The following is a 56,758-nucleotide window of genomic DNA, read 5'->3' on the forward strand; positions in this document are numbered from 1 at the left end:
CAAGCGAGCGGGTTGATTGCCCTGCTCGCTCCTTGGTCCTGCTGTCCCCTCGTAGTGCTCCTTTGGTTTGGAGACAGCCCTTGGCGCCCTAGGGCGCCTTTTTTACTTAGGTTAAAGGACGTATGAAAATGAGTCGGCCACTACACACAAGCGGCCGTGCTGGCAGGCAGTACTACTGGGCGGGATATTCTGCAACGACCTGATCAGAACCCGTCTTGGTCAAGCCAATGACCTGGTAGGCATGCTGTACGCCATCGACTTCCATGCCGGGGGAGCCCGCCGGCATCCCGGGAACAGCGATGCCCAGCAGATCATCGCGCTTGGTGAGTTCGATGACCTGAGCCGCCGGCACATGACCTTCGACGAACTTGCCGTCAATCACCGCGGTGTGGCAAGACGCTAACCGTGGCGCGACGCCCAGTCTTTGCTTCACTGCTGTCATGTTGCTTTCAACATGGTCGACGACTTTGAAGCCATTCGCTTCGAGGTGTGAAATCCACTTCTTGCAACATCCGCAATTGGCATCACGATGGACATCAATCGTCAGGGCATCAGCTGCTTGAACCGCAGACGTGACGGAGAGAGCGGCCAGTAAGGCCAGATATTTAGCTTTCATGTACGTGCTCTTTGCCATCGGCGTGGGTGTGGGTCTTGGGCGAGGCGTTCGGAGCCTGCTCGGCGTGATGATCACCTCCGTTGGACGACGCCTCATCTCCAGCATGGTGGTCATCGCCACTCATATCCGAATGGTGACCTGCCTTAGGTGCGGAGCCACCCTCGCTATCCGTAGCCGCGGCATCGTGATGACCAGGCTCTCCAGCATCACCTGATCCATGATGGTCATCGCCACCGCCACTATTGTCATGATGGCCAGGCTTGTTGTCGCCGTGCTGTCCTTCATGGTTATGCATCTGCGTTTCCCCACCACCGTGCTGATGGCCGCCACTGGATGCGACGAGTGTTTGGTATTGCTTGGCATCCATCGTCGGCAGTTGGTTGAGGAAGGCAACCATGCCCCAGATGTACTCGTCTCCCATGCTCTTGCCCCACGCAGGCATACCCGTTGCCTTGATGCCATGCTTGATCACCCAGAACGCTGCTGACGGATTGCCATCGACACCGATCTTGGCGAGGTTGGGGGGCGCAGGATAAAGCGATTGGCTTAGCTCGGTCTCCGCCACACCTGGCGCCAAATGACAGCCGATACACATGGAGTTGTAGTTGCCCGCACCGGCGCGAATAAGAGCTTGATCATCCAGGTTGGGAACCTCGATGTCCCGCGAACGGACTTCGATAGAGCGGTCACGGGCCATCGTGAGAAACGCATGCACTGCAGGAAAATGGGGATCGTCGGCCCCCACGTTGACCACGCCAAAGTAGGCGCCGGCCAGGACAGCTGTGCTACCCACCACGCCGGCCGCCACCAAAGTTTTAATTGTTCTTTTCATGTCAGGTTCTCAAAACCACATCCGGATACCGGCGACAAAACGCGCCTCGTCTACATCACCGCCATCGTCGCGCACCATGTCTGCCGTGTTGCCATAGGAGCGGCTCCAGGAAACCCCGATATAGGGGGCAAACTGCCTGACAATCTCGTAACGCAGACGCAAGCCGAGCTCGGTATTTGCCAACCCAGACCCCACACCTCGCTCAGGATCGTTCTTGCCGTAGAAGTTCATTTCGGCAGTTGGCTGGAGAATCAGCCGGTTGGTCAGCAGAATGTCGTACTCGCCCTCCAGTCGGGCAGCAGTTTGGCCATTCTCGCCGACGAAGGCCGTGGCTTCGGCCTCAAAGGCGTAAAGCGCCATGCCCTGGATACCGAAGGCGGCCCAAGTCTGCGGCGACTCCGGTTTGAAGTCCTGGCGAACGCCCGCGACGACATCCCACCAAGGGCCGATCGAGCGGCCGTACAGCAGCTGTAATTCAGCATCCTCGGTCACGCCGTTGGTACGCTCGCCTTCGGAGCGGAACCAGACCCGGTTGATATCACCGCCTACCCAGCCCGACGCATCCCAGGCCAGGGTGCTGCCCTCATCTGCGTCCTGGTATTCGAGCTGATCGAGCAGGAAAAAACTGTTGATGGCGCTGTCGTGAACCTTGTGGCCAGGTAATGGCGGGAAAGCCGCTTGGCGATCAGCATCCGTCAGAACGGGAATCGGCGTACGGCTGGTGGTTCTCGGGGCTTCAGCGGAGCCATGGTTCATCTTTGAATGATCCATGCCCTCCATCTGTCCTTGCATGGCGCCATGCCCCATCTTGCTGTGATCCATAGCCTGGGCCTTCTCTTGGCTCTGGCCGTGGCCCATCTGGCTATGATCCATGCTGCCCGAAGCACCCTGCATGGCACCATGGTCCATCTTGCTGTGATCCATGCCCTCCATCGGCGCTTTGGTAGCGCCGTGGCTCATCTGGCTATGGTCCATCGACATGGTGCCGTGCCCCATTGCCGAATGATCCATTTCTTCCGCAGCCAAAGTAACGCCGCCGCTGAACGCACTCAGCGACACAGCCAGCGCCAAGAGAGATGGACGTGAAAACCTAGTGGTCATGGTTCGAACCTGCTTCGGCTTCGGTGCCGCCATGCTTATCCATCATGTTTTCGTGATTCATGCCGTCATGCTTCATGTCTCCGTGATCCATGGCGCCATGATCCATATGCTGGCCAGCCGCCTTATCCTTCGACTGATCTGCGTGATTGCCACTGGCGGTCTTGGGCACAGCCGACTCGGCAGCATGTTGTTCGTGCTCACTGTGCCCCTCACCTGCCAACGAAACCGGTGCGTGCAGGGCAGCCAATAGGCTGAACATGACTGCGCTGCCAGCCAGGGCATTTCGCTTCATAAAAGTGCTCATCAGAAATCTCCTTTACTCATCCACACGAACTTCACGGAACATGCCCATTTCCATGTGGAGCAACAGGTGGCAGTGATAGGCCCAACGACCCAACGCATCGGCGGTCACCCGATAGCTGCGCTTGGAACCTGGCGGCATGTCGATGGTGTGTTTACGCACCAGGAAATTGCCGTTCGCATCCTCCAGATCACTCCACATGCCATGAAGATGGATCGGGTGAGTCATCATGGTGTCGTTGACCAGCGTGATGCGAACACGCTCGCCGTACTTGAGGCGCAGAGGCTCGGCGTCAGAGAACTTGATTCCATCGAAGGACCAGGAGAATTTCTCCATATGCCCGGTGAGGTGCAGCTCGATGGTGCGACTTGGCTCACGCCCGTCCGGATCAGGGAAGGTGCTGCGCAGGTCAGAGTACGTGAGGACGCGTCGGCCGTTGTCTCGCAAACCAATACCTGGGTCGTCCAACTTATGCGTTGGTGTCATGGTTTGCATATCGACCAGCGGGTTGTTGGTCTCTGAGGCTGGGTGTGCCTGCATGGCACCTGCCATGCCTGCCATGCCTGCCATGCCCGAATGATCCATTCCCGCCATCTGGCTGTGATCCATGCCGGCCATGCCACCCTGCATGCTCCCATGATCCATGCCCGACATACTGCCGTGATCCATCCCGGCCATGCTCCCATGATCCATGCCGCCCATGCTGCCGTGGTCCATGCCCATGTCACCCATGGCAATCAGTGGGCGCGGGTCAGGGCTTGGTACCGGTGCACTCAACCCTTCCTGTACCGCAAGGGTGCCGCGCGCATAGCCAGTGCGGTCCATGGATTGGGCAAACACGGTATAGGCCTGTTCGCTGTCTGGTTCGATGATCACGTCGTAGGTCTCGGCCACGGCGATACGGAACTCGTCGACGCTGACCGGTTTGACGTGCAGACCATCGGCCGCAACCACAGTCATCTTCAGGCCTGGGATGCGCACATCGAAATAGGTCATCGCCGAGGCGTTGATGAAGCGCAGGCGGATCTTTTCGCCCGGTTTGAATATGCCGGTCCAGTTGCCATCAGGTGCCTGGCCATTCATCAGGTAGGTGTAGGTGTAGCCACTGACGTCAGCGAGATCCGTCGGGCTCATCTTCATCTCGGCCCACATCTTGCGATCGGCTACCGCAGCGGACCACCCCATCTCGCTCACGTCATTGATGAAATCACCAACGGTGCGCTTGTGGTAGTTGTAGTAGTCCGACTGCTTTTTGAGCTTGGCCAGTACCCGCGCTGGATTTTCATCGGTCCAGTCGCTCAGCAGCACGACATAATCACGGTCGTAACTGAAGGGCTCGGGTTCCTTGGCGTCGATGACCAGCGCGCCGTATACGCCGACTTGCTCCTGGAGCCCCGAGTGGCTGTGATACCAGTAGGTGCCGTTCTGGTTGACCTTGAACTTGTACTCATACATGCCGTCGGGGGCGATGCCATGGAAGCTCAGGCCCGGAACGCCATCCATGTTCGCCGGCAGGATAATGCCGTGCCAGTGAATGGACGTGTCCTCCTTGAGGCGGTTGCGTACGCGCAACGTCACGGTCTCGCCCTCCCGCCAGCGCAGGATTGGGCCTGGCAGCGAGCCATTGATCGTCATGGCGGTACGCGCTGCGCCGGTGATGTTTACCGGAGTCTCTCCGATAAACAGGTCGAAATCGTTACCGCTCAGCACGTTCGGCTGACCTGGGCTGGTTACCGCCCAGACCGGCGTGCGCCACATGCCCATGCCGCCGAGAATACCGGCGGCGGCGAGGCCTTTGACGAAAGTACGTCTTGTGGTTTTGCTTTGCATGCCGTTATGTCCAATCCGTCAGATGAGCCGGTGATGTGCATCCGGTCTCGGGTTCATTGACTGCTCCAGTATTGGGAGATTTGATCTTCAAGCCTTGCGTGCTGCGCAAGTCCCCCCGACACCAAGCAGTATAAAACTGCCATATCTCAACCATCCGGGTGATTACATTTCTGTAAGGTTGAAGGGGCTCAGCAGTTGGCGTGTTCCGCCTGTTTGGCTTGGCTGCCGGCGACGGGAGCTCCATCCTTCTGCTGCTTGGCCAGCTGATACGCTTCCAGCGAGACCTGACGGGCCTGCTCCATGCGTGCAAACGTGCGATCGGCACCGCCTTCGGCCATCGCCAGAGTGGAAGCACTCAGGGCAGCAACTACAAACAGGGTTTTGATCGATTTCATTTCGTGAATCCTCGTAAGTTTAGAAGCCCCCGTAACTAGTGGGGGCGAGCCTTAAGCTCGCTGTTACGTTAACCACGAAGCCCTGTCAGCAACCTGATCTGAACATTACAGTTCTGTCAGGTTGCTATTTCTTTCTTGTAGGCCCTCCTGAAGGCTCGGTACTGTCTTCTTGCCCGAGAAGCCTTGCGGATTCCATGGGCCTGCTCGGCAGCAATGCCTGAGCTAACTCGCTCATTCGCACCGACGGATCGCGACCATCAAACAATCAAGAGAAATAGCCACTATGTCGAACAAATCCAACGTAGCTACCGGTGCCGCCCTGGCTCTGGTAGCCGCCAGCCTGTTCTCCACCCTGCCCGTCCAGGCGGCCCAGGACACCAAAGCAGCAGAAGTGAAATGCTTCGGGGTCAATGGTTGCAAAGGGCAGAACGACTGCATGACCGCGAAAAACGACTGCAAAGGCCAAGGCGAATGCAAAGGCCAGGGGTTCAAGTTGATGACCCAGGCCAAATGTGACGAAGCCGGTGGCAAAACCAGCGAATAAGGCGGTTCAGGGGAGTGCATGCCACTCCCCTGCTGGAGTCTCGAATGAGTAAGCGCAAAACTCTGGGTTTCGGTCTTGGCCTTCGCAACGAGTATTACCGGCAGATCCTGGAGGAACGGCCTGCGGTCGACTGGTTCGAGATCATTTCCGAGAATTACCTGGTGGAGGGCGGCAAGGCTCTCTACTTCCTTGATGCGATCGGCGAGCACTACCCCCTGGTGATGCACGGAGTATCTCTTTCGATTGGCGGCTCACATGCCTTGGACATAGACTACCTACGACAGCTCAAGCAGCTGGCGGATCGGGTGCAGCCTCAGTGGGTGTCTGATCACCTGTGCTGGAGTCGAGGCAACGCCCATCAACTTCACGATCTGCTACCGCTGCCGTTTACCCAGGAGAGCCTGCTGCATGTCGCGGCCCGGGTGCGCTTGGTGCAGGATGTTTTGGAACGTCCCATCGTGCTGGAGAACGTTTCCTCCTACGTGCAGTGGACAACATCCAGCATGAGCGAGTCTCAGTTCCTCTCGGAGCTCAGTTACCTGACCGGGTGCGAGCTGCTTCTCGACGTGAACAACGTCTACGTCAGTTCGCGCAACCAGGGTTTCGACCCTTGGCAGTTCATCATGGAATTGCCGCACGAGCGGATTCGGCAAATTCACCTGGCCGGGCACAGCGATTACGGGCAGTACCTCATCGACACCCATGACCAGCCCATCGCTGATCCGGTTTGGTCTCTCTACAGCAAGACTTTGAGCTACTTGGGCCCGACATCGACCTTGATCGAGCGGGATGACCAGTTTCCGCCGCTGGAAGAGCTGTTGTCCGAATTAGCACATGCCCGTGCTATCGCCAAATCTGTGATATCGGGGGCCACCCCTTGAGCCTGATCGCCCTACAGACTGCATTTGAAACTTACCTGACAGGTGACAGTGCCCTGCCCTCCAACAAGCTTTTGGAGCAGATCCGAGGTAGCACAGCGCTGAGTGCTCTCGAAGGCCTGCAGATCTACCACAACGCTTACCGTTCGCGCCTGCTTGCGGTCTTGCGAGAAGACTTCCCTGCCCTGCTTCACTGGATCGGCAACGAATCATTCGAGCAGCTCGCACTGGCCTACTTGGCCGCCTGGCCACCACGACATTTCAGCATTCGCTGGCTGGGCGAGAAGCTGCCCGAGTTCATTAGCAGCTACGTCGAAGAACCCCAACTATCGCCGATGCGCGAACTCGCGGAACTGGAATGGGCCTTTACACTGGCCTTCGACGCTCAGGATGTCGAAGCGCTTTCGCTGGAGACCATGAGTGATTTTTCGGCTGAAGACTGGATTTCACTCAGGGTTTCCCTGACTGCATCTGCCCGGTGGTTGCAGCTGCAGTACAACACGCTGGAGTTGTGGAAAGCCGCCAAGTCCGGCAGCTTGCTGCCTGATGTTACCCGCCTGCCAACGAACCTAGCCTGTCTTGTTTGGCGTCATGAACTCGTCTGCCAGTACCGGAGCCTGGAGCCAGCGGAGGCTTCGGCATTGCAGTTTCTCATCGAGGGCGGATCGTTCGCTGAACTCTGCGAGTCGTTGAGCGCCACGCATGGCGAGCAAGCTCCCTTGCAAGCCGCGACCTGGTTGAAGTTGTGGGTCAACGACGGTTTGCTAAAGCGCGGCCAGCTATTACACGAATGACCCGGAACCTTTGGGCTAGCGCTCTCTCTTTGGCCACTCCGAGCGCTTCTATGACTCACCACATCATGCATTTCAAACAGCAAGCCTTGCTTGACCCGGAGACCTATCAGGCAATGCTGGCCGACGGCGTTGGTCACTGGGAGCGGCTTGCAGGAGAAGTCGTCGGCATAGAAGACGAAAAAAGCTACGAGTTCGCTGCATTGAAAAGCCTGTTCAAGCGCAAGCGGTACTCCTATGACACGCTGGAAATGCGCGAGCCAGGCGATCACTCAAACTGGCTTCGCGGCCGAGATGGTTCAGAAGGTATGACCAACGAGGTCACCAGTATCCCAGGGCTAAAAGAGCTCTCAGAACTGGAGATTTAGTGGGATAGCAGGTCAGCGCTCAAGCGCTGACCTGGGCCGAATAGCCAAGCTCCTGGATGAGTTCGCGGATCGATTCGGCACTTTCTGTGCTCTCAACGGTGACCTTGCCGGCCGCTCGATCCACTTCTACTCGTGCATCCTGATCCAGAGCTTGAATGGCCTTCGTGATTTTGCTCACGCAACTGCCACAGCCCATCCCCGCAACACTCAGACTAAACATGTCTTTCACCTCATTTCGTCCGCGGCTCAAGTTACCGCACAGACAGTATCGACCTTGACACGATGGCAAGGTCAAGCCCGTAAGCGCTACAAAAGGATCAGCCGTTTACCACGGGCGTAAGGATGGGGGTTGGTGAACACACCACGACATGCCTTGCGCCCCTCGTCAGTGCGACGTATAGATTCTGGGGGGTCATAAGCTCAGGATGCAGGACAACCGAGACATCCGCCTCCAGCCCCTTGAGAAGTAATGTGCTGCCTACAGAGCGTCTTGCGATCGGTCGGGCAAGGTGTCTATTGCGCTCTCGCGCTTGAATGGCTGCACTCAGAAAGTCGGCAGCACCTCCCACCACCGCTTGCATTGCAGACCGGCAGCAGTACAGAACCTCCGGTCGGTATACACGTGCCCCGTGCTGCTCAGCGAGCGTATCGATCACACGGAGCGCTTGCCCCAATGTTGGCGCTGCTACGAAATCGATCGCCGCAGCCTCGGCCGCGGTCGGAGGCGTTCGGGCCCTTCCTGCACGCAGCGACTCCACGCGCGTTCGCAGGTTTGCTGCACCTACGCCCGTCATTACGCTGGAAGCAAACTCCACAAGTTGTGCCAGAGCATTGGCACCCTGCAAGTCAAAGTTCCTGGCGAAGTTGACGAGATCTCTCAGGTCGACGGCTTCTACGGCCATGGCACCGGGTGTCTGGCTCGTGAGCTGATGGCGACCTTGCACGTTGATGGAGTCCCCGATGATGAGGACGCTACCCTGAGCGTTGGGAGCTTCGGTTCTCGCGGCCACCAGTCGCTGCTGAACTTCGGTTCCGGCGTTTAGCTGCACCCAACGCACTTCTGCTGGAGCCGTGCGCAGATCCACCGGCTGACCAGCTTGAAGTTGTTGCCTTATGGCGAGCAGCCACTGCCCGAGGTTCTCAGCTCCAGCCAGCCGCCAGCGCCACGGTATCCTCAACTCTCCCGCTGCGGGAAACAGGGGTTGCACCTCATTCGCCCAATGCACCAGTCGATTGCCACGGAAGCTGAATATGGCTTGCATCGGGTCACCGAGCACGCAGGTCGGAAGCACCTGGGCCAAACCAGACACGATGGCGTGCTGGACGACGTTGCAGTCTTGGTACTCGTCGACAAGCAACCGTGCATAGGTGGCGCGAAGGGGCTGAGCGAGGTGACCGGCCTGCAACAACTGCATGGCGGCCTCCCGAATTGCCGGGTAGTCAGTATTGGGTTGATGCAGCTGTAGGATCTGCGGGTTATGGCCGCTTCGCGCTGGGAACTTAGCGATCAGGCGCATCGAGAATCCGTCAATGGTGGAGACTCGATATGCGGAGTTAGGAACACCGGCTCGTCTCAGGCGCGCCCGTAAGGCCGCAACGCCGGCGTTCGTATGTGTCAAGACGAGGATGGGTTTGCTCTGCGTATGCGCGATGAGCGTCTCGGCAATCAATTGCGTTTTTCCACAACCTGCGGGGGCCGTTATGGAGCCACGCTCGATAGCGAAAAGATCAATCTCAGGGGGCACTTGTAAACGTCCAGAGCTGATTCGTGACTGCCATGAAGCCCGGTTCGGCGTTCTGTAAAGACGGACCGACGATGTCCCTTGCAACCTCCTGATAGGTTGTCAGCGACTTGAACCAGCCGCTGTTGCGGATACGGGATGCGGTTCCCAGCAGCTCTCGTCTCTCAGGTGAGTACCCATCCACGAGTCGCTTGGCTCGGATATCGTTCAGCGTCACGCGGCCTTGGGACTTCGTCTGAATGTGTGCGTTCATCAGCTCTGCACCCACTATTGTTTCGGCTTTCGCCAGAAGTGCATCGAGTGCTTGCTCACTGAGATGGCGGAAGATCTCGTCCTCCAACGTGAGGCCTGGTCGCCATGTAAGAATTTGCCCGCCGGCGGCCAAGAATGCTTCAGCGAGCCCCGCGGTCGAAGGCTTGTCGGCATCTACAAAAACCATCACGCGGTAACCCAAGTTCAGAAGTGCTGTTCCCCGGATAAGACTGTTATCGGGGCTTCCCCCGCCGGCGTCCACATACGCGCCGCCATGGGCCAGGAATGAGGTAGCGCCAAGACTGACCCACCATTGGTCAAGGCCACGCGCGAAGCCAACCTCGCTGGCCCCCTCGCAAACGATGATGGATTTGGCGAGGAATGCTTCGGGGTCCTTCCGAAGGGTACTTTGTACCTCGTTGGCTTCCCCAGCTGGCATAACACTGTGGCGCTGAGGTGCTGACCGAACAACGAATAACTGGCTGCCGGACAGCTCGCGCAGCGCGACCGGCGAGTGCGTCGTCATGAACACTTGCAACGGAGCGGCAGCGTCCTTTGCACCCAGCGAGTCCAGGAATCGCATGAGCCGATGAGGTTCAAGCCCGTATTCCACCTCATCAACCAGGGCAATTGGCGCGGCGCTGGCCGCAGCCCTTTGAAGCCCTGCCACTAGCAAGCGTGACGAGCCCGTGCCAAGGGAGCGCAGCGGAATACCTGTTTCACTGTGCAGCGCGATCGCCCCCTCGCCAATCGACACAGAATGTGCGTCAAGGAGCGCCTGAGGCATAGCCCCGACCGAAACGCCAAGATGCTGTGCTGTGCGTTGCACGACCTCAAGCGTCTGGGTCAGATGTTCGGCTGCTTGATTGCCAAAGTTCGCTCTTGCTTGCCTAGCGGCGCGCGCCAGTTCAGCACCAAGCTCGGCGCGCTCATCGGTAAGTCGATTGAGCACTGAGCCACGACTCCACGACAAGTTCGAACTCGCAAAGCTGCCGATACGGGCGGGTGCTAGTGCCGCTCGTTCCTTCCAGGGAAGAGTGCGTTCGAGTTGCTGCTGCTCCGCACGCTCAGAAAAAAGTGTCCAGGTAGGTTCCAAATCGGCACCAACTTGCAGGAGCAAGGTGATGACGGTCTCCAGCCCCGCTCGCGGTTCGTCTTCGACTTCTCCCGTTCCTGGATTGAATCCACGCAAGAACTCGCCGTAAACATCGATATCCATCAGCGATACCGGCAAATCGCCAAGCGTCACACTGATGGTGATGGGTGTTTCGACGTTCAGAGCGAAGAAGTCCATGTCGCCGAACGTGCCGCCCCGGCGGGCACCGACGCAAAGGTCAATCGCATCTAGAATGCTGGACTTTCCACTATCGCCAGGACCTATGAGGCAGTTAATTCCTGGGGCCGGCACCCAGTCGAGCGCCTGGATAGATCGGAAGTTGCTGATAATCAGTCTGCGAATGCGGGCCACGGAGAGTCCTCATGGGTTAACGACGACCAGTCTCCTACCCGCAGCGGCAACAGTCCATCGAACGTCACCTCGTCACTATGTGTTGCGACAGATAGGTCGGACCGGAAACTACCGTACGGCATTTTCCGGTCAGATGCGCTTCTGAATAATCACCTGGTCGGTGGTATGGAAGCCTATCCGATGTCCGTTGATTTCAACCTCAGAGCATTGAAGACCACCGACGCCGAGCTGACACTCATCGCCAGCGCAGCAATCAAGGGCGACAGAAGATGCCCCGTCAGCGGGTACAGCAGCCCCGCTGCTAGCGGGATTCCCATCGCGTTGTAGAGGAACGCAAAGGCGAGGTTCTGCCTCATGTTTTTCACGGTTGCCACTGACAGGGTGCGCGCTCGCAGGATGCCCATCAGATCTCCCTTGACCAGCGTCACTTGGGCGCTGTTCATCGCCACATCGGTACCGGTGCCCATGGCGATACCTACGTCAGACCTGGCCAGGGCGGGCGCATCGTTGATGCCGTCACCCGCCATGGCGACACGACGGCCATAGCCCTGCAAATCGGCGACCAGTTTCTCCTTATCCTGCGGTTTGACCTCACCATGCACTTCCTCGATTCCGAGCTGCTTCGCCACGGCTCTTGCTGTGGTGAGGCCATCACCAGTGGCCATGATGACCTTTACGTCTTCGCTTTGAAGCTTGGAGACAGCCTGTTGAGAAGTAGGCTTGATCGGATCGGAAACGGCCAGGAGTCCCGCCAGGCGACCATCAACGGCCAAATAGATGATGCTGATGCCTTCCAGACGCAGTTGCTCGGCGCGATTGCGCAGCGGGGTAATATCGACGCCCGCCTCGTCCATCAGTGCGGTGTTGCCGAGCTGCAGCTGATGGTCATCGACCTGGCCGCGCACACCAATACCCGAGCCAGATTCGAAAGTGTCCGGTTTGACCAGTGCAATGCCCTGACCGCGCGCATGATCGACGATGGCATGAGCCAGCGGGTGCTCACTACCCTGGTCGAGACTAGCAGCCAGGCGCAGCACTTCATTGGAGTCGTAACCGCCTGTCCCTTCCGCACTATGAAATACGGGACGCCCCTCAGTCAGGGTTCCAGTCTTGTCGACGATGAGCGTGTCGATCTTGCATAGATTTTCGATGGCGCTGGCATCGCGGAACAACACACCGCTGCTAGCGGCCTTGCCAGTCGCAACCATGACGGACATCGGGGTTGCCAGACCCAGAGCGCAGGGACACGCAATGATTAGCACCGCCACCGCATTGATCAGGCCAAATACCCAGCCTGATTCCGGCCCTAATAGCCCCCAGCCGAAGAAGGTCAGAATCGCGATCAGGATCACCCCGACCACGAAATACCCTGCCACCGCATCAGCCATACGCTGCATGGGGGCCTTGGAACGTTGGGCTCTGGCCACCATCTGAACGATCTGCGACAGCATGGTCTCGGCACCGACCTTCTGCGCCTCCATCACCAGGCTGCCGTGGGTGTTCAGGGTGGCACCGATAAGGGCATCCCCTACCCGCTTGGTCACGGGTAACGGTTCTCCGGTAAGCATCGACTCGTCGACGGCGCTCTCGCCCTCCAGCACGGTGCCATCCACCGGGACTTTTTCGCCCGGCCGGACACGCAAGTGGTCACCCTGATGGACGTGGGTCAGCGGAATATCTTCTTCCTGGCCGTCAGGCCTGATGCGCCGGGCAGTCTTGGGGGCCAATCCCAGCAGTGACTTAATGGCGGCAGAGGTCTGCGAGCGGGCTTTGAGTTCGAGCATCTGGCCCAACAGCGTGAGCGAGATGATCACCGCGGCGGCCTCGAAGTAGACGCCGATGCGTCCATCCTGAACGAAGGCCGCCGGGAACCACTGCGGCACCAGGGTGGCTGCCACGCTGTAGAGGTAGGCGGCTGCAGTTCCTAATCCGATCAGGGTCCACATGTTGGGGCTGCGGTGGCGGATGGAGTCAATGCCGCGGGTGAAGAATACCCAGCCACCCCATAGCGTCACGGGCGTCGCCAGAGCCAGCTCGACCCAGTTCTGGGTCGTGCCATGAAACAGTTGCAAGGAATGGCCGGCCATCGCCAATACGGTCACGATGACGGTCAACGGTAGGGTCCACCAGAACCGCAGCGAGAAGTCCTTCAGCTCTGGATTTTCCTCCTCTTCCAGCTCCGGGATGACAGGTTCCAGCGTCATCCCGCAGATCGGGCAGTTTCCGGGAGCCGGTTGACGGATTTCTGGATGCATCGGGCAGGTGTATTCAGCACCTACAGGTGTCGATGTGGGTGCTGGAGTCGCGTGCTGGTGATGCTCCCCATGAGACTGATGGCTCATGTACTGATGAGGATCTGCTTGGAATTTCTCTAGGCACTTCGCACTGCAGAAATGATAGGCCTTCCCTTCAAAGCTCTCGCGATAAGGGCCATCAGGTTTGACCTCCATGCCACACACCGGGTCGCGCTGGCTCTCGGAGTGGGCGTGCGAGTTATGTGAATGATCCTGGTCATGATGGCAGGAGGTCTTTTGCATGCGATCTATGTCCTTTCTTCGTCCTTGGAAACAGCGGTGCTGCTGGAGTGGGAGTGCCCGCCGTGATTGTGGCCAAACAGATGCATCAGCGGGCATAGCAGCAGGATGAGGTACGGCAGGGCCTGCGAAAGATGACCGTAATGCTCACGCGCTACATAGAAGATGCCGATTACGGCCAGCATGATCAGCGCAATGCCAATCTTGCTCTTCCAAAAAGGCGGCTCAGTGGTACTGGTGTGATGGGTATGGTCCACGACAATAGCCTCGTTTCAATGGCGGCCGGATCAGTATAGGTGTCTCAGACTGGACGGAGTTGGCGAGTATCAATAAACGTCAGCGTACGGTCACCTTACCGACCATTCCCGACTGATAATGTCCTGGAATATTGCAGGCGAACTCCAGTTCGGTGGCGGCGGAGAAGGTCCAGATCAACTCTTCGCGTGCTCCAGGTTCGACAAGAACACTGTTGGGGTCATCGTGTTCCATACCGACCATCTTCATGCCGCCCATGGCATGGCCCATATTGCTCATGTCATGTGCACCTGTAGGGGACAGCGTGCCGTTCTGAAACATCGCGGCCATCTCTTTCTGGTGCGCGGCATGGGATGCCGCTTTGCCAAGATTGAATTCGTGTAGCAGTGCACCGTCATTTTTCAGGACGAAGCGAACTGTCTCGCCTGCTTTGATCTCCATTGCTTTGGGTTCGAAGAAGATGTCCCCCATCCGGACTTCGATGGTGCGATCTACTGCCTGACCGTCTCCCGGTTGCCCAATACTGTCTTTCTTGTGGCCCGGGCTGGCCAGCGCATTGGCAGCACTGAGCAGCAAGCCAAGGGTGGTGATTATGAAAGCGGGTCTGAGTTTCATGGTGTGCCTCTGAGGTGTTGAGGAGGGATGAGTCCCGATGCTAATGAGGTGCAGCTGGCGGTACGCTGACGTGAAAACTACATCGCAGTAAGGTTCGTCAGATCGGTGCTACCCAGCTCGCGGCCAACGGGTAGCACCGATGCCGGACTAACGCAGAGCAAACTCACCGACCATCCCCGCCTGGTAATGCCCAGGCAATGTACAGGCGAAGCTCAAACTGCCCGCCTTAGGGAAGGTCCACACGAACTCTTTGGTTGTGCCGGGCTCGACGAGAACCGCGTTCGGGTCGTCATGCTTGGCTTTGATGACTTCCGGATAGCCTGGAGGGTTGGAGTCTCCCATGCCATAACGCTCATGCCAGACAATGCGCTCGGCCATGCCGGTCGGGGTCAGTGTGCCGTCCTTGAACAAGGACGCCATCTTGCGCTGGTGCTCCAGCTGGGACGCTGCCTGCCCGATGTTGAACTCGTGCATCAACGCGCCCTCGTTCTTCAGAACGAAGCGCACGGTTTCACCTGGCTTCACATCGATCGTTTTCTGGCTGTAGTTGATGTCGTCCATCTTTACCAAGATGGTACGAGTCGCTGGCGTCGCCTGGGCCTGCTGCCCAATGCCATTGCTACTGCCGCCGACCTCGGCAAATGCCGGAAAGGTGGTGCTGATGAACAGAGTGCTGATCAGCAGTTTAAGGGGTAAGCGTTTCATGGTGAGACCTCGAGATGGGTGCTGGAAATCTCATGCTATTCCCCGCTTGCTGCCAGGCCGCTGACCCCAAAACTACAATTGCGTCAGCTGGGAAAAAGCACGGCGCCATAAAGGCGCCGCTAGGCCAAAGGAGCAATCACGGAAGGCCTGGAAGATGGGAAAATCCTTATCGATGGCACTCTTTGTCGGCCATCATTAGCTTGTGCTCGCGGAGCATTTGAGCCAGCACGTCGTCTACCAGCTTGTCATGCTTTTCCATCCAGGCCAGATGCTCTTCGGCAGACATGTTTGGCGCGGGATGTTCGTTGTGCAGCTGGCTCATGATGTCTTCGAGCATGTTCATATGCTCCTTCATGTGCACATGCCGCTCGCCGACCGGGGCCTTCTCCGCCTGGATCAGCACGGCTTCTGCTTTGTCGCGCATCTGCTGGATGCGCTCGAATACACGGTCGCTGCCCCCTTCGGCCCAAGCCATGGAAGACAGCAGTAGCGAACCAACCAGAAGCAAAGGTTTCAGCGATTTCATGGGCAGTCTCCATCAGTGCAAACTATGGCCGGCACCTCTGCTTTTGGTCTGTCGAGGGCCGAGAGCACAACCTAGTACTCATGCTTGCACCCTAGACAAGCCACCCTGTCAGTGAGCTGAAGTCAGAATTACATTTTCGTAAGCTTCTGGTTGGGGCCGCGGTTTGCCTGCAAACTCAGGCCACCCGACTTTTGGAGTCTGCACACATGAAACTACTGGTAGCTGAAGACGAACCCAAAACCGGTACGTACCTCCAGCAAGGTCTCACCGAGGCTGGGTTCAATGTCGACCGGGTTATGACCGGTACAGATGCCCTTCAGCATGCACTTAGCGAAGCCTATGACCTGCTAATTCTGGATGTAATGATGCCTGGGCTGGACGGTTGGGAAGTGCTGCGCATGTTGCGCGCAGCAGGAAAAGACGTCCCCGTACTGTTCTTGACGGCACGCGATGGTGTGGAAGACCGCGTTAAAGGGTTGGAGCTGGGTGCGGACGACTACCTGATCAAGCCATTTGCTTTCTCAGAGCTTCTGGCCAGGGTCAGAACGCTGTTGCGCAGAGGTAATGGTTCGCCGACGCAGACCACCATGAAAATTGCCGATCTGGAAGTCGATCTGATGAAGCGGCGTGCGATCCGTGGCGGGAAAAGAATTGACCTGACCGCGAAGGAGTTTTCACTGCTGGAACTGCTACTGCGCCGGCGCGGCGAGGTGCTCCCGAAGTCGCTGATTGCCTCTCAGGTTTGGGACATGAATTTCGACAGCGACACCAATGTCATTGAGGTTGCGGTACGCCGGCTACGCGCAAAAATCGATGACGATTTCGATCTCAAGCTGATTCATACCGCCCGCGGCATGGGATACATGATGGATGCTCCGGAGTGAATATGAAGCACCTTTCGCTGACCGCACGCATGAGCCTGATGTTCATGTCCGCGGCAATTGCAGTCCTGACGGTAGCAGGGCTGAGTTTCAATATGCTCAGCCAGCACCACTTCAAGATGCTGGATCGGCAGGCCCTGGTGGAGAAACTCGAATCCGCCAAACATATCCTCAACAATGCTCGCGGTGAAGCGAGCCTTTCGGAAGAATCACCGCAGTTGCGGGCCTTGCTGGGAGCCCATCAGGATCTGGCCGCCACTATCCTGGCCAGTGACGGTTCTGTACTGTTTTCCGACCCCAGAGCAGTCGAAGTACCTGAGCGTTTCAGACGTGCAAATGAGCAGAGCATGTGGGAGTGGCAGAACGGCCAACACATGTACCGTGGCATGACGGAGCAAATCTCGGTAGCCGATCAGGCTGAGCCGCTCACTGCGTTGCTGATTCTTGACGTCACCAATCACACACACTTTTTCGACACGCTGCAACGATGGTTTTGGATTGGATTGGTCATCAGCGCCCTGTTCAGTGCCGCACTCGGCTGGGTGGTTGCTCGCAGTGGCCTCAAGCCTCTGCGGCAAGTCACTCGCGTGGCCTCCGGGATGTCCGCCCGATCATTGCAGGAGCGAATTCCTCTCGAACCAGTACCGCAAGAACTTCAGCAGTTAGTTCTGTCCTTCAACGCGATGCTGGCTCGACTTGAAGAGGCCTTCATTCGACTCTCCAACTTCTCGGCGGACATCGCACACGAACTACGAACGCCCGTCAGCAACCTCATGACCCATACTGAGGTGGTCTTGAGCCATAAGCGCGACATCACCGCATACGAGGAGAACCTCTACTCCAACTTGGAAGAATTGAAGCGCATGTCTCGAATGATTGATGACATGCTGTTCTTGGCCAAGGCTGATAATGGCTTAATCATCCCAGAGCAGGCCAGGATCGAACTGGCTGACGTAGTCTACAAGCTGTTTGACTACTACCACCTCCTAGCCGAAGAGCGTGGCATTGAGCTATCGCTCACAGGCACAGGCCAAGCGCAGGGGGATCGGCTGATGCTTGATCGCGCGCTATCCAATTTGCTATCTAATGCGCTGCGCTACACGCCGGCGGGAAAGACAATTTCGGTTCTGATCCGCCAGGCAGCGGACTCAACCACATTCAGCATCGAGAACCCAGGGGACACAATCAGCTCAGAGCATCTAGAGAAGCTCTTCGACCGCTTTTACCGGGTCGACCCCGCTCGGCGGGAGGGAAGCCCGAGCAACGCCGGGCTCGGACTTGCCATCACCCGGTCCATCATTGAGGCTCACAAAGGCCGCATCTGGTGCACCTCAGCCGCTGGCCTCACGGGCTTTCACATCGAATTGCCCCATTCCAGATGATGCCGGTCTGGCGGTAAGTAGGCTACAGCTAACCGCTAGCCCAACTTAAAAGGGTGGGTGCAACTCGACTGAGCGCAGATTGCACTCGCCATCCAGATAGGCAACGAGCGGTGAGATGACACCAGAGCACCCCATTCGCTCTCGGGTAGTAGTTTATGAAGTTTGGAAACGGCATCCCCCACGCTTGCTTCGCCAACCCAATCCAATGCTCGAATGGCGTCTCCCGCTCCAGTAGCGCCTAGAGCCATCAACCATCGAGGCGCATACCGAATCGATACGGTGGTCTTGCCAACCTGAAGCTCCCTAGAACGTCCGTCGGTTAGAAAGACATAGCCAACTGGAACCTGTGTACTCAGCCCTAATTTATTCGCGGCACGAGCCCCGTGGTCGACCAGCACCTCACCCAGCGCATTAGCCAGCGAGTGGACAACCTTCTCGGGTGCCGGCGGGCGCACGCCGAACCGAGTTTCGACTGCGGCAACATAAATGCCCCGAGCAACGCGAAACAGCTTTCCACCTTCGATCAGGCGAGAGAGTCCTCGCTGCACAGCATGGCGAGAACCATCGAGAGTCAGATCCGCTGCCAAGCTCAGAGAACTGACCAGAACAGTGCCAACAAGCAATGCCCCATTGAAAAAACCTTTCACCCGTTTACTCCTTTTGTTTGGGCATCAAACGTAATTGAATCTCAGAGAGTAGCTGGACGAGAGGCGATCCTGTAAGTCACCTTGATGGGAAAGAAACTTGATGTGGCATCAAGAAAAAGCCTAGCTGGGGAAGCTAGGCTTTATATGGAGTAGAAACTTAACTATAGATTGTCAGCAGCGACCTTATACCGCTACGAGATATCAATAGTCGTCAGCCAGCTCTTCCTGGGCTGCGAGACGTGCAGAGGTTTCAGCCTGTGGCTTAGACATCAACTTGTCGCGAATCATACCTTCCAGCTTGTCCATAGTGGGTTTGTTTTCCAACAGCCACTTGATGGTATTGGCCTTACCTTGACCAATCTTGTTGCCTTCGAAGGAGTACCAGGCGCCGGATTTCTCAACGAAGCTATTAGAAACTGCTAGGTCAACAATCTCGCCGGCTTTGCTAATACCTTGTCCGTAGAGGATCTGGAACTCGGCCTGTCTGAATGGAGCAGCAACTTTGTTCTTGACAACTTTCACGCGGGTTTCGCTGCCGACCACCTCTTCGCCTTCCTTGACCGCACCGGTACGGCGGATGTCCAGGCGCACCGAGGCGTAGAACTTCAGGGCATTACCACCGGTGGTGGTTTCCGGACTGCCGAACATTACGCCGATTTTCATACGGATCTGGTTAATGAAGATACACATAGTGTTGGAGTTCTTCAGGTTACCAGTGATTTTCCTCATCGCCTGCGACATCATTCGAGCGGCAAGGCCAACATGGGAGTCCCCGATCTCGCCTTCGATTTCAGCCTTCGGAACAAGAGCAGCTACGGAGTCGACAACTATAACGTTGACCGCCCCCGAACGAGTCAGAATATCTACGATCTCAAGAGCCTGTTCACCAGTATCTGGCTGCGAGCAAAGAAGATCATCGATATTCACGCCAAGTTTGGCGGCATAGATTGGATCAAGGGCGTGCTCAGCATCGACGAATGCACAAGTCAAACCTTGCCGCTGAGCTTCAGCAATTACGGAAAGGGTCAGTGTGGTTTTACCAGAAGACTCAGGGCCGTAGATCTCAACGATACGACCACGTGGCAAACCACCCACGCCCAGAGCGATGTCCAGGCCAAGAGAACCGGTCGAAACAACATCGATGTCCATTGTGCGGTCGGAGCCGAGCCGCATAATGGCACCCTTACCAAACTGTTTCTCGATCTGAGAAAGAGCCATTTCCAACGCTTTGTTTTTTGCCTGATCCATTCTCACCGACCACTCAGATTAGGATTAATCGAATATTGCTGATTAGCTTAGGGCGTACCCCTTGTGAAGAAGGGAGACCTCCTAAGTGAACCAAAACTACGCTGCGATTCCGAATACTGCATCCTGCAGGCCGACGTGCATGTCGCCCATTTCCCCTTCGATTTCTGCCTTGGGTACCAGCGCTGCCACGGAGTCGACGATGATCACGTCGATGGCATTGGAGCGCACCAGCATGTCGGTGATTTCCAGCGCCTGCTCGCCGGTGTCCGGCTGCGACACCAGCAGGTCATCGACATTGACACCGAGCTTGCCGGCATAATCCGGATCCAGCGCATGTTCGGCGTCGACGAAGGCGCAGGTGGCGCCCAGCTTCTGCGCCTCGGCGATAACCGACAGGGTCAGGGTCGTCTTACCTGAGGATTCAGGACCGTAGATCTCGACGATACGGCCTTTCGGCAAACCGCCAATGCCCAGAGCAATATCCAGACCCAGCGAGCCGGTGGAAATGGCCGGGATCGCCTGACGCTCATGATCGCCCATGCGCATGACCGCGCCCTTGCCGAACTGCTTCTCGATCTGACCCAGGGCAGCCGCCAAAGCGCGCTTCTTGTTCTCGTCCATTACATCCTCACGTATTCACAAGGGCCTAAGCGGCCGCCAACAACTGTATAAGTAGCCAGTATTATTCCACAGGGCAAGTCGCCCGCCTACCCCAATGCCGGATTTTCCTCTGCCAACAGGCGCAGAAGCCCGGCCAGCGCGGCCTCGACCGTTTGTCGGCGTACCTCGTCGCGACCTCCGGCAAACTGCTTGCGCAGGCTGTAAAGGCGCTCGCCGTCTCCCCAGGCCAACCAGACAGTACCGACCGGCTTCTCCGGCGAGCCGCCATCTGGACCCGCCACGCCACTGACGGCAACAGCGTAGCGTGCCCCGCTGTGCCCCTGGGCGCCGCGCACCATGGCTTCCACTACCTCCTGACTGACCGCGCCGACGCTGGCGAAAAGCTCGGCGCAGACTTCCAGTTGCCTGGTTTTCTGTGCGTTGGAGTAAGTCACGTATCCAGCCTCGAACCAGGCCGAGCTACCCGGTATGCGGGTAATCGCCTCGGCAATACCGCCACCGGTGCACGATTCTGCAGTGCTGACCTGAGCGGCCTGCACCTTCAGCGCCTGGCCGAGCTGCTCGGCCAACTGACTGATTCTGTCCATGTTCGCCTCCTTATCGAGTGCCCCACCCTACACATCTTGCGCCAGCAGTGGAAATGGCCATGACGGACAGCCGGCACAACACAGCGGCCAGCGATATCGCCGGCGTTTCGGGGTCCACGGCAAAGGCGAAGTATGGGAAGATTCCCCGTTTCGTCACACCCACCGCACGTAAGGCCCGGCATGACCGATCTCTCCGCACACACCCCGATGATGCAGCAGTACTGGAAGCTGAAGAACCAGCACCTGGACCAGTTGATGTTCTATCGCATGGGTGACTTCTACGAAATTTTCTATGAAGACGCGAAGAAGGCGGCGAAGCTGCTGGACATCACCCTGACCGCTCGCGGTCAGTCGGCCGGCCAGTCGATCCCCATGTGCGGCATCCCCTTCCACTCGGTTGAAGGCTATCTGGCCAAGCTGGTCAAACTTGGCGAATCGGTGGTGATCTGCGAGCAGATCGGCGACCCGGCCACCAGCAAGGGGCCGGTGGAGCGCCAGGTGGTACGCATCATCACTCCCGGCACCATCAGCGACGAAGCCTTGCTCGACGAACATCGCGACAACCTGCTGACTGCCGTCCTCGGTGACGAGCGCCTGTTCGGCCTGGCCGTGCTGGACATCACCAGCGGCCGCTTCAGCGTTCAGGAAATCAAGGGCTGGGAAAACCTGCTGGCCGAACTGGAGCGCCTGAGCCCCGCCGAACTACTGATCCCGGACGACTGGCCACAGGGCCTGCCCGCCGAGAAGCGCAAGGGCTCGCGACGCCGCGCGCCCTGGGATTTCGACCGCGACAGCGCCTTCAAGAGCCTGTGCCAGCAGTTCGGCACCCAGGACTTGAAGGGCTTCGGCTGCGAGAACCTGACCCTGGCCATCGGCGCCGCCGGCTGCCTGCTGGCCTATGCCAAGGAAACCCAGCGCACCGCCCTGCCGCACCTGCGCAGCCTGCGCCATGAGCGCCTGGACGACACGGTGATCCTCGACGGCGCCAGCCGCCGCAACCTAGAGCTGGACATCAACCTTTCAGGTGGCCGCGACAACACCCTGCAATCGGTCATGGATCGCTGCCAGACCGCCATGGCCAGCCGCTTGCTGGGCCGCTGGCTGAACCGCCCGCTGCGCGACCGCGCGGTGCTGGAGGCGCGTCAGAACGCCATCACCTGCCTGCTCGACGGTTACCGCTTCGAGACGCTGCAGCCGCAGCTCAAGGAAATCGGCGATCTGGAACGCATCCTTGCCCGCATCGGCCTGCGCAACGCTCGCCCGCGCGATCTGGCTCGCCTACGCGATGCCCTGGCTGCGCTGCCCGAGCTGCAACAGGCGATGACCTCGCTGGACACACCGCACCTGCAAAAACTCGCCACTACCGTTGCCACCTACCCTGAGCTGGCCGACCTGCTGTCCCGCGCCATCATCGACAATCCGCCGGCAGTCATTCGCGATGGCGGCGTGTTGAAGACCGGCTTCGACGCCGAACTGGACGAGCTGCAGGCGATGAGCGAGAACGCCGGCCAGTTCCTCATGGATCTGGAGGCACGCGAGAAAGCCCGCACCGGCCTGGCCAACCTCAAGGTCGGTTACAACCGCGTGCACGGTTACTTCATCGAGCTGCCGACCAAACAGGCCGAGTCCGCCCCGGCCGATTACATCCGCAGGCAAACGCTCAAGGGCGCCGAGCGTTTCATCACCCCGGAGCTCAAGGAGTTCGAAGACAAGGCATTGTCGGCCAAGAGCCGCGCCTTGGCGCGCGAGAAGATGCTCTACGACGCGTTGCTCGAGAGGCTGATTGGCCACCTCGCCCCGCTGCAGGACAGCGCCGCGGCCCTGGCCGAACTGGACGTGCTGAGCAACCTGGCCGAGCGCGCGCTGAACCTCGACCTGAACCGCCCGCGCTTCGTCGACGAGCCGTGCATGCGCATCGATCAGGGGCGTCATCCGGTGGTCGAGCAGGTGCTGACCACCCCCTTCGTGGCCAACGACCTGGACCTGGACGACAACCGCCGCATGCTCGTCATCACCGGGCCGAACATGGGCGGTAAGTCCACCTACATGCGCCAGACCGCGCTGATCGTGCTACTGGCCCATATCGGCAGCTTCGTGCCGGCAGCGACCTGCGAGCTGTCGTTGGTCGACCGCATATTCACCCGGATCGGCTCGAGCGACGACCTGGCTGGCGGCCGTTCCACCTTCATGGTGGAGATGAGCGAAACCGCCAATATCCTGCACAACGCCAGCAAACGCAGCCTGGTACTGATGGACGAAGTCGGTCGTGGTACCAGCACTTTCGACGGCCTGTCGCTGGCCTGGTCGGCAGCCGAGCACTTGGCGCGCCTGCGTGCCTTCACCCTGTTCGCCACACACTACTTCGAGCTGACGGTATTGCCGGAAAGCGAGCCGGTAGTGGCCAACGTGCACCTTTCGGCCACCGAGCACAACGAGCGCATCGTTTTCCTCCATCACGTCCAGCCCGGACCGGCGAGCCAGAGCTATGGCCTTGCAGTGGCACAACTGGCGGGCGTGCCGGGCACCGTGATCAGCCGAGCCCGTGAGCACCTGGCACGTCTGGAGGCCACCAGCTTGCAGCACGACCTGCCGCGCCAGGAGCCAGGTAAGCCGCAGGTACCGATGCAGAGCGACCTGTTCGCCAGCGCGCCACATCCACTGCTGGAGCAATTGGACAAGATCAATCCCGATGATCTGACTCCGCGTAAAGCGCTCGAGCTGTTATATACATGGAAGACGCAGATCTAACGCTCCAAACAACAAACTGCTAGAATCGCGCGCAATTTTACGACCGCCCGGTTTACAGCCTGAGCCGCGGCCTTAGACAGAGCGCCTGGCAGCCCTTCGCAGAAAGAGCCCAGGCCGCCGCCCCGAGGAGAGAATCAGAATGACCTTCGTCGTCACCGACAACTGCATCAAGTGCAAATACACCGACTGCGTGGAAGTCTGCCCGGTGGATTGCTTCTACGAAGGCCCTAACTTCCTGGTCATTCACCCGGACGAGTGCATCGACTGCGCCCTGTGCGAGCCGGAATGCCCGGCTCAGGCTATCTTCTCCGAGGACGAGGTACCCGAGGATCAGCAGGAATTCATCGAGCTGAACGCCGACCTGGCCGAAGTATGGCCGAACATCACCGAGAAGAAGGATGCGCTGCCGGACGCCGAAGAGTGGGACGGCGTGAAGGACAAGCTGCAGCATCTGGAGCGCTGAGTTCGCCAGAAACACGGAGACCCGCCATGTGCGGGTCTTTTGCTTTATACGGAGCCACTTCGACATTCCGTCCCGGCGTAGCGTCAGAAATAGCGGACAAAAAAAGGGGCGGCTCGCGCCGCCCACTTTTATTCCCTAATCCCTTTGTCTCCCAAATCATCGTCCTGATGAATCGCTTCTTGCGATACTCCTGATCGTCATCCTGGCGACCTGTGCTTGTCCCTGAGCACGGGTGTGATATTAGCCACTTCAGACTTCCGCACAACCCGACTGAAATGCGCTCAATCAGTTCGATTAAATTTAATTTCCTTTAAAAACAAATAATTACAAGAACTAGTCGGTTAAAATCAGTCCACTTCAGCACAAAGACTGACAACAGTTGTAAGCAACGGCTTACGCGACAGCACATAAAAAACCCGGCCGAAGCCGGGTTTTTCATCGAGGCGCAAACCTCATTGAAACAATGCGTCGCTGGACAGGCCGTTCTTCTCCAGAATTTCACGAAGACGCTTGAGCGCTTCGACCTGAATCTGCCGCACGCGCTCGCGAGTCAGGCCGATCTCCTGGCCCACCTCCTCCAGCGTACAGCTCTCATGCCCACGCAGACCGAAACGACGCACAACGACCTCGCGTTGCTTATCGGTCAGGTCTGACAACCACTGATCGATGCTCTGCGACAGATCATCGTCCTGCAACAGCTCGCAGGGGTCGGTCGGCCGATCATCGGTCAAGGTGTCGAGCAGGGTCTTGTCCGAGTCCGGACCGAGCGAGACGTCCACCGAGGACACGCGTTCGTTGAGGCCAAGCATTCGCTTGACCTCACCCACCGGTTTTTCCAGCAGGTTGGCAATTTCTTCCGCGGAAGGCTCATGGTCCAGCTTCTGAGTCAGCTCGCGGGCCGCACGCAGATAGACATTGAGTTCCTTGACCACATGAATCGGCAAACGGATGGTTCGCGTCTGGTTCATGATGGCGCGTTCGATGGTCTGGCGGATCCACCAGGTGGCATAAGTCGAAAAACGGAACCCCCGCTCCGGATCGAACTTCTCCACGGCGCGAATCAGGCCCAGGTTACCCTCCTCGATCAGGTCGAGCAGGGAAAGGCCGCGATTGACGTAACGCCGGGCGATCTTCACGACCAGGCGCAGATTGCTCTCGATCATGCGCTTGCGCCCGGCAGGATCGCCCTTCTGCGCCAGGCGCGCGAAGTGCACTTCCTCTTCGGGAGTGAGCAAGGGAGAGAAACCGATTTCGTTGAGATAAAGCTGAGTGGCGTCCAGCGCCCGGGTGTAATCGATGTACTTGTGCTGCCTGGAAGGGGCTGCGTTCTTGGCCTTGGGCCGCGCGACCGGTGCTTCCACTTCATCGCCCTGAACCTCGCCGAAAACGATGCCGGACTCCATCAGGAGTAGCTCATCGTCGACGTCAAACTCCGGCGCTTCTTTTTTGATGAGAGCCATTGTTGTTGTCCTTAGCTGAGTTCGACAACAGACTCTGGCGGAACCGTCCTGGCCATACCTGAGCCCGTCCCTCCTACGCGATGGAACGGGTCAGCCGCGGATCAACGACGTGGCAGATATTGCAGCGGATCGACAGGTTTACCTTGGCGGCGAATCTCGAAGTGCAGCTTCACCCGGTCGGCCCCTGTGGACCCCATTTCGGCAATGCTTTGCCCCGCTTTGACCTGCTGCCCCTCCCGTACCAACAACCTGCGGTTATGACCGTAAGCACTTACGTAGGTGTCGCTGTGTTTGATGATGATCAACTCGCCGTAGCCCCGCAAACCACTCCCGGCGTACACCACCGATCCATCAGACGCAGCTAAAACAGGCTGTCCTAATTCCCCGGCGATATCAATGCCTTTATTCAAACTACCGTTTGAGGAAAAACGACTGATCACTGCGCCCTGTGTCGGCCAGGACCAACCGCTGGCCGAGCGGCTTACCGGGGTTACAGGCGTGGTCGCGGGCGTGTTGGCGACAGGTGGCCGAGCGGGCTGAGAGGCAGGCGGGGCCGTCACGGCGACCGGCGGACGGCTCGGCACCGGGCGGGTGACCACCGGCGAGGTGGCCGGGCTCGGTGTCGAAACGACTGTCTGGCTGCTAGCGACTGGGCGATTGTCGAAACGGATCTTCTGGCCAACGCGAATGATGTAAGGATCACGCAGGCCGTTGTGCGCAGCCAGCGCCTTCCAATCCCAGCCGAAACGAAAGGCGATGGAATAGAGGGTATCGCCACGCTGCACGACATAGTGGCCGTTGCGCACGGGCTGGCGCTGGACCACCGGAGCACGCCCCTGGCCCTGCCCGCGATCGACCACCTGCACGCCCCCAGGAGGCGAACTGACGCAACCGGCCAATGCCGAGGCGGCAAGGATGGCGAGCGGCAGGCGCAAGGCTGCGACTGCGCGCACTAGCACGTGAAGGACGGTGCAACTCACCCAAACGCTCCCTGAATGATTCCGTGTACGGCGCCCATTGTGCCGTATTTATTCGGTGCGGCCAGCATCGACTGGCCGACGCCCTGCCAGCCACTCCAGACCCAGCACCAAGACGATACCGCCTAGCGCCAGCGCCACGGCGAATAGCAGCTGTGGATCCTGGCCGCTGACGTCGGCGAATTGCCCGGGCAGCAGATTGTTCTGCAACAGCGGCACCTGCTCGCCCTTGCTGTCGACACGCCAGGTCAGCGTTTCCTTCCAGGGCCAGACCTTGTTCAGGGAGCCGAGCATCAGCCCGCTGAGAAACGCCAGGCTGAGGTCCCGCCAGCGCGACAGCAGCCAGCTGAGCAGGCGCGCAAAACTGAGGATGCCCACCAGGCAGCCACTGGCGAAAACCGCCATGACCATGAGATTGAAGTCCTTTACCGCGCCCAGCACCACGGAATAAAGGCCGAGCAGCAGCAGGATGAAGCTGCCGGAAATGCCCGGCAGGATCATCGCGCAGATGGCGATGGCCCCGGCCAGGAACAGGGTCGGCAAGTCACTGCCCCACTGCATGGGCGCCGCGACGGTGATCCAGTAGGCGAAAGCCAGACCGAGCACGAAGCTCACCACCCTGCTCCAGTTCCAGCGCCCGATTTCGCGGCCGACCAGATAGGTGGATACCAGAATCAGCCCAAAGAAGAACGACCAAACCGGAATCGGATGATGGTGCAGTAAATAGGTGATGACGCGGGCGAGCGTGAGGATACTGGTGACAATGCCGCTGAACAGCACCAGGAGAAAGGTCGCGTTGGCCATCTGCCAGGCGTCCTTGATGCGGCCGCGCAGCAGCAACAGCAATGCCTCGGGGATACCGGCGATGGAGCGCAGCAGCTCGTCGTAAATGCCGCTGATGAAGGCGATGGTGCCGCCGGAAACACCTGGCACCACATCGGCAGCGCCCATGGCCATACCCTTGGCGTAGAGCAGGAAATGTTTCTTCATGGATCCTTCCAGAGCGATAAAGCGATCAGGCCAGCGGCCCGTTGAGCAGCGGCACGAAGCGCACCGCGTCCAGCACATGACGGGAAAAACCATCCTCTTCACGTACGATCAGCAACAATTGCTGCACATCGCCGCTGCCCACCGGAATGACCAGGCGTCCGCCCGGTGCCAGCTGATCGAGCAGAGCCTGCGGTACCTGCGCCGCAGCCGCCGTGACGATGATGCCGTTGTACGGGCCGAGCGCATTCCAGCCTTCCCAGCCATCTCCCCAGCGAAAGACCACGTTGCGCAGCTTGAGTTCGGCCAGACGCTCCTTGGCGCGATCCTGCAGCACCTGAATGCGCTCGACCGAAAACACCCGCTCTACCAGTTGCGCCAGCACGGCGGTCTGGTAGCCGGAGCCGGTGCCGATTTCCAGAACCTTGTCCAGCGGCCCGGCTGCCAGCAGCAGCTCGGTCATGCGACCGACCATGTACGGCTGGGAAATGGTCTGGTTATGACCGATGGGCAGCGCAGTGTCTTCATAGGCGCGGTGCGCCAGCGCTTCATCGACGAACAGATGACGCGGGGTACGGCGGATCACTTCCAGTACCCGCGCGTTGGACAGTCCTTCCTCGTAGAGGCGCTGGATCAATCGTTCGCGGGTGCGCTGCGAGGTCATGCCGATCCCGCTGCGCTGCATGTCGTCCTGTCCACGCATCAGAAGATGCCCTCCAACCAGCCATCCATAGTTTCGAGAGCCTCATTAAATGTGCGATCGAGCCGTAGCGGCGTGATCGATACATAGCCTTGCATCACGGCATGGAAATCGGTGCCCTGGCTGCCGTCCTCGACATCACCAGCAGCCGCGATCCAGTAACCTTCCTTGCCCCGCGGGTTGACCACCTTCACCGGCGCTGCTGCGCGCGCACGGTGACCGAGACGCGTCAGCTGTACGCCACGGATATGTTCGAGCGGCAAATTCGGCACATTGACGTTGAGCACGGTGCGCGGCGGCAACTCGAGGCGCTCGTGCGCTTCGACCAGCTTGCGGACAAAATAGGCAGCAGTGGGCAGATTATCGGGAAGCCGCGACAGCAGCGAAAAGGCGAACGCCGGTTTGCTCAGGAAGCGACCTTCCAGCGCGGCGGCGACGGTCCCGGAATAGAGCACATCATCGCCCAGGTTGGCGCCCAGGTTAATGCCCGAGACGACCATGTCCGGCGTCTGCTCGAGCAAGCCGTGAAGCCCCAGATGCACGCAATCGGTCGGCGTGCCGTTGAGGCTGATGTAACCGTTGGTCAGGGCCATGGGATGCAGCGGGCGATCGAGCGTCAGCGCACTGCTGGCACCGCTCCTGTCTTCGGCCGGGGCGATCACCACGCATTCGGCGTAGTCGGCCAGCGCCTGGTGCAACGCGGCGATACCGGGCGCGTTCACCCCGTCGTCGTTGGAAATCAGAATTCGCATGGAGTATCCGTCTGCCCTGCTGGCACCAGATCGAGCAATTCGCGCACCACCACGGTGGCGAAACACCCGGCCGGCAGGACGAATGCAAGTTGCAGAATATCGGGCTCGGGATAATGCCACGTAAGGCTCTGAATGGGGAGGCGCAGAATGCGCCGTTCGTGCGCCATGTCCGCCTTGACCAGCCATTGCACCAGTTGCGCAGCGTCATCGGCGACGCTTTGCTCCAACTGCTGGGTAGCACCACCGGTCGGCAGCGCACCGTCACCCCACAACGGCCCGGTGGGATGCAGATCAAGAATGGCCAGGCGCGGGTCATGGCATTCAGCCTCGCCTGCCATGAAGAAACTGCGACTGCCAGTAAAGGCCAGCAAATCGCCGATCTGCGCCTGGTTCCAGGTGCCGGCCGCCACGCGCCTGGCCAGCACCTGGTTGAACAGGTAACTGCGTGCCGCTGAAAGCAGGCGCGAACGCAGATTGCGCTGCACCGGCAGCTCCTGGCGCGAGGCAAAATCTCGCGCCTGCTCGACATTGCCGCCATCAAAGCCGAAACGCTGCAGGCCGAAGTAATTCGGCACGCCCTGCTCGGCGATACGCTGCAGGCGCTGCTCAAGGGCATCACGGTCAGCCTCGAGCGCGGTCAGGCGCAAGGTGAAGCCATTGGCCGAATGGGCGCCGCGCTGCAGCTTGCGGTTATGCCGCTGGCTGCTCAGGATGACCAGATCATCGCCCTGCGCGGCGGCAAGATCGGGGTCGGCCTTGCCCGGCAGGTGCAGGCTGAACCACTGACGGGTCAGCGCCTGGCGATCCTTGAGACCGGCATAGCTGACCGCCTTGAGCGGCAAACCGGCAGCACGGGCGATGCGCCGCGCCGCTTCCTCGGTATTCAGGCCGCGTTTTTCCACCCACAGCCATAGGTGCTCACCTTGGCCCGTGAGCGGGATGTCCAATACTTCATCGACCTGGAAATCTTCGGCCGTGGCCTTGAGCACAGCACGCCCGCAGGCCTGGCCATGCGCGCGCGGCCCCAGCAGCTGCAGCTCGTTCATGCCTTGACCAGCAAGGCCACGGCATGCACCGCAATACCTTCCTCGCGCCCGGTGAAGCCGAGCTTCTCGGTGGTGGTGGCCTTGACGTTGACCTGATCCAGCTCGATGTCGAGGTCTTCGGCAATGCGCTCGCGCATGCTCTGAATGTGCGGCGCCATCTTCGGCGCCTGGGCGATGATGGTGGTGTCGACATTGCCCACCGCGTAGCCCTTGGCCCGCACCAGGCCCATGACGTGACGCAGCAGCGCACGGCTGTCGGCGCCCTTGAAGGTCGGATCGGTATCGGGGAAATGTTTGCCAATATCGCCCAGCGCCACCGCGCCGAGCAGGGCATCGCTCAGCGAGTGCAGCAGCACGTCGCCGTCGGAGTGAGCGACAAGTCCGAACTTATGGGGAATCCGCACGCCGCCGAGGGTGATGAAATCGCCTTCGCCGAAGCGGTGTACGTCATAACCATGACCGATACGCATAAAGAACAACGCCCTGAAAAAGTCAGGGCGTGATTCTAACCGAAAGCTGCAAGAGCCTGTGTGCAGCCAAGCCTGCGGCCAAGCTTTACTTGCCGCTTGTGGCTTGCCGCTTAAAGCTGCCGCAACGCGGCCGCATGATGACGCAGATGCTCGTCGATGAAGCTGGCGATGAAATAGTAGCTATGGTCATAGCCAGGCTGCATGCGCAGCGTCAGCGGATGCCCGGCGGCCTTGGCCGCGGCCTGCAGTACCTGTGGCTTGAGCTGGCCTTCGAGGAAGTCATCGCGATCACCCTGATCGACCAGGATCGGCAGCTTCTCCTCAGCCTCGGCGATCAGCACGCTGGCATCCCACTCACGCCAACGCGAACGCTCCTCACCCAGGTACAGGGAAAACGCCTTCTCGCCCCAGGGGCAGTTCATCGGATTGCTGATCGGCGAGAACGCCGACACCGACTGGTAGCGCCCAGGGTTCTTCAGCGCACAGATCAAGGCGCCGTGACCGCCCATGGAATGGCCGGCGATGCCACGCTTGTCCGAAACCGGGAAGTTGGCCTCGATCAATGTCGGCAGTTCCTGCACCACGTAGTCGTACATGCGGTAGTGACGGGCGAACGGTTCTTGCGTCGCGTTGACATAGAAGCCGGCGCCGAGGCCGAAGTCATAGGCGCCATTGGCGTCGTCGGCCACGCCTTCGCCACGCGGGCTGGTGTCCGGCGCGACGATGATCAACCCCAGCTCGGCCGCCATGCGCTGAGCGCCGGCCTTCTGCATGAAATTCTCATCGGTACAGGTCAGGCCGCTCAGCCAGTACAGCACCGGCAGCTTGGCGCCCTGCTCGGCCTGCGGTGGCAGATAGACGGCGAACACCATGTCGCAGTTCAGGCTGCTGGAGCGATGGCGATAGCGCTTGTGCCAGCCGCCAAAGCTCTTGTTGCTGGAAACGATTTCGAGGGTCATGAGCCGCTCCGTAGGGTGCGCCATGCGCACCAAGGGGTTGCGGTGCGCACAGCGCACCCCGCGAGAATCCGTGCGGCCAAGAGGCCGCACGGTGTTTCATCAGAAATGGATGACGGTACGGATGCTCTTGCCTTCATGCATCAGCTCGAAGGCTTCGTTGATCTCGTCCAGCCCCATGTTGTGAGTGATGAAGGTGTCTAGCGGGATCTCGCCCTTCTGCGACTTCTCGACATACCCCGGCAGCTCGCTACGGCCCTTGACCCCACCGAAGGCACTGCCACGCCAGACGCGACCGGTGACCAGTTGGAACGGACGGGTGCTGATCTCGGCACCGGCTGGCGCCACGCCGATGATGGTCGACTCGCCCCAGCCCTTGTGGCAGCACTCCAGCGCGGCGCGCATCAGCTGCACGTTGCCGATGCACTCGAAGCTGTAATCGACGCCACCGTCGGTCATCTCGACGATGACGTCCTGGATCGGCTTGTCGTGCTCCTTCGGGTTGACGAAGTCGGTGATGCCCAGCTCACGTGCCACGGCTTCCTTGGCCGGGTTGATGTCGATGCCGATGATGCGCGAGGCCTTGGCCATCTTGGCACCGATGATCGCCGCCAGGCCGATGCCACCCAGGCCGAAGATGGCCACGGTGGAGCCCTCGGTGACCTTGGCGGTGTTGAGTACGGCACCGATACCGGTGGTCACGCCGCAACCGAGCAGGCAGACCTTGTCCAGCGGCGCCTCCTTCGGGATCACCGCAACCGAAACTTCTGGCAGCACGGTGTATTCGGAGAAGGTCGAGCAGCCCATGTAGTGGTAGATCGGCTCACCGTTGTAGCTGAAACGGGTGGTGCCGTCCGGCATCAGGCCCTTGCCCTGGGTGGCACGCACCGAGCTGCACAGGTTGGTTTTCTGCGATTTGCAGAATTTGCACTCACCGCACTCGGCGGTGTACAGCGGAATCACGTGGTCGCCGACCTTCACCGAGGTCACGCCCTCGCCCACCGCCTCGACGATGCCACCACCCTCGTGGCCCAGCACGCAGGGGAATACGCCTTCGGAGTCCTGGCCGGACAGGGTGTAGGCATCGGTATGGCAAACGCCGGTGGCGACGATACGCACCAGCACTTCACCGGCCTTTGGCGGCTCGACATCGATCTCGACGATCTTCAGCGGCTCGTTGGGCGCGAAAGCGACGGCAGCACGGGACTTGATCATGAAAGCTCTCCTGAGCGTTGCGAAAGTGCCGAGCAGTCTAGAACAACGGCAAGAAGAGATAATTCAACAGATATCAAAACATTATTGCCACACAGGGATAATATGCTCATCCGTCAACGACTGGAGCAAAAACCATGAGTCGCTGGGAAGGACTCGACGAATTCGTCGCCGTCGCCGAGTGTGGCCAGTTCAGCGCCGCCGCGGAACGACTGGGCCTGTCCACCTCGCAGGTCAGCCGGCAAGTGGCGCGCCTGGAGGATCGCCTGCAAAGTCGCCTGTTCTACCGCAGCACGCGCCGCGTGGCCCTGACCGAGGCCGGGCAGTTGTTTCTGCAGCATTGCCAGCGCCTGCAGGATGCACGCGAGGAAGCATTGCGAGCAGTCGGCGACCTCGGAGCGGAGCCCAAGGGGCTGCTGCGCATGACCTGCGCGGTGGCCTATGGCGAGCGCTTCATCGTGCCGCTGGTGAATGATTTCATGGCCCGCCACCCGCAGCTACGTGTGGAGATCGAGCTGTCCAACCGCCAACTGGATCTGCTGCACGAAGGCCTCGACCTGGCCATCCGCCTTGGGCGCCTGCAGGACTCGCGGCTGATGGCGGCACGCCTGGCACCTCGGGAGATGTACCTGTGCGCCGCGCCCGAGTACTTGCAGCGCTACGGCCGACCGCACTCGCTGTCGGAACTTGCCCGGCATAACTGCCTGATCGGCAGCAGCGAAAACTGGAGTTTTGCCGAGAACGGCCGGGAAACCCAGGTGCGGGTACAAGGCAACTGGCGCTGCAACAGCGGCCAGGCCGTGCTCGACGCCGCGCTGCGTGGGTTCGGCCTGTGCCAGTTGCCGGACTATTACGTGCTGGAACACCTGCGCAGCGGGCAACTGATCTCCCTGCTGGAGCAGCACCGCCCGCCCAACACCGCGGTCTGGGCGATCTACCCGCAACAACGTCATCTCTCACCAAAGATCCGCCAGCTAATCGACTCGTTGCGCCTGGGGCTGAGTCAGCGCGCTGAGTACGCCGCCCCCGCCTGAGCCCTGCAACAACCTTGTCGCTCAGCTGAACCGTCATGGAATGTCACAAGCCTGGCCGAAACTTGAGCGAGGCGACCGCGTCACAACCAATGTCCCCGGCAAACGGGGCCTCACGAATTCAGCAGCATGAGGACATGGTTATGCAGGTTCTGGTCAACAGCGGTAAGCACGTCGCCTCGTCGATGGCCTTCAAGGAAGACATCAGCAGTCGAGTGCGCAGCAAACTCCAACGCTACGAGGACCACCTCACCCGGATCGAAGTCCACCTTTCCGACGAGAACGCGCTCAAGAGCGGCCCTCAGGACAAACGCTGCAAGGTCGAGGCACGGATGAAAGGGCGTGACCCGATGACGGTATCCCACGATGCAGAGGAAATGCATCAGGCCATCGACGGCGCCATGAACAAGCTGACCAACGCGCTGGATCGCAACCTGGGCAAGGACGCGAAAAACTGGACGCACTGATGCAGCAATGAATCAATGGCCGCGTGGCCATAATGACTGCAGATAGTGCAGATCTTCCGGGCGGGTGACCTTGAGGTTGTCCGCCCGGCCTTCGATCAGCCGCGGCGCCTGCCCCGCCCACTCCATGGCAGAGGCCTCATCGGTAATCGCCACCTGCACCTGCAGAGCCTGACTCAGCGCGCCATGCAACGCCCCCAGGCGGAACATTTGCGGCGTATAGGCCTGCCAGATCACACTGCGATCCACGGTCTGCGACACTCGCCCGTCGGCACTGGCACGCTTGAGCGTATCGCGCGCCGGCACGGCCAGCAGGCCGCCCACCGGATCATCGGCCAACTCTGCCAGCAAACGGTCCAGGTCCTGCCTGGCTAGATTGGGGCGCGCGGCGTCATGCACCAACACCCAGTCCTCGGCACCTGCGGCCTCGGCAAGCAGCGTCTGCAGCCCGGCCAGTACCGAATCGGCCCGCTCACGCCCGCCTGGCGCACGGCGTACACGCGGATCGCTGGTAACCGGGAGTTGCGGCCAGAACGGATCGTCCTCCGCAACGCATACCACCGCGCCCAGCAGGCCAGGGTGATCGAGAAAACAATGCAGGCTGTGCTCGAGAATGCTGCGACCGGCAATCTGCAGGTACTGCTTGGGACGGTCGGCAGCCATCCTTGCGCCGACGCCAGCTGCTGGAATCACCAGCCAGAATGGAACACTCATTCAGTCAGCAGGTAGAGGGTTTCACCCTCTTTGAGCATGCCCAGCTCCTGCCGCGCGCGCTCTTCAACGGTCTCCATACCGCGCTTGAGCTCCATCACCTCGGCCTCAAGGATGCGGTTGCGCTCCAAAAGACGCTCGTTCTCGCCTTGTTGCTCGGCGATCTGCTGCTGCAGGCGGCTAACCTGGGCAAGACTGCCCTCGCCGACCCACAGACGATACTGCAGACCGGCAAGCAACAGGATCAGCACGATGAACAGCCAATACGGACTACGCATGGAGCGGCTCGCAGATTGAGTCATCGGCATGGTAGGGGCTGCGTTCATGCTTGAAAAGAAGCCGACTGATGAGTGACATGGGGTTTCTGTACCTGCATCCGTGCAATGGTTCCCAAAGATCGACGAAGCGTCCACGAAAAACGCCATGCCCGCAATCGCGCAGCCTCTGTAGGAGCGGCTTCAGCCGCGACAATCGCGGATAAATCCGCTCCTACAGTGCGGCACCAACGCTGGGATAACCACGAAAAAGGGCGACTTGCGTCGCCCTTTTCTACCACGCAGATGTTAGCCGCGGAACTCGGCACGGCCCTTGTACGGAGCCTTGCCGCCCAGCTGCTCTTCGATACGCAGCAACTGGTTGTACTTCGACACGCGGTCGGAGCGGCACAGCGAGCCGGTCTTGATCTGACCAGCGGCAGTACCCACGGCCAGGTCGGCGATGGTGCTGTCTTCGGTTTCACCACTGCGGTGCGAGATCACGGCGGTGAAGCCGGCAGCCTTGGCCATCTGGATGGCTTCCAGGGTTTCGGTCAGCGAGCCGATCTGGTTGAACTTGATCAGGATCGAGTTGCCGATCTTCTCGTCGATACCGCGCTTGAGGATCTTGGTGTTGGTAACGAACAGATCGTCGCCAACCAGCTGTACCTTCTCGCCGATCTTGTCGGTCAGGACTTTCCAGCCCGCCCAGTCCGACTCGTCCATGCCGTCTTCGATGGAGATGATCGGGTAGCGCTGGGTCAGACCAGCCAGGTAGTCGGCGAAACCGGCGGCGTCGAAGACCTTGCCCTCGCCTTCCAGATCGTACTTGCCGTCCTTGAAGAATTCGCTGGAGGCGCAGTCCAGCGCCAGAGTCACGTCATCACCCAGCTTGTAGCCAGCGTTGGCAACAGCTTCGGCGATGGCAGCCAGGGCATCTTCGTTGGAGGCCAGGTTCGGCGCGAAGCCACCTTCGTCACCCACAGCAGTGTTCAGGCCACGGGCCTTCAGTACGGCTTTGAGGTGATGGAAGATTTCGGCGCCCATGCGCAGGGCATCGGCGAAATTCTTGGCGCCCACCGGCTGCACCATGAATTCCTGGATGTCGACGTTGTTATCGGCATGCTCGCCGCCGTTGATGATATTCATCATCGGCACCGGCATGGAGTAGACGCCCGGGGTGCCGTTCAGATCGGCGATGTGCGCGTACAGCGGCACGCCCTTGGCCTGAGCGGCGGCCTTGGCAGCAGCCAGGGACACGGCGAGGATGGCGTTGGCGCCCAGCTTGGCCTTGTTCTCGGTACCGTCGAGCTCGATCATCGCGCGGTCCAGCGCCTTCTGATCGGCAGCGTCCTTGCCCAGCAGCAGGTCGCGAATCGGGCCATTGATGTTGGCGACGGCTTTCAGCACGCCCTTGCCCAGGTAACGGCTCTTGTCACCATCACGCAGCTCCAGCGCTTCGCGCGAGCCGGTGGAGGCACCCGACGGCGCACAGGCGCTGCCGACGATACCGCCTTCCAGAATCACATCGGCTTCCACGGTGGGGTTGCCACGGGAGTCGAGAACCTCACGACCCTTGATGTCGACGATCTTTGCCATTGTTGTTAATGCTCCAAAGGTTGACGATAAGACAGCAGCAGCAGGCTGCACTGGGCCGCCGCTGTCCGCAGGCAGATCGGCGGCTCACGCTGACTCACGGGTCAGGCGGGATTTTTCTCGGGCGGCACTTTACCGGATTGCGTGCGGTTCAGGCAGTCTCGATTGGCGGAAAACTCTTCACCAGATCATCGAGCTGCTTGAGCTGGCTGAGGAACGGCTCCAGCTTGTTCAGACGCAGGGCGCATGGGCCATCGCACTTGGCGTTTTCCGGGTCCGGATGCGCCTCCAGGAACAGACCAGCCAGGCCCTGGCTCATGCCGGCCTTGGCCAGGTCGGTGACCTGAGCACGGCGGCCGCCGGCGGAGTCGGCACGGCCACCCGGCATCTGCAGCGCGTGAGTCACGTCGAAGAACACCGGGTACTCGAACTGCTTCATGATGCCGAAGCCGAGCATGTCCACCACCAGGTTGTTGTAACCGAAGGAGGAACCGCGCTCGCAGAGAATCAGTTGATCGTTACCGGCCTCTTCGCACTTGGTCAGGATGTGCTTCATTTCCTGCGGAGCGAGAAACTGCGCCTTCTTGATGTTGATCACCGCGCCGGTCTTGGCCATGGCCACCACCAGATCGGTCTGCCGCGAGAGGAAGGCCGGCAACTGGATGATGTCGCACACTTCGGCCACGGCAGCGGCCTGATGCGGCTCGTGAACGTCGGTGATGACCGGCACGCCGAAGGTCTTCTTCACTTCCTCGAAGATCTTCATGCCCTCTTCCAGGCCAGGGCCGCGGAAGGAGATGACGGAGGAACGGTTGGCCTTGTCGAAGCTGGCCTTGAACACATAGGGGATACCGAGTTTCTCGGTCACCCGTACGTACTCTTCGCAGGCCTGCATGGCCAGGTCGCGCGACTCGAGCACGTTGATGCCACCGAACAGCACGAATGGCTTGTCGTTGGCGATTTCGATATCGCGAACCTTGATGATCTTCTGCGCCATGGGTCAGACCTTCTTCGCTTTCTGCGCCAGTGCGGCGTTGACGAAACCGCTGAACAGCGGATGGCCGTCACGCGGCGTGGAGGTGAATTCCGGGTGGAACTGGCAAGCGACGAACCACGGATGATCCGGCGCCTCGACCACTTCCACCAGCGCGCCATCGCCAGAGCGGCCAGTGACCTTCAGGCCAGCCTCGGTCAGCTTTGGCAACAGGTTGTTGTTCACTTCGTAACGGTGACGGTGACGCTCGACGATCACGTCCTTGCCGTAGCAGTCGTGCACCTTGGAGCCGGCCTGCAGCTGGCAGTCCTGCGCACCCAGACGCATGGTGCCACCCAGGTCGGAGCTCTCGCTGCGCTGCTCGACGCTGCCTGCCGCGTCCTGCCACTCGGTGATCAGGCCAACTACCGGGTGCTGACTGGCCATGTCGAATTCGGTGGAGTTGGCGTCGGTCCAGCCCACCACATTGCGGGCGTATTCGATCACCGCGACCTGCATGCCGAGGCAGATACCCAGGTAAGGAATCTTGTTCTCGCGAGCGTACTGCACGGTCTTGATCTTGCCTTCCACGCCGCGCAGACCGAAGCCGCCCGGGACCAGGATGGCGTCGACGCCTTCAAGCAGGCCGGTGCCCTGATTCTCGATGTCTTCGGAGTCGATATAGCGCAGGTTGACCTTGGTGCGGTTCTGGATGCCGGCGTGACTCATCGCTTCGATCAGCGACTTGTACGCATCAAGCAGCTCCATGTACTTGCCGACCATGGCGATGGTGACTTCTTTCTCCGGATTGAGCTTGGCATCGACCACGCGATCCCACTCGGACAGGTCGGCGCCGCCGCACTCCAGGCCGAAACGCTCGACGACGAAGTCATCCAGGCCCTGAGCGTGCAGCACGCCCGGAATCTTGTAGATGGTGTCGACGTCTTCCAGACTGATCACTGCACGCTCTTCGACGTTGGTGAACAGGGCGATCTTGCGGCGCGAGGACACATCGATCGGATGGTCGGAGCGGCACACCAGCACGTCCGGCTGCAGGCCGATGGAGCGCAGCTCCTTGACCGAATGCTGGGTCGGCTTGGTCTTGGTCTCGCCGGCAGTGGCGATGTACGGCACCAGGGTCAGGTGCATCAGCATGGCGCGCTTGGCGCCCACTTCCACGCGAAGCTGGCGGATGGCTTCGAGGAACGGCTGCGACTCGATGTCACCAACGGTGCCGCCGATTTCCACCAGGGCCACGTCGGCATCGCCGGCGCCCTTGATGATGCGACGCTTGATTTCGTCGGTGATGTGCGGAATGACCTGGATGGTTGCGCCCAGGTAATCACCACGGCGCTCCTTGCGCAGCACGTCTTCGTACACGCGGCCGGTGGTGAAGTTGTTGCTCTTGCTCATCGTGGTGCGGATGAAGCGCTCGTAGTGACCCAGGTCGAGGTCGGTCTCGGCACCGTCGTGGGTAACGAACACCTCACCGTGCTGGAACGGACTCATGGTGCCCGGATCGACGTTGATGTAAGGGTCCAGCTTGAGCATGGTGACCTTCAGGCCCCGCGCCTCCAGGATGGCCGCCAGTGAAGCCGAGGCGATGCCTTTCCCCAATGAAGAAACAACACCACCCGTGACGAAGATGTAGCGCGTCATGAAAAACCCTAGAAGTCTGCGTTTAAGCGGTCAGTGCCGCCGGGGAAAGCGAAGGAGCGCCATCGACAACACAATGGCAAGCTCGCCAAGCTCCCTGAGGGAGTCGGCAAAAGCTGTAGTAAGACGGGAGCGTAGTCTACCCGAAAGGCCTTACCAGCTCAAACCTTGCGCGCCGATAGGCGGTGACCAGTGCAGACGCACCCCGCTCGCCTCGATTCCTGGCGCATGCGTCAGGTTCGCCACCGCCATCAGCTCATCGCCATCGAACAGCAGCGGCAGGCGCAAACGCACGAATGCCGGCACGCGCATTTCATTGAGCAGGCGCTTGAGATCACGCCTGCCGCGCCCCGGCACCTGCAGCGACTCGCCTCCTTGACGGTAGCGTAGTTGCCAGCGACCTTGCGCCAGCTCGCCAGACAAATGCACCTGACCATTATCGGGAAGCTCGACTGGCTCGCCAGACGCAGCGCATGGCAGCTCCAGCGGCCGCAGCGGCTTCAGCCAGTCGCCACTGAGCCACCACAAGCGGCCATCGGCGCGGTGCAATTCGCCATCGGCCAGTTTCCAGATCGGCGTCGCATCCGCGACGGCATCGCGAAGGTCGTACCAGCCAGCCCAGTGATCGCTGTCCGGCATGCGGGTAAGCGGCGCCAGCCAATGCCGCAGCAGGTTGCGTTGCCGCGCATCGCTCAGCGCGGTCACTGCCGCGAGGTCCAGAGAAGGCAAAGGCAACCAGGGAAATGCGCAAGCGCCACGAGCAGCAAGCAGGTCCATCTCGGCCAATTCATTGAGCAGTAGCTGAGCCTCACCCAGGTGCACAGCGCCGCGCGCAAGACTTGCAGCAGCCTGCGGCCAGCGCTCGGCCAGCAGCGGCATCACCTGCCTGCGCAGGAAATTGCGACTGAAACGCTCGTCGGCATTGCTAGGGTCCTCGACCCAAACCAGACCACGACTTTGCGCGTAAGCCTGCAACTCGGCGCGCGAACAGTCGAGCAGTGGCCGCACCAGCCTGCCCGGCCCCAGCGGCCGACTGGCCGGCATGGCAGCCAGCCCGCGCACCCCTGCCCCGCGCAGCAGACGAAATAGCAGGGTTTCGGCCTGATCGTCGCGATGCTGGGCACTGAGCAGCACCTCGCCCGGCCCCAGCCGCTCACTGAATACCGCATAACGCGCGTTCCGCGCGGCCTGCTCCAGGCTCGCCCCCGGCGTCACCTGCACCTTGACGATCTGCAGAGGAATATCCAGGCGTGCACAAAACTGCGCGCAATGTTCCGGCCAGTCATCGGCTACCGACTGCAGGCCATGATGGACATGAATGGCAGTCAGCGGCGGCAACTGCTCGTGCCGCGCCCAGTCGGCGAGCAGATGCAGCAGCACGCTGGAATCCAGGCCACCGGAAAAGGCGATACGCCAGGCAGGAGCCGTGCGCCACGGCTGCAGAGCCTGACGCAGGTGAAGATCGAGAGCAGTCATCGGCCAAGCTTAAACAACAATGGGCCCGAAGGCCCATTGAGATATGCGCTGAGAGAACTCAGGCGATGCCGTAGCTCATCAGGCGGTCGTAACGGCGCTTGAGCAGCGCGTCGGTATCGTGCTCCTGCAGGCTGGCCAGTTGCTTGGTCAGCTCTTGGCGGATCGACTCCGAGGCGGCGGCCGGATCGCGGTGCGCGCCGCCCAGCGGCTCAGCGATTACCTGATCGACAATACCCAGATCCTTCAGGCGTTCGGCGGTGATGCCCATGGCCTCGGCAGCATCCGGCGCCTTCTCAGCGGTACGCCAGAGGATCGAGGCGCAACCTTCCGGCGAGATCACAGAGTAGGTGGAGTACTGCAGCATGTTCAGCTGGTCGCAGACGCCAATGGCCAGCGCACCGCCAGAACCGCCTTCGCCGATGACGGTGGCGATGATCGGAGTCTTCAGGCGCGCCATCACGCGCAGGTTCCAGGCGATGGCCTCGCTCTGGCCACGCTCCTCGGCATCGATGCCCGGGTAGGCACCAGGGGTGTCGATGAAGGTGAGGATCGGCATCTTGAAGCGCTCGGCCATTTCCATCAGGCGGCAGGCCTTGCGATAGCCCTCAGGGCGCGGCATGCCGAAGTTGCGGCGCACCTTCTCGCGCACTTCGCGGCCCTTCTGGTGACCGATGATCATCACCGGCTGATCGCCCAGGCGCGCAACGCCACCGACGATGGCAGCGTCGTCGGAGAAGTGACGGTCGCCGTGCAGTTCGTCGAACTCGGTGAAGATGTGCTGGATGTAGTCCAGGGTATAAGGGCGGCGCGGATGGCGCGCGAGCTGCGCGATCTGCCAGCTGGTCAGGTTGCCAAAGATGCTTTCGGTCAGGGCGCTGCTCTTGTCCTGCAGGCGGGCAATCTCGTCGCCGATGTTCAGCGCGTTGTCATTACCAACCAGGCGTAGCTCTTCGATCTTGGCTTGCAGGTCGGCGATCGGCTGTTCGAAATCGAGGAAATTCGGGTTCATAGTCATCCGTCTTGCGTCGACGGCCAAGTGGCCGGGGAGCTGTATCCATTAGGCGCCCTACCTTAAGGGATGGGGCGCAGCGGGTCGACACCCTTGGGTGCCTTTGCTGTCACGAAGAGGAATTTTCCTCTCGCATATCAGCGGTAGTGCAAAAAGACGTTGTCGCGCCCGAACTGGTCACGCAATGCCTGAATCAAAGTGTCGGCCGGGTCGATTCGCCAGGCATCGCCGAATTGAAGCAAGGCGCGTGCCTCCTCGCCACTGTAGTCGACGGTCACCGGGCAGGCTCCCTTGTGCTTGCTGCACAGCTCGGCCAGCCAGCGCAGGCGATCACCCTTGAGCGCTTCACTGGCGACCTTAACGCGCAGGCTGTCGGCCAGGCCGGTACGGGCCTCTTCCAGGCTCATCACGCGCTTGGCGCGCAGACGCAGACCGCCGGAGAAATCGTCGTTGCTGACCTCGCCCTCAACCACCACCAGCGCATCGTTCTGCAGCAGCGCCTGGTTGCTGGCGAAGGCATCGGCGAACAGCGAGGCTTCGATACGCCCGGAGCGGTCATCGAGGGTGATGAAGCCCATCTTGTCGCCCTTCTTGTTCTTCATCACCCGCAGGTTGACGATCATCCCGGCGATGGTCTGGGTATCGCGTGCAGGCTTCAACTCGACGATCCGCTGGCGGGCGAAGCGGCGAATCTCGCCTTCGTATTCGTCGATGGGGTGGCCGGACAGGTAGATGCCCAGGGTGTCCTTCTCGCCTTTCAGGCGTTCCTTAATCGGCAGCTCGCGGGCCTTGCGGTGGTTGGCGTAGACATCCGCCTCGGGCTCGGCGAACAGGCCGCCGAACAGGTCCATGTGGCCGCTCTCGGCGCTGCGCGCGGTCTGCTCGGCGGACTGCACGGCCTCTTCCATGGACGCCAGCAACACCGCGCGGTTCTTGTCCACGCTGGCCTGGTAAGCCTTGAGCTCGTCCTGGTAGTAGGGGCCGAGGCGATCCAGCGCGCCGCTGCGGATCAGCGCTTCAAGGGTGCGCTTGTTGATGCGCTTGAGGTCGACGCGGTTGCAGAAGTCGAACAGGTCCTTGAACGGCCCACCTTCGGCACGGCATTCGACGATGGCCTCGACAGGCCCCTCGCCCACGCCCTTAACCGCACCGAGGCCATAGACGATACGGCCATCGTCGTTGACGGTGAACTTGAACTCGGAGACGTTCACGTCCGGCGGATCGATGCGCAACTTCATGTTGCGGCACTCTTCCACCAGGATCACCACCTTGTCGGTGTTGTGCATGTCCGCCGAGAGCACCGCGGCCATGAACGGCGCGGGGTAATGCGCCTTGAGCCAGGCTGTCTGGTAGGACACTAGTCCGTAGGCGGCGGAGTGCGACTTGTTAAAGCCGTAGCCGGCGAACTTCTCCACCAGATCGAAGATGTTACCTGCCAGGTCGGCGTCGATATTGTTGTTGGCGCAACCTTCGATGAAGCCGCCACGCTGCTTGGCCATTTCCTCGGGCTTCTTCTTGCCCATGGCGCGGCGCAGCATGTCCGCCTGGCCCAGGGTGTAACCGCCCATGACCTGGGCGATCTGCATCACCTGCTCCTGATAGAGGATGATGCCGTAAGTGGGCTTGAGCACCGGCTCCAGGCCGGCGTACTGGTAGTCCGGATGTGGATAGGACAGCTCGGCACGACCGTGCTTACGGTTGATGAAGTCGTCCACCATGCCGGACTGCAGCGGACCGGGACGGAACAGCGCCACCAGTGCGATCATGTCTTCCAGGCAGTCGGGCTTGAGCTTCTTGATCAGCTCCTTCATGCCGCGCGATTCGAGCTGGAAGACCGCGGTGGTCTCGGCCTTCTGCAGCATGGCGTAGGTCGGCTTGTCATTGAGGGGGATGAAGTCGATGTTGACCAGTTCTTCGTCCGAGGCGCCATCGCGCTTCTGGATGCGGTGAATGGTCTCCATCGCCCACTTGATGATGGTCAGGGTACGCAGACCGAGGAAGTCGAACTTGACCAGGCCGGCCTGCTCGACGTCGTCCTTGTCGAACTGGGTCACCAGGCCGCCGCCCTCCTCGTCACAGGCGATCGGCGAGAAGTCGGTGAGCTTGGTCGGCGCGATCACCACACCACCGGCATGCTTGCCGGTACCGCGCACCACGCCTTCGAGCTTGAGCGACATGTCCCAGATTTCCTGGGCTTCCTCGTCGTTCTTGAGGAATTCGCGCAGCGGCTCCTCCATGTCAAAGGCCTTCTCCAGGGTCATGCCCACTTCGAAGGGAATCATCTTCGACAGACGGTCGGCCAGGCCGTAGGACTTGCCCTGCGCCCGTGCCACGTCGCGCACCACCGCCTTGGCCGCCATCGAGCCGAAGGTGATGATCTGGCTGACCGCGTTACGCCCGTACTTCTCGGCCACGTAGTCGATCACACGGTCGCGGCCGTCCATGCAGAAGTCGACGTCGAAGTCGGGCATGGAAATCCGCTCAGGGTTGAGGAAGCGTTCGAACAGCAGGTCATAGGCCAGCGGATCGAGGTCGGTGATCTTCAATACGTAGGCCACCAGAGAACCGGCACCCGACCCACGGCCAGGGCCGACCGGCACGCCGTTGTTCTTGGCCCACTGGATGAAGTCCATCACGATCAGGAAGTAACCGGGGAAACCCATCTGGATGATGATGTCGAGTTCGAAGTTGAGGCGGTCGATATAGACCTGCTTCTTCGCCTCGTAATCCGGCGTGTCCTTGGGCAGCAGCACTTCGAGACGCTCGTCCAGGCCCTCGAACGAGGCATGCCGCAGGTAGTCGTCGATGCCCATGCCATTCGGCGTGGGAAAGTCCGGCAGGAAGTACTTGCCGAGCTGTACGTCGATGTTGCAACGCTTGGCGATCTCGACGGTGTTCTCCAGCGCTTCTGGCAGATCGGAGAACAGCTCCCACATTTCCTCGGCGCTTTTCAGGTACTGCTGATCAGAGTAATTGCGCGGTCGACGCGGGTCGTCGAGGGTACGGCCTTCACCGATGCAGACGCGGGTTTCGTGGGCTTCGAAGTCGTCCTGCTTGATGAAACGCACGTCGTTGGTGGCCACCAGCGGCGCCTCGGCGCGATCGGCCAGGGCCACGGCCGCATGCAGGTATTCCTCGTCGCCGACACGGCTGGTGCGCTGCACTTCCAGATAGAAGCGATCCGGGAACACCGCCATCCACTCGCGCAGGCGCGTCTCCGCCATTGCTTCATCGCCAGCCAGCAACGCCAGGCCGACTTCGCCTTCGCGCGCACCGGACAGGGCGATCAGGCCCTCGGCGGCGTCCTTGACCCAGTCGCGCTGAATGATCACCAGGTCGTTGCTCTGCCCCTCGGCCCAGCCCCGGGAGATCAGCTCGGTGAGATTGCGGTAACCCTTGGCGTTCATCGCCAGCAGGGTCAGGCGCGTCAGCGGGCCATCCTCCTCGGCACTGGCCAACCAGATGTCAGCGCCGCAGATCGGCTTGACGCCGGCGCCCATGGCCGTCTTGTAGAACTTCACCAGCGAGCACATGTTGCTCATGTCGGTGACGGCCACCGCCGGCATACCGGCCCCGGCCACCGCCTTGATCAGGGGCTTGACCCGCACCAGACCATCGACCAGGGAGTATTCGGTGTGCAGACGCAGGTGGACGAAAGCTTGGGTCATGGAGGGCCTTGCAGATGAAAACGACAAAGCGCGGATTGTAGCCTAAGAGGGTCTGGCTTAGGGCCAGAGCTTCAGATCGTGGCTACGATGCAATCCGCGACGACAGGCTCGAGCAGCGCGCGCACCGGCGCGAAGGAGCGCCGATGAATCGGCGTCGGCCCCAGGCGCTGCAGCGCGTCGAGGTGAACGGGCGTAGGGTAGCCCTTGTGGCCGGCGATGCCGTAGCCAGGATAGAGGCGGTCCATCTCGACCATCTCGCGGTCACGGCTGACCTTGGCCAGTATCGACGCCGCAGCGATCGCCGGCACCCGGCCGTCGCCCTTGATCACCGGCGCACTCGGCACGGCCAGTTTGGGGCAACGGTTGCCGTCGATCAGCGCCAGTCTGGGCGTCACACTCAGGCCCTCGACGGCACGCTGCATGGCCAGCATGGTGGCATGCAGAATATTCAGGCGGTCGATCTCTTCGACCTCGGCGCGGGCGATGCACCAGGCCAGGGCCTTTTCGCGAATCTCGTCGAAAAGCACTTCGCGGCGCAGCTCAGTGAGCTTCTTCGAATCATTCAGCCCGAGAATCGGCCGCGCCGGATCAAGGATCACCGCAGCCGTGACCACCGCGCCGCAGAGCGGACCACGGCCGACTTCGTCGACGCCGGCGACCAGTTCCTCGACCAGGGTGAAATCGAGCCCCAGCTGCATCAGTCGCGCCCCGCCAGCTTGAGCACGGCATCAGCCGCCGATACCGAGGCGTCGCGGCGCAGTGCGCGATGGATCACGTCGAAGCCTTCGGTCTGTACCTGGCCACCGTCGATCAGTGGCGCCACGGCCTGGGCCAGCGCCTCTGGCGTCGCCGCGTCCTGAATCAGCTCGGGCACCAGCAGGCGCTCGGCCAGCAGGTTAGGCAGCGAGATATAGGGGCTTTTCACCAGGCGCTTGAGAATGCGATAGGTCAGCGGCGCAACACGATAGGCCACCACCATCGGGCGCTTGTACAGCAGCGCCTCCAGGGTCGCGGTACCCGACGCGATCAGCACCGCATCGCAGGCCGCCAGCGCCTCATGGGAACGGCCGTTGAGCAAGGTCAACGGCAGGTCCCGTCCGGCCAGCATCTGCTCCAGCTGCTCGCGACGCTCGGGCGTGGCACAAGGCAGAAGGAAGCGCACGCCTGGGCGAAGTGAGCGCAGGCGGATCGCGGCGTCGAGAAACAGCTCGCCAAGACGCGCAACCTCTCCACCACGACTGCCCGGCATCAAGGCCACCACCGGCTCGTCCTGCGGCAGATCCAGCGCTTCGCGTGCAGCGGCGCGGTCTGCCTGCTGCGGAATGGCATCGGCCAGCGGGTGACCGACGAAACGCACCGGCACCTGATGCTCATCGTAGAACTGCGCCTCGAACGGGAACAGGGTCAGCATCAGGTCGCAGGCTTCACGAATCTTCAACACGCGCTTCTGCCGCCAGGCCCAGACCGAGGGGCTGACGTAATGCACGGTCTTGATCCCGGCACGGCGCAGCTTGAGTTCCAGGCCAAGGTTGAAGTCAGGCGCATCGATGCCGATGAACACATCCGGCTTGGCGGCGATCAGATCACGCGCCAACTGGCGGCGACGGCCGAGCAGTTCGAACAGGCGGCCGAGTACTTCGACCAGGCCCATGACCGCCAGACGTTCCATCGGGAAATAGGATTTCAGGCCCTCGGCTTCCATGCGCGAACCGCCGACGCCGATGAATTCGGCATCCGGGTAACGCTGCTTGATGGCCTGCATCAGGCCGGAACCGAGGATGTCACCGGACGCCTCACCGGCGACCAGTGCGACGCGAAGTGGTCTGGTCATAGGAATCAGCGGGTGATGCCGCGGGTGGAGGCCTGGATGGAATCGCGGAAGATCGCCACTTCGGGGAACTGCGCAGCGGACTCGGCCAGCTCGCTCAGCGCCAGCTCCACCGTCAACCCCTGGCGATAGACCAGCTTGTACGCCTTGCGCAATGCAGCGATGGCTTCGGCCGAGAACCCACGGCGGCGCATGCCTTCGAAATTCATGCTGCGCGCCTCGGCCGGGTTACCGAACACCGTGACGAAGGCCGGTACGTCCTTGCCGATGGCAGTGCCCATGCCGGAGAAGCTGTGTGCGCCGATGCGGCAGAACTGGTGCACCAAGGTGTAACCGGACAGAATTGCCCAGTCCTCGACCCAAACATGGCCAGCCAGCGCGGTGTTGTTGACCAGGATGCAGTGATTGCCGATGACGCTGTCGTGCCCGATGTGAGCATAGGCCATGATCAGGTTGTGATCGCCGATGGTGGTTTCGCCACGATCCTGCACGGTGCCCCGGTGAATGGTGACGCCTTCACGAATGGTGTTGTGATCGCCGATCACCAGGCGCGTCGCCTCGCCCTTGTATTTCAGGTCTGGCGTGTCTTCACCGACCGACGAAAACTGATAGATGCGATTGTGCTTGCCGATAACGGTCGGCCCCTTGAGCACTACGTGCGGGCCGATGACTGTACCCTCGCCGATTTCCACATCGGGCCCGACAATGCTCCACGGGCCGACGACGACGTCGTCGGCCAATCTGGCACTGGGGTCGATGATCGCGCGAGGGTCAATCGAACTCATAGCTTGCGTTCCGCGCAGATGATTTCAGCGGAGCAGACTTCCTTGCCATCGACCGTGGCACGGCATTCGAATTTCCAGATGCTGCGGCGGTCGCTCAGGTACTTAGCTTCCAGCGTGAGCTGATCGCCCGGCAGCACCGGCGAGCGGAAACGCAGCTTGTCGGAGCCGACGAAGTAATAAAGAGTGCCGTCGGCCGGCTTCACACCCATCATCTTGAAGCCGAGGATGCCGGCTGCCTGCGCCATGGCCTCGATGATCAGGACGCCCGGCATAATCGGATGCTCGGGGAAGTGACCGTTGAAGAACGGCTCATTGATGCTGACATTCTTATAGGCGCGAATCTGCTTGCCTTCGACGTCCAGGTCCACCACACGATCCACCAGCAGGAACGGATAGCGGTGCGGCAAATATTCACGAATTTCGTTGATGTCCATCATGTCCGGTTAAGCCTGTAAGAAAAGAAAAGAGCACGGTCACGCCGTGCTCAGGCATCAGATGAGACGTTTGCCGTCTGGGTCACGGCGGCCAGCTGTTTTTCCAGCTCGCGCAGACGCTTGGCCATCTCGTCCAACTGACGAATACGGGCTGCGCTCTTCTTCCACTCGCCCGCTGGTTGCATGGCGGTACCGGAAGAATAGGCGCCCGGCTCGGTGATCGAGCGGGTCACCATGGTCATCCCGGTGACGAACACGTTGTCGCACACCTCGATATGACCGACCATCCCCACACCACCGGCGATCATGCAGTTCCTGCCAATCTTGGTGCTGCCGGAAATCCCGCAGCAGCCGGCCATGGCGGTGTTGTCGCCGATCTGCACGTTGTGCGCGATCATGATCTGGTTATCCAGCTTCACGCCATTGCCGATCAGGGTGTCGGACAGCGCACCGCGATCGACCGTGGTATTGGCACCGATCTCGACGTCATCGCCGATGGTCACCCCACCGATCTGCGCGATCTTCTGCCAGACGCCCTTCTCGTTGGCGAAACCGAAGCCCTCGCCACCGATCACCGCGCCGGACTGGATCACCACACGCTTGCCGATCTGCACGTCGTGGTACAGCGTCACGCGCGGCGCAAGCCAGCCGCCATCACCGATCACGCTGCGAGCACCGACCACGCAATGGGCACCAATGCTGACCTCAGCACCGATACGCGCACCGCTCTCGATCACCGCATAGGGACCGATACTGGCACTCGAATCGACAACGGCGTCGTCGGCGACGTGCGCAGTGGCATGAATGCCCGCGGCCGCCTTGGGCTTGCGGTCGAACAGGTGGGAAAGCTGGGCGTAAGCCAAATACGGGTTGGCAACGATCAAGGCATCGCCAGCGTAGCCTTCGGCATCGGCTGCGGTCAGCAGCACGGCGCCGGCCTGAGTTTGCGCTAGGTGCTTGCGGTATTGGGCATTGGCCAGGAAGCTCAACTGTTCGGGCCTGGCCTCCTGTAAGGTGGCCAGGCCCGTAATGACCTTAGCTTCAGCGCCACGCAAGGTGGCGCCCAGGCGCTCGGCCAATTGGCCGAGAGTAACTGTCACAGTCATGCTCAACGCATCTGGTTCATGCGCTCGATGACTTGGCGAGTGATGTCGTACTGAGGCTTGACATCGATCACCGCGCCGCGCTCGAGCACCAGGTCGAAGTTACCGTTCTTGATCACTTCCTCGACGGCCTTGTCCAGGTTCGGCTTGAGCTTGGCCAGCATTTCACGGTCAGCGACGGCCTTGGCTTCGTTCAGCTCCTTGGACTGGAACTGGAAGTCACGGGCCTTCTGCTTGAATTCGAGCTCGAGACGCTCGCGCTCGGCCTGCTGCATCTTCTCGCCATCCTTGACCATGCGATCCTGAATGCGCTTGGCATCGCTTTCCAGGGTCTTGAGCTTGTTCAGCTGCGGGCCGAACTTCTTCTCGGCATCGACCGCGTAGCGCTTGGCCGCATCCGACTCAAGCAGCGCCATCTGATAGTTCAGCACGGCCACCTTCATCTCGGCGAACGCCGGAGTGGCGATCAGGGCGGCGGTGAACAGAACCAGTTGAGTCAACTTACGCACAATGCACTCCTGCAACAAAACTGTTGGCTTTCGGTGAATGACTTTTAGAAGGTCTGGCCCAGGGAGAACTGGAATACCTGAGTATCGGCATCATCCGGCTTCTTGATCGGCATGGCCAGGCTGAAACTCAGCGGGCCCAGTGCAGTGATCCAGGTCAGGCCGACACCCACGGAGCTGGCCAGATTGCTGAAATCGACATCGCAACTGTCGCTGAGCTTCTTTTGACTGGACGAGCAGTTGGTGTCGAAGACGTTACCCACATCCCAGAACAGCGCGGTGCGCAGCGAGCGCTGATCCTTGACGAACGGCAACGGGAAGAGCATCTCGACACCGCCCTGGACGAGAACGTTACCACCAAAGGGCAGCGGATCCTGATCCGGGTCACGCAGGGTTCCTGGTTTCCCCCCTGGGTTGCCCGCGCCACGACTCGGCGTACTGCGCGGACCCAGGCTGCTGTCCTCGAAGCCCCGCACCGAGTTGAAACCACCCGCGTAGTAGTGCTCGTAGAACGGCAATTCCGCGGTGCTACCGTAGCTGTCGCCATAACCCAGTTGAGTGTGGAAGCGCAGGGTGTAGTTGTCGCTGATCGGGGTGAACACCTGGCCACGGTAGTCGAGTTTGTAGAACGACAGGTCGCTACCCGGCAGGGTGGTCTCCAGCACCAGGCTCTGCGAGTGGCCACGGTTGGCCAGCACGCCACGGTTCAGGGTCGACTCGGACCAGCCGATGGAGCCCTTGAAGTTCAGGTAGTTGTCACCCTCAGCGTCGATGAAATCGAAGATTTCGTCGACGGTGTAACGACCGGTGTCGATGCTGTCCTGCTGCACGGTCAGGCCGTAGGTCAGGCGCGAGGTCTCACTGATCGGGTAGCCGATGTTGATACCGGCACCCAGGCTGTCCACCGAGTAGCTGGATACGTCGACATCGAGCTCATCGTAGTCGGTGGTACGGTAGAAGGCGTTGTAACCCAGGCTGACGCCGTCGACGGTCCAGTAGGGGTCAACGAAGCCAAAGCTGTAACGGGTCTGGTATTCACTGCGGGTCAGGCCGATGCTGACGCGGTTACCGGTACCGAGGAAGTTGTTCTGGCTGATCGAACCACCCAGGATCAGACCGGCATTCTGGGCAAAGCCGACGCTGGCGGTAATGGAACCGGACGGCTGCTCTTCGACGCTGTAGTTGACGTCGATCTGGTCGTCGGTGCCCGGTACCTGCGGGGTTTCGACATTGACTTCCTTGAAGAAGCCCAGGCGCTCGAGGCGCACCTTGGACTGGTCGATCAGGTAGGTCGAAGCCCAGCCACCTTCCATCTGGCGCATTTCGCGGCGCAGCACTTCGTCTTCGGACTTGGTATTGCCACGGAAGTTGATGCGGTTGACGTAGGCACGCTTGCCTGGATCGACGAAGAAGGTGATCGAGACGGTGTTGTCCTCGTCGTGCGCTTCCGGCACACCATTGACGTTGGCGAAGGTGTAACCCTCGTTACCCAGACGACGGGTGATCAGCTCGCTGGTGGTGGTCATGATCTTGCGCGAGAAGACCTGCCCTTCCTTGACCAGCAGCAATGCGCGCACATCTTCTTCCGGGACCTTGAGGTCACCGGACAGCTTCACGTCGCGCACGCTGTACTTTTCGCCTTCTTCGACGTTGACGGTGATGTAGACGTGTTTCTTGTCCGGCGTGATGGATACCTGGGTCGAGCTGATATCCATGTTGATATAGCCGCGGTCCAGGTAGTAAGAGCGCAGACGCTCCAGGTCACCGGACAGTTTTTCGCGGGCGTACTTGTCGTCGTTCTTGAAGAAAGACAGCCAGTTGGTGGTTTTCAGCTCGAACAGGTCGACCAGATCCTCATCGGAGAACACGGTGTTGCCGACCACGTTGATGTGGGAGATGGCCGCTACGGTGCCTTCGTTGATGGTGATTTTCAGTGCCACGCGGTTACGCGGCTGCGGAATCACTTCGGCCTCGATCTCGGCCGAGTAGCGGCCCTGGGCGACGTACTGGCGCTGCAGTTCGTTACGCACGCCTTCGAGTGTGGCGCGCTGGAAAATCTCACCCTCGGCCAGGCCGGACTGGTTCAGCCCCTTGAGCAGATCCTCGGTGGTGATGGCCTTGTTGCCCTCAATCTCGATACCGGAGATGGACGGACGCTCGACCACGGTGACGACCAGCACGTCGCCATCGCGACCAAGCTGGATGTCCTGGAAGAAGCCGGTACGGAACAGCGAGCGAGTGGCATCCACCAACTGGCGATCATCGACGGACTCGCCCACGTTGAGGGGCAGTGCGCCGAACACGCTGCCGGCGGACACCCGCTGCAAGCCATTGACGCGAATATCGGAGATGGTGAAGGACTCGGCGTGAACTTCGGCGATCATCAATGCGGACAGTACCGCAGGTAGCAGCAGACGTTTCATGAAGTCCTTTCTTATTCCAACTGACGATAAAAACTGCCGCTTAAGCGACACTTCTTTTAAATCTCAAGAGCGTATTCAGCAATGCTCACAGGCGGCTGAGGTCGTTGACCAGGGCGAGCAGCATGACCCCGATGACCAGACTGATGCCGATCTGCATCCCCCAACCCTGAACCCGCTCAGACAAGGGGCGACCACGCACCCACTCGACCAGATAAAACAGCAGATGCCCACCATCTAGCACGGGAATGGGCAGCAGATTGAGAACCCCCAGGCTAATACTCAGATATGCAAGGAATTTCAGGAAATCCCCCAGCCCTGACTCAGCTGAAGCGCCCGCCACTTTAGCAATGGTTATCGGCCCACTCAAGTTTTTTACCGAGAGCTCTCCGAACAGCATTTTCTTCAGCGAATCGAGGGTCAACAGGCTCATTGCCCAGGTCTGACGCATGCCCTCGGCGACACCTTCGAGCGGACCGTAACGCACCTCGCGGAGCATCTCGGCAGGCCATTCGACGCCCTGAACACCCGCGCCCAGGTAGCCGCTGCGGGCCTCACCCTCGCCTCGCGACGCCAGAGTCAGTTGCACATCCCTCTCCTGGCCATCGCGCTCGAAACGCAGCGCGACCGTCTCGCCCGGCAGCGCCCGCACGCGATCGACCAGATCCTGCCAATCGGCCAGCGCTTGATCATCGAGCGCCAGCAGGCGATCACCCGGCTGCAGGCCGGCAGCATAAGCCGGCCCTTTGGAATCGACTTCAGCCAGCACAGGCTCCAGCACCGGACGCCATGGGCGAATACCCAGCGAACCGATCGGGTCCGGTTCATCGACACCGCGCAGCCAGTTGTCCAGTTGCACCTGTTTGGGCGTTTCGACCGTGGAGCCCGACTCGGTCACACGCAGGTCGAGCGCGCCGCTTTCACCCAAACGCCGCACTAGCTGCAGGTTGACCGCCGCCCAGCCATTGGTGGCCTCACCGTCGACCGCGACGATCTCCTGCCCTGCACGCAGCCCGGCAGCCTCCGCCAGGCTGTCCGGCTGCACCGCACCGATGACGGGGCGCACCTGCTGACTGCCGAGCATGGCGACGAACCAGAAGAACAGCATCGCCAGCAGGAAATTGGCCAGCGGGCCGGCAGCGACGATAGCGATACGCTGGCGTACGCTCTTGCGATTGAAGGACTGCTCGACAAGCTCGGGCGGCACATCGCCCTCGCGCTCATCGAGCATCTTGACGTAGCCGCCCAGGGGAATGGCGGCAATGACGAATTCGGTGCCGTGGCGATCATGCCAGCGCACAAGTGGCGTGCCGAAGCCGACGGAGAAACGCAGAACCTTGACGCCGCAGCGCCGGGCCACCCAGAAGTGCCCATACTCGTGAAAGGTCACCAGGACACCCAGCGCTATCAGGGTGCCAACCAGCATATACAGCCCACTCATTTCACTTCTCCAGCCCTACGGGGCCGCTCAGGTTCTGATGCATGCCGGATGATCGCCGGCTCAACGAGCGGCTAGCCACTGCGCAGCCAGCTCACGCGCCCGGGCGTCGGCCTCGAATACCGCGTCGAGCGCTTCGACAGCCCTGACCGGTTGCGCGTTCAGCACGGACTCAATCATACCCGCGATATCGACGAAACGGATGCGTCGCTGCAGGAACGCCTCGACCGCCACCTCGTTGACCGCATTGAGCGTCGCCGGCGCACTGCCGCCGGTCTGCGCCGCCTCGCGCGCCAGACGCAGGCAGGGAAAACGCTGCTCGTCAGGGCGCTCGAAATCCAGGCGACCGACGGCGAACAGATCCAGAGCAGACACTCCCGAATCGATACGCTCCGGCCATGCCAGGGCATGGGCGATAGGCGTGCGCATGTCCGGGTTGCCGAGCTGGGCCAGGACCGAACCATCAACGTAATCGACCAGAGAATGAATCACGCTCTGCCGGTGGATAACCACCTCGATCTGTTCGGGACGCGCGTCGAACAACCAGCAGGCCTCGATCATCTCCAGGCCCTTGTTCATCATGCTCGCCGAATCGACCGAGATCTTGCGCCCCATCGACCAGTTCGGATGTGCACAAGCTTGCTCGGGCGTGACGTGCTCCAGCTCGACCAGGGGCGTTTCGCGGAAAGGCCCGCCGGAGGCCGTCAGCAGCACGCGGCGCACACCGACTGCCTGCAGGCCGCGCGAATAATCACCCGGCAGGCACTGGAAAATGGCGTTGTGCTCGCTGTCGATCGGCAGAAGAACCGCCCCGCTCTGCTTGACGGCCTGCATGAACAAGGCGCCGGACATCACCAGCGCCTCCTTGTTGGCCAGCAGTACCTTCTTGCCGGCCTGCACGGCCGCAAGCGTCGGCTTGAGCCCGGCAGCACCGACAATGGCGGCCATCACGCAATCGACGGCCGCATCGGCAGATACCGCGCACAACCCCTCTTCGCCGACCAGCACTTCGGTCGCCAGCCCGGCGACACGCAAACGGCTCTGCAGCTCGAGCGCCGAATCGGCATCAGGCACCACGGCGTAGCGCGGGCTATGGCGCACACAGAGCGCCTGCAGCTCCGCCAGGCGGGAATAACCGGTAAGGGCGAATACCTGGTAACGCTCGGGATGACGAGCGATCACATCCAGCGTGCTGAGACCGATGGAGCCGGTCGCGCCCAGCACCGTGACCTGTTGCACTGCACTCACAACGAGCCCCAGCCGGCCAGCCAGAGCAATGTGGCGAATACGGGAATCGCTGCGGTAAGACTGTCGATACGATCCAGCACGCCACCGTGGCCTGGCAGCAGATTACTGCTGTCCTTGATCCCGGATTGGCGCTTGAACATGCTTTCGGTCAGGTCGCCAACCACGGAAATCAGCACCACCACGGCAGCGCCGGCCATGGCCAGCAACAGCCCCATGCCGGACCAGCCTTGCTGCAGCCCGACCAGCAGGGTGATCAGCAGACTGGCCGCGAGGCCGCCATACAACCCTTCCCAGCTCTTGCCCGGGCTGACCTTGGGCGCCAGCTTGCGCTTGCCGAAGGTCTTGCCGGAGAAGTAGGCACCGATATCAGCGCCCCAGACCAGCACCATCACCGCGATGATCAGCGCATTGGCCTGCGGCCACTGTTTGAGCAGAACCAACCCCTGCCATGCCGGCAGGAGAATCAACAGACCGATCAGCAAACGACCCGGTACACCGCCCCAGTAACGACTGCTATCGGGATAGCTCAGCACCAGCATGGTCGCCACCAGCCACCACAGCACCGCCACCAGCAAAAGCACCGGCGCAACGGCCGGGACCAGATAGAGCAAGCCAAGCAACACAGCCACCGCCGCAGCATATGCCACGCGCAGCGACTGCGCATCGAACCCCGCCAGCCGCGCCCACTCCCACGCACCCAGGGTGACCACTGCCCCAATGAACAGCGCGAAGGCGCCACCTTCGAGCAGGAAGAAACCGCCCAGAGCAATGGGCAGCAGTACCAGCGCCGTGATGATTCGTTGTTTGAGCATTAGGAGCGTGCCTCAGCTTCCACCTGCTCGCTGGTCTTGCCGAAGCGACGCTGGCGGGTAGCGAAATCGGCCAGCGCCTTGCGCATGGCCTCGTGCTTGAAATCCGGCCAGTAAAGGTCGGAGAAGTACAGTTCACTGTAGGCCAACTGCCAGAGAAGGAAATTGCTGATGCGGTGCTCTCCCCCCGTGCGGATGCACAGGTCGGGCAAGGGCAGGTCACCGGTTGCCAGACAGCCCTGGAGCAATTGCGGGGTAATGTCTTCGGCTTGCAAATGCCCGGCCTGCACCTCACGCGCCAGGCGCTGAGCGGCCTGGGCGATATCCCACTGACCGCCGTAATTGGCAGCGATCTGCAAGGTGAAGCGACGATTGCCGGCAGTCAGCAGCTCCGCTTCGCGCATGGCAGCCTGCAACTCAGGATGGAAGCGCGAGCGGTCGCCGATGATGCGCAGGCCG

The 56,758-nt window shown here is 60.6% G+C and carries 55 protein-coding genes and 1 pseudogene (1 of these 56 cut by a window edge); 10 read left to right on the forward strand and 46 right to left on the reverse strand.

Annotated features, from left to right (window positions below; translation table 11 throughout):
- Positions 1-172: 172 nt before the first annotated feature.
- The 6 genes from B2U07_RS12510 to B2U07_RS12535 all read right to left on the reverse strand — a co-directional run bounded on the left by B2U07_RS12510 (position 173) and on the right by B2U07_RS12535 (position 5,075).
- Positions 173-616: a DUF411 domain-containing protein gene (locus tag B2U07_RS12510; RefSeq protein WP_003246746.1), complete on the reverse strand. Its 444-nt coding sequence runs from the start codon at positions 614-616 to the stop codon at positions 173-175.
- The gene (locus B2U07_RS12515; RefSeq protein WP_003139525.1) at positions 606-1,448 is read right to left on the reverse strand and encodes a c-type cytochrome; all 843 of its coding nucleotides are present in this window, start codon (positions 1,446-1,448) and stop codon (positions 606-608) included. The genes B2U07_RS12510 and B2U07_RS12515 overlap by 11 nt, the downstream gene beginning before the upstream one ends.
- A 9-nt stretch (positions 1,449-1,457) precedes the next feature.
- On the reverse strand, positions 1,458-2,549 hold the full coding sequence (locus B2U07_RS12520) for a copper resistance protein B (protein WP_296277095.1): 1,092 nt from the start codon (positions 2,547-2,549) through the stop codon (positions 1,458-1,460).
- Positions 2,539-2,853, reverse strand: coding sequence for a hypothetical protein (locus tag B2U07_RS12525; protein ID WP_009686150.1), 315 nt, complete (start codon positions 2,851-2,853; stop codon positions 2,539-2,541). The genes B2U07_RS12520 and B2U07_RS12525 overlap by 11 nt, the downstream gene beginning before the upstream one ends.
- A gap of 12 nt (positions 2,854-2,865) precedes the next feature.
- Positions 2,866-4,680, reverse strand: coding sequence for a copper resistance system multicopper oxidase (locus B2U07_RS12530; protein WP_296277096.1), 1,815 nt, complete (start codon positions 4,678-4,680; stop codon positions 2,866-2,868).
- Between the two features lie 188 nt (positions 4,681-4,868).
- A complete protein-coding gene (locus tag B2U07_RS12535; protein WP_003246751.1) occupies positions 4,869-5,075 on the reverse strand; it encodes a co-regulatory protein PtrA N-terminal domain-containing protein in 207 nt (68 codons plus the stop codon).
- Positions 5,076-5,358: 283 nt separating this feature from the next.
- Between B2U07_RS12535 and B2U07_RS12540 the strand changes: the two genes are divergently transcribed.
- From B2U07_RS12540 to B2U07_RS12555, 4 genes are read left to right on the forward strand one after another with little or no spacing between them, the layout of a single operon-like run.
- Positions 5,359-5,619 carry a membrane protein gene (locus tag B2U07_RS12540; RefSeq protein WP_003246752.1) on the forward strand — a complete coding sequence of 87 codons (261 nt, stop codon included), beginning with the start codon at positions 5,359-5,361 and terminating at the stop codon, positions 5,617-5,619.
- 44 nt (positions 5,620-5,663) lie between these two features.
- On the forward strand, positions 5,664-6,500 hold the full coding sequence (locus B2U07_RS12545) for a DUF692 domain-containing protein (RefSeq protein WP_004374664.1): 837 nt from the start codon (positions 5,664-5,666) through the stop codon (positions 6,498-6,500).
- A complete protein-coding gene (locus B2U07_RS12550) occupies positions 6,497-7,291 on the forward strand; it encodes a DNA-binding domain-containing protein (RefSeq protein ID WP_161867430.1) in 795 nt (264 codons plus the stop codon). Before B2U07_RS12545 ends, B2U07_RS12550 begins: the two co-directional genes overlap by 4 nt.
- A gap of 50 nt (positions 7,292-7,341) precedes the next feature.
- On the forward strand, positions 7,342-7,656 hold the full coding sequence (locus tag B2U07_RS12555) for a hypothetical protein (protein ID WP_296277097.1): 315 nt from the start codon (positions 7,342-7,344) through the stop codon (positions 7,654-7,656).
- Between the two features lie 19 nt (positions 7,657-7,675).
- Here the strand turns inward: B2U07_RS12555 and B2U07_RS12560 are convergent, their stop codons facing one another.
- The 8 genes from B2U07_RS12560 to B2U07_RS12595 all read right to left on the reverse strand — a co-directional run bounded on the left by B2U07_RS12560 (position 7,676) and on the right by B2U07_RS12595 (position 15,753).
- Positions 7,676-7,876 (reverse strand): heavy-metal-associated domain-containing protein, encoded by a 201-nt coding sequence (locus B2U07_RS12560; RefSeq protein WP_003246756.1) that lies wholly within the window; start codon positions 7,874-7,876, stop codon positions 7,676-7,678.
- Between the two features lie 97 nt (positions 7,877-7,973).
- Positions 7,974-9,401, reverse strand: a complete 1,428-nt coding sequence (locus B2U07_RS12565) for a UvrD-helicase domain-containing protein (RefSeq protein ID WP_033725463.1) — start codon at positions 9,399-9,401, stop codon at positions 7,974-7,976.
- Complete coding sequence (locus B2U07_RS12570; RefSeq protein ID WP_013715609.1) at positions 9,391-11,118, reverse strand: ATP-dependent nuclease; 1,728 nt, start codon at positions 11,116-11,118, stop codon at positions 9,391-9,393. Before B2U07_RS12570 ends, B2U07_RS12565 begins: the two co-directional genes overlap by 11 nt.
- 173 nt (positions 11,119-11,291) lie before the next feature.
- Entirely contained in the window at positions 11,292-13,655 is a 2,364-nt protein-coding gene (locus tag B2U07_RS12575) for a heavy metal translocating P-type ATPase (protein WP_196475890.1), read from the reverse strand.
- A 5-nt stretch (positions 13,656-13,660) separates the two neighbouring features.
- Positions 13,661-13,909, reverse strand: coding sequence for a DUF2933 domain-containing protein (locus tag B2U07_RS12580; protein ID WP_003246761.1), 249 nt, complete (start codon positions 13,907-13,909; stop codon positions 13,661-13,663).
- A gap of 79 nt (positions 13,910-13,988) precedes the next feature.
- Positions 13,989-14,522, reverse strand: coding sequence for a cupredoxin domain-containing protein (locus B2U07_RS12585; RefSeq protein WP_003246762.1), 534 nt, complete (start codon positions 14,520-14,522; stop codon positions 13,989-13,991).
- Between the two features lie 147 nt (positions 14,523-14,669).
- Complete coding sequence (locus B2U07_RS12590; RefSeq protein WP_003139550.1) at positions 14,670-15,227, reverse strand: cupredoxin domain-containing protein; 558 nt, start codon at positions 15,225-15,227, stop codon at positions 14,670-14,672.
- Positions 15,228-15,393: 166 nt separating this feature from the next.
- Positions 15,394-15,753 carry a co-regulatory protein PtrA N-terminal domain-containing protein gene (locus B2U07_RS12595; protein WP_296277098.1) on the reverse strand — a complete coding sequence of 120 codons (360 nt, stop codon included), beginning with the start codon at positions 15,751-15,753 and terminating at the stop codon, positions 15,394-15,396.
- A gap of 206 nt (positions 15,754-15,959) precedes the next feature.
- On the opposite strand from B2U07_RS12595, the gene B2U07_RS12600 reads away from it, so the two are divergent.
- Together B2U07_RS12600 and B2U07_RS12605 are read left to right on the forward strand one after the other, a co-directional pair.
- Complete coding sequence (locus tag B2U07_RS12600) at positions 15,960-16,637, forward strand: heavy metal response regulator transcription factor (protein ID WP_004374688.1); 678 nt, start codon at positions 15,960-15,962, stop codon at positions 16,635-16,637.
- Positions 16,638-16,639: 2 nt separating this feature from the next.
- Entirely contained in the window at positions 16,640-18,016 is a 1,377-nt protein-coding gene (locus tag B2U07_RS12605; protein WP_177434078.1) for a heavy metal sensor histidine kinase, read from the forward strand.
- A gap of 35 nt (positions 18,017-18,051) precedes the next feature.
- On the opposite strand, the gene B2U07_RS12610 is transcribed toward B2U07_RS12605, so the two are convergent.
- From B2U07_RS12610 to B2U07_RS12625, 4 genes and pseudogenes are all read right to left on the reverse strand, one after another.
- The gene (locus B2U07_RS12610; protein WP_224490739.1) at positions 18,052-18,663 is read right to left on the reverse strand and encodes a DUF6088 family protein; all 612 of its coding nucleotides are present in this window, start codon (positions 18,661-18,663) and stop codon (positions 18,052-18,054) included.
- Between the two features lie 201 nt (positions 18,664-18,864).
- A complete protein-coding gene (recA, locus tag B2U07_RS12615) occupies positions 18,865-19,911 on the reverse strand; it encodes a recombinase RecA (protein ID WP_033990946.1) in 1,047 nt (348 codons plus the stop codon).
- Between the two features lie 123 nt (positions 19,912-20,034).
- A pseudogene (locus B2U07_RS12620) lies at positions 20,035-20,532 on the reverse strand (ATPase domain-containing protein); the annotation flags it as partial.
- An 86-nt stretch (positions 20,533-20,618) separates the two neighbouring features.
- On the reverse strand, positions 20,619-21,119 hold the full coding sequence (locus B2U07_RS12625; protein WP_275547315.1) for a CinA family protein: 501 nt from the start codon (positions 21,117-21,119) through the stop codon (positions 20,619-20,621).
- A 180-nt stretch (positions 21,120-21,299) separates the two neighbouring features.
- Here B2U07_RS12625 and mutS point away from each other — a divergent pair, with 180 nt between their 5' ends.
- Together mutS and fdxA are read left to right on the forward strand one after the other, a co-directional pair.
- Complete coding sequence (mutS, locus tag B2U07_RS12630; protein ID WP_275547316.1) at positions 21,300-23,867, forward strand: DNA mismatch repair protein MutS; 2,568 nt, start codon at positions 21,300-21,302, stop codon at positions 23,865-23,867.
- A 139-nt stretch (positions 23,868-24,006) separates the two neighbouring features.
- Positions 24,007-24,330 carry a ferredoxin FdxA gene (fdxA, locus tag B2U07_RS12635; RefSeq protein WP_013716392.1) on the forward strand — a complete coding sequence of 108 codons (324 nt, stop codon included), beginning with the start codon at positions 24,007-24,009 and terminating at the stop codon, positions 24,328-24,330.
- 452 nt (positions 24,331-24,782) lie between these two features.
- Here fdxA and rpoS read toward each other — a convergent pair whose 3' ends face one another.
- From rpoS to B2U07_RS12680, 9 genes are all read right to left on the reverse strand, one after another.
- A complete protein-coding gene (rpoS, locus tag B2U07_RS12640; RefSeq protein ID WP_197857862.1) occupies positions 24,783-25,790 on the reverse strand; it encodes an RNA polymerase sigma factor RpoS in 1,008 nt (335 codons plus the stop codon).
- 101 nt (positions 25,791-25,891) lie between these two features.
- The gene (locus tag B2U07_RS12645) at positions 25,892-26,770 is read right to left on the reverse strand and encodes a peptidoglycan DD-metalloendopeptidase family protein (protein WP_419096344.1); all 879 of its coding nucleotides are present in this window, start codon (positions 26,768-26,770) and stop codon (positions 25,892-25,894) included.
- A gap of 48 nt (positions 26,771-26,818) precedes the next feature.
- Positions 26,819-27,757 carry a DUF368 domain-containing protein gene (locus B2U07_RS12650; protein ID WP_275547318.1) on the reverse strand — a complete coding sequence of 313 codons (939 nt, stop codon included), beginning with the start codon at positions 27,755-27,757 and terminating at the stop codon, positions 26,819-26,821.
- 25 nt (positions 27,758-27,782) lie between these two features.
- Positions 27,783-28,418: a protein-L-isoaspartate(D-aspartate) O-methyltransferase gene (locus B2U07_RS12655; RefSeq protein WP_161627115.1), complete on the reverse strand. Its 636-nt coding sequence runs from the start codon at positions 28,416-28,418 to the stop codon at positions 27,783-27,785.
- Positions 28,419-28,456: 38 nt separating this feature from the next.
- Entirely contained in the window at positions 28,457-29,206 is a 750-nt protein-coding gene (surE, locus tag B2U07_RS12660; protein WP_275547319.1) for a 5'/3'-nucleotidase SurE, read from the reverse strand.
- A complete protein-coding gene (gene truD, locus B2U07_RS12665; RefSeq protein ID WP_275547320.1) occupies positions 29,194-30,252 on the reverse strand; it encodes a tRNA pseudouridine(13) synthase TruD in 1,059 nt (352 codons plus the stop codon). The genes surE and truD overlap by 13 nt, the downstream gene beginning before the upstream one ends.
- Positions 30,249-30,722: a 2-C-methyl-D-erythritol 2,4-cyclodiphosphate synthase gene (ispF, locus tag B2U07_RS12670; RefSeq protein WP_275547321.1), complete on the reverse strand. Its 474-nt coding sequence runs from the start codon at positions 30,720-30,722 to the stop codon at positions 30,249-30,251. Before ispF ends, truD begins: the two co-directional genes overlap by 4 nt.
- Before the next feature lie 110 nt (positions 30,723-30,832).
- Positions 30,833-31,681, reverse strand: a complete 849-nt coding sequence (gene fghA / locus B2U07_RS12675; protein WP_275547322.1) for an S-formylglutathione hydrolase — start codon at positions 31,679-31,681, stop codon at positions 30,833-30,835.
- A gap of 99 nt (positions 31,682-31,780) precedes the next feature.
- Positions 31,781-32,893 carry an S-(hydroxymethyl)glutathione dehydrogenase/class III alcohol dehydrogenase gene (locus B2U07_RS12680; protein ID WP_275547323.1) on the reverse strand — a complete coding sequence of 371 codons (1,113 nt, stop codon included), beginning with the start codon at positions 32,891-32,893 and terminating at the stop codon, positions 31,781-31,783.
- Positions 32,894-33,027: 134 nt separating this feature from the next.
- Here B2U07_RS12680 and B2U07_RS12685 point away from each other — a divergent pair, with 134 nt between their 5' ends.
- Together B2U07_RS12685 and hpf are read left to right on the forward strand one after the other, a co-directional pair.
- Complete coding sequence (locus tag B2U07_RS12685) at positions 33,028-33,924, forward strand: LysR substrate-binding domain-containing protein (protein ID WP_275547324.1); 897 nt, start codon at positions 33,028-33,030, stop codon at positions 33,922-33,924.
- Positions 33,925-34,064: 140 nt separating this feature from the next.
- Positions 34,065-34,388 (forward strand): ribosome hibernation-promoting factor, HPF/YfiA family, encoded by a 324-nt coding sequence (hpf, locus tag B2U07_RS12690; protein WP_275547388.1) that lies wholly within the window; start codon positions 34,065-34,067, stop codon positions 34,386-34,388.
- Positions 34,389-34,400: 12 nt separating this feature from the next.
- On the opposite strand, the gene ispD is transcribed toward hpf, so the two are convergent.
- The 19 genes from ispD to uppS form a co-directional block, all read right to left on the reverse strand.
- Positions 34,401-35,099 (reverse strand): 2-C-methyl-D-erythritol 4-phosphate cytidylyltransferase, encoded by a 699-nt coding sequence (ispD, locus tag B2U07_RS12695; protein ID WP_275547325.1) that lies wholly within the window; start codon positions 35,097-35,099, stop codon positions 34,401-34,403.
- The gene (gene ftsB, locus B2U07_RS12700; protein WP_017363771.1) at positions 35,096-35,374 is read right to left on the reverse strand and encodes a cell division protein FtsB; all 279 of its coding nucleotides are present in this window, start codon (positions 35,372-35,374) and stop codon (positions 35,096-35,098) included. The genes ispD and ftsB overlap by 4 nt, the downstream gene beginning before the upstream one ends.
- 285 nt (positions 35,375-35,659) lie before the next feature.
- Complete coding sequence (eno, locus tag B2U07_RS12705) at positions 35,660-36,949, reverse strand: phosphopyruvate hydratase (protein WP_275547326.1); 1,290 nt, start codon at positions 36,947-36,949, stop codon at positions 35,660-35,662.
- Between the two features lie 148 nt (positions 36,950-37,097).
- Complete coding sequence (gene kdsA, locus B2U07_RS12710; protein ID WP_296277099.1) at positions 37,098-37,943, reverse strand: 3-deoxy-8-phosphooctulonate synthase; 846 nt, start codon at positions 37,941-37,943, stop codon at positions 37,098-37,100.
- 3 nt (positions 37,944-37,946) lie between these two features.
- Complete coding sequence (locus B2U07_RS12715; protein WP_212629752.1) at positions 37,947-39,578, reverse strand: CTP synthase; 1,632 nt, start codon at positions 39,576-39,578, stop codon at positions 37,947-37,949.
- Between the two features lie 150 nt (positions 39,579-39,728).
- Complete coding sequence (gene tilS, locus B2U07_RS12720; RefSeq protein ID WP_296277100.1) at positions 39,729-41,051, reverse strand: tRNA lysidine(34) synthetase TilS; 1,323 nt, start codon at positions 41,049-41,051, stop codon at positions 39,729-39,731.
- 58 nt (positions 41,052-41,109) lie between these two features.
- On the reverse strand, positions 41,110-42,060 hold the full coding sequence (locus tag B2U07_RS12725; RefSeq protein ID WP_275547329.1) for an acetyl-CoA carboxylase carboxyltransferase subunit alpha: 951 nt from the start codon (positions 42,058-42,060) through the stop codon (positions 41,110-41,112).
- A gap of 137 nt (positions 42,061-42,197) precedes the next feature.
- On the reverse strand, positions 42,198-45,728 hold the full coding sequence (gene dnaE / locus B2U07_RS12730) for a DNA polymerase III subunit alpha (RefSeq protein WP_275547330.1): 3,531 nt from the start codon (positions 45,726-45,728) through the stop codon (positions 42,198-42,200).
- Positions 45,729-45,799: 71 nt separating this feature from the next.
- Positions 45,800-46,426, reverse strand: coding sequence for a ribonuclease HII (gene rnhB / locus B2U07_RS12735; protein ID WP_275547331.1), 627 nt, complete (start codon positions 46,424-46,426; stop codon positions 45,800-45,802).
- The gene (gene lpxB / locus B2U07_RS12740) at positions 46,426-47,559 is read right to left on the reverse strand and encodes a lipid-A-disaccharide synthase (protein WP_275547332.1); all 1,134 of its coding nucleotides are present in this window, start codon (positions 47,557-47,559) and stop codon (positions 46,426-46,428) included. The genes rnhB and lpxB overlap by 1 nt, the downstream gene beginning before the upstream one ends.
- A gap of 5 nt (positions 47,560-47,564) precedes the next feature.
- Positions 47,565-48,341, reverse strand: coding sequence for an acyl-ACP--UDP-N-acetylglucosamine O-acyltransferase (gene lpxA, locus B2U07_RS12745; RefSeq protein ID WP_275547333.1), 777 nt, complete (start codon positions 48,339-48,341; stop codon positions 47,565-47,567).
- A complete protein-coding gene (gene fabZ, locus B2U07_RS12750) occupies positions 48,338-48,778 on the reverse strand; it encodes a 3-hydroxyacyl-ACP dehydratase FabZ (protein ID WP_003244215.1) in 441 nt (146 codons plus the stop codon). The genes lpxA and fabZ overlap by 4 nt, the downstream gene beginning before the upstream one ends.
- Before the next feature lie 47 nt (positions 48,779-48,825).
- Positions 48,826-49,887 carry a UDP-3-O-(3-hydroxymyristoyl)glucosamine N-acyltransferase gene (gene lpxD, locus B2U07_RS12755; protein WP_197857847.1) on the reverse strand — a complete coding sequence of 354 codons (1,062 nt, stop codon included), beginning with the start codon at positions 49,885-49,887 and terminating at the stop codon, positions 48,826-48,828.
- Complete coding sequence (locus B2U07_RS12760) at positions 49,884-50,387, reverse strand: OmpH family outer membrane protein (protein ID WP_197857846.1); 504 nt, start codon at positions 50,385-50,387, stop codon at positions 49,884-49,886. Before B2U07_RS12760 ends, lpxD begins: the two co-directional genes overlap by 4 nt.
- Before the next feature lie 44 nt (positions 50,388-50,431).
- Positions 50,432-52,807: an outer membrane protein assembly factor BamA gene (bamA, locus tag B2U07_RS12765; RefSeq protein WP_275547334.1), complete on the reverse strand. Its 2,376-nt coding sequence runs from the start codon at positions 52,805-52,807 to the stop codon at positions 50,432-50,434.
- 85 nt (positions 52,808-52,892) lie between these two features.
- Entirely contained in the window at positions 52,893-54,245 is a 1,353-nt protein-coding gene (rseP, locus tag B2U07_RS12770; protein ID WP_296277101.1) for a sigma E protease regulator RseP, read from the reverse strand.
- A gap of 60 nt (positions 54,246-54,305) precedes the next feature.
- Complete coding sequence (ispC, locus tag B2U07_RS12775; protein WP_296277102.1) at positions 54,306-55,490, reverse strand: 1-deoxy-D-xylulose-5-phosphate reductoisomerase; 1,185 nt, start codon at positions 55,488-55,490, stop codon at positions 54,306-54,308.
- A complete protein-coding gene (locus B2U07_RS12780; RefSeq protein WP_296277103.1) occupies positions 55,487-56,302 on the reverse strand; it encodes a phosphatidate cytidylyltransferase in 816 nt (271 codons plus the stop codon). The genes ispC and B2U07_RS12780 overlap by 4 nt, the downstream gene beginning before the upstream one ends.
- On the reverse strand, positions 56,302-56,758 hold the 3' portion of the coding sequence (uppS, locus tag B2U07_RS12785) for a polyprenyl diphosphate synthase (RefSeq protein ID WP_197857841.1). The gene runs 290 nt beyond the window's last position; only the last 457 of its 747 coding nucleotides appear in the window; the start codon falls outside the window, past its right edge; the stop codon is at positions 56,302-56,304. The genes B2U07_RS12780 and uppS overlap by 1 nt, the downstream gene beginning before the upstream one ends.

It is taken from the genome of Pseudomonas sp. UBA7530 (assembly GCF_002479365.1).
Taxonomy (GTDB): domain Bacteria; phylum Pseudomonadota; class Gammaproteobacteria; order Pseudomonadales; family Pseudomonadaceae; genus Aquipseudomonas.

Coding starts and splice junctions, on each gene's coding strand:
- B2U07_RS12510 (WP_003246746.1), bottom strand. CDS start 616: ATGAAAGCTAAATATCTGGCCTTACTGGCCGCTCTCTCCGTCACGTCT.
- B2U07_RS12515 (WP_003139525.1), bottom strand. CDS start 1,448: ATGAAAAGAACAATTAAAACTTTGGTGGCGGCCGGCGTGGTGGGTAGC.
- B2U07_RS12520 (WP_296277095.1), bottom strand. CDS start 2,549: ATGACCACTAGGTTTTCACGTCCATCTCTCTTGGCGCTGGCTGTGTCG.
- B2U07_RS12525 (WP_009686150.1), bottom strand. CDS start 2,853: ATGAGCACTTTTATGAAGCGAAATGCCCTGGCTGGCAGCGCAGTCATG.
- B2U07_RS12530 (WP_296277096.1), bottom strand. CDS start 4,680: ATGCAAAGCAAAACCACAAGACGTACTTTCGTCAAAGGCCTCGCCGCC.
- B2U07_RS12535 (WP_003246751.1), bottom strand. CDS start 5,075: ATGAAATCGATCAAAACCCTGTTTGTAGTTGCTGCCCTGAGTGCTTCC.
- B2U07_RS12540 (WP_003246752.1), top strand. CDS start 5,359: ATGTCGAACAAATCCAACGTAGCTACCGGTGCCGCCCTGGCTCTGGTA.
- B2U07_RS12545 (WP_004374664.1), top strand. CDS start 5,664: ATGAGTAAGCGCAAAACTCTGGGTTTCGGTCTTGGCCTTCGCAACGAG.
- B2U07_RS12555 (WP_296277097.1), top strand. CDS start 7,342: ATGACTCACCACATCATGCATTTCAAACAGCAAGCCTTGCTTGACCCG.
- B2U07_RS12560 (WP_003246756.1), bottom strand. CDS start 7,876: ATGTTTAGTCTGAGTGTTGCGGGGATGGGCTGTGGCAGTTGCGTGAGC.
- B2U07_RS12575 (WP_196475890.1), bottom strand. CDS start 13,655: ATGCAAAAGACCTCCTGCCATCATGACCAGGATCATTCACATAACTCG.
- B2U07_RS12585 (WP_003246762.1), bottom strand. CDS start 14,522: ATGAAACTCAGACCCGCTTTCATAATCACCACCCTTGGCTTGCTGCTC.
- B2U07_RS12590 (WP_003139550.1), bottom strand. CDS start 15,227: ATGAAACGCTTACCCCTTAAACTGCTGATCAGCACTCTGTTCATCAGC.
- B2U07_RS12595 (WP_296277098.1), bottom strand. CDS start 15,753: ATGAAATCGCTGAAACCTTTGCTTCTGGTTGGTTCGCTACTGCTGTCT.
- B2U07_RS12600 (WP_004374688.1), top strand. CDS start 15,960: ATGAAACTACTGGTAGCTGAAGACGAACCCAAAACCGGTACGTACCTC.
- B2U07_RS12605 (WP_177434078.1), top strand. CDS start 16,640: ATGAAGCACCTTTCGCTGACCGCACGCATGAGCCTGATGTTCATGTCC.
- recA (WP_033990946.1), bottom strand. CDS start 19,911: ATGGATCAGGCAAAAAACAAAGCGTTGGAAATGGCTCTTTCTCAGATC.
- B2U07_RS12625 (WP_275547315.1), bottom strand. CDS start 21,119: ATGGACAGAATCAGTCAGTTGGCCGAGCAGCTCGGCCAGGCGCTGAAG.
- mutS (WP_275547316.1), top strand. CDS start 21,300: ATGACCGATCTCTCCGCACACACCCCGATGATGCAGCAGTACTGGAAG.
- fdxA (WP_013716392.1), top strand. CDS start 24,007: ATGACCTTCGTCGTCACCGACAACTGCATCAAGTGCAAATACACCGAC.
- rpoS (WP_197857862.1), bottom strand. CDS start 25,790: ATGGCTCTCATCAAAAAAGAAGCGCCGGAGTTTGACGTCGACGATGAG.
- B2U07_RS12650 (WP_275547318.1), bottom strand. CDS start 27,757: ATGAAGAAACATTTCCTGCTCTACGCCAAGGGTATGGCCATGGGCGCT.
- B2U07_RS12655 (WP_161627115.1), bottom strand. CDS start 28,418: ATGACCTCGCAGCGCACCCGCGAACGATTGATCCAGCGCCTCTACGAG.
- surE (WP_275547319.1), bottom strand. CDS start 29,206: ATGCGAATTCTGATTTCCAACGACGACGGGGTGAACGCGCCCGGTATC.
- truD (WP_275547320.1), bottom strand. CDS start 30,252: ATGAACGAGCTGCAGCTGCTGGGGCCGCGCGCGCATGGCCAGGCCTGC.
- ispF (WP_275547321.1), bottom strand. CDS start 30,722: ATGCGTATCGGTCATGGTTATGACGTACACCGCTTCGGCGAAGGCGAT.
- fghA (WP_275547322.1), bottom strand. CDS start 31,681: ATGACCCTCGAAATCGTTTCCAGCAACAAGAGCTTTGGCGGCTGGCAC.
- B2U07_RS12680 (WP_275547323.1), bottom strand. CDS start 32,893: ATGATCAAGTCCCGTGCTGCCGTCGCTTTCGCGCCCAACGAGCCGCTG.
- B2U07_RS12685 (WP_275547324.1), top strand. CDS start 33,028: ATGAGTCGCTGGGAAGGACTCGACGAATTCGTCGCCGTCGCCGAGTGT.
- hpf (WP_275547388.1), top strand. CDS start 34,065: ATGCAGGTTCTGGTCAACAGCGGTAAGCACGTCGCCTCGTCGATGGCC.
- ispD (WP_275547325.1), bottom strand. CDS start 35,099: ATGAGTGTTCCATTCTGGCTGGTGATTCCAGCAGCTGGCGTCGGCGCA.
- ftsB (WP_017363771.1), bottom strand. CDS start 35,374: ATGCGTAGTCCGTATTGGCTGTTCATCGTGCTGATCCTGTTGCTTGCC.
- eno (WP_275547326.1), bottom strand. CDS start 36,949: ATGGCAAAGATCGTCGACATCAAGGGTCGTGAGGTTCTCGACTCCCGT.
- kdsA (WP_296277099.1), bottom strand. CDS start 37,943: ATGGCGCAGAAGATCATCAAGGTTCGCGATATCGAAATCGCCAACGAC.
- B2U07_RS12715 (WP_212629752.1), bottom strand. CDS start 39,578: ATGACGCGCTACATCTTCGTCACGGGTGGTGTTGTTTCTTCATTGGGG.
- tilS (WP_296277100.1), bottom strand. CDS start 41,051: ATGACTGCTCTCGATCTTCACCTGCGTCAGGCTCTGCAGCCGTGGCGC.
- B2U07_RS12725 (WP_275547329.1), bottom strand. CDS start 42,060: ATGAACCCGAATTTCCTCGATTTCGAACAGCCGATCGCCGACCTGCAA.
- dnaE (WP_275547330.1), bottom strand. CDS start 45,728: ATGACCCAAGCTTTCGTCCACCTGCGTCTGCACACCGAATACTCCCTG.
- rnhB (WP_275547331.1), bottom strand. CDS start 46,426: ATGCAGCTGGGGCTCGATTTCACCCTGGTCGAGGAACTGGTCGCCGGC.
- lpxB (WP_275547332.1), bottom strand. CDS start 47,559: ATGACCAGACCACTTCGCGTCGCACTGGTCGCCGGTGAGGCGTCCGGT.
- lpxA (WP_275547333.1), bottom strand. CDS start 48,341: ATGAGTTCGATTGACCCTCGCGCGATCATCGACCCCAGTGCCAGATTG.
- fabZ (WP_003244215.1), bottom strand. CDS start 48,778: ATGATGGACATCAACGAAATTCGTGAATATTTGCCGCACCGCTATCCG.
- bamA (WP_275547334.1), bottom strand. CDS start 52,807: ATGAAACGTCTGCTGCTACCTGCGGTACTGTCCGCATTGATGATCGCC.
- rseP (WP_296277101.1), bottom strand. CDS start 54,245: ATGAGTGGGCTGTATATGCTGGTTGGCACCCTGATAGCGCTGGGTGTC.
- B2U07_RS12780 (WP_296277103.1), bottom strand. CDS start 56,302: ATGCTCAAACAACGAATCATCACGGCGCTGGTACTGCTGCCCATTGCT.